General features: G+C 63.4%; 55 protein-coding genes, 1 pseudogene and 1 riboswitch (1 of these 57 only partly in view). Of the genes and pseudogenes, 19 read left to right on the top strand and 37 right to left on the bottom strand.

Going from position 1 to position 55,920, the window contains the following annotated elements; genetic code table 11:
- The 5 genes in view from NKJ88_RS20240 to bcoG are tightly spaced (at most 13 nt apart) and all read right to left on the bottom strand, a layout consistent with a single transcriptional unit that may run on beyond the window.
- Positions 1–1,163 carry the 5' portion of an acetate--CoA ligase family protein gene (locus tag NKJ88_RS20240; protein WP_023752428.1) on the bottom strand. The gene continues 916 nt to the left of window position 1, outside the view, so only the first 1,163 of its 2,079 coding nucleotides appear in the window; the start codon lies at positions 1,161–1,163; its stop codon lies off the left edge, out of view.
- Positions 1,164–1,166: 3 nt separating this feature from the next.
- The gene (locus NKJ88_RS20235; protein WP_352445171.1) at positions 1,167–2,330 is read right to left on the bottom strand and encodes an acyl-CoA dehydrogenase family protein; all 1,164 of its coding nucleotides are present in this window, start codon (positions 2,328–2,330) and stop codon (positions 1,167–1,169) included.
- Between the two features lie 5 nt (positions 2,331–2,335).
- The gene (locus NKJ88_RS20230) at positions 2,336–3,430 is read right to left on the bottom strand and encodes a carnitine 3-dehydrogenase (protein ID WP_023732588.1); all 1,095 of its coding nucleotides are present in this window, start codon (positions 3,428–3,430) and stop codon (positions 2,336–2,338) included.
- A gap of 2 nt (positions 3,431–3,432) precedes the next feature.
- Positions 3,433–4,056: an HD domain-containing protein gene (locus tag NKJ88_RS20225; protein WP_352445169.1), complete on the bottom strand. Its 624-nt coding sequence runs from the start codon at positions 4,054–4,056 to the stop codon at positions 3,433–3,435.
- A 13-nt stretch (positions 4,057–4,069) separates the two neighbouring features.
- Positions 4,070–4,993, bottom strand: a complete 924-nt coding sequence (bcoG, locus tag NKJ88_RS20220) for a 3-dehydrocarnitine:acetyl-CoA trimethylamine transferase BcoG (RefSeq protein WP_352445167.1) — start codon at positions 4,991–4,993, stop codon at positions 4,070–4,072.
- A 77-nt stretch (positions 4,994–5,070) separates the two neighbouring features.
- On the opposite strand from bcoG, the gene NKJ88_RS20215 reads away from it, so the two are divergent.
- Complete coding sequence (locus NKJ88_RS20215; RefSeq protein ID WP_352445165.1) at positions 5,071–6,051, top strand: GlxA family transcriptional regulator; 981 nt, start codon at positions 5,071–5,073, stop codon at positions 6,049–6,051.
- 61 nt (positions 6,052–6,112) lie between these two features.
- Here NKJ88_RS20215 and NKJ88_RS20210 read toward each other — a convergent pair whose 3' ends face one another.
- Positions 6,113–6,316: a hypothetical protein gene (locus NKJ88_RS20210; protein ID WP_023668865.1), complete on the bottom strand. Its 204-nt coding sequence runs from the start codon at positions 6,314–6,316 to the stop codon at positions 6,113–6,115.
- 205 nt (positions 6,317–6,521) lie between these two features.
- Entirely contained in the window at positions 6,522–7,847 is a 1,326-nt protein-coding gene (gene xylA, locus NKJ88_RS20205) for a xylose isomerase (RefSeq protein ID WP_023684279.1), read from the bottom strand.
- Positions 7,848–7,960: 113 nt separating this feature from the next.
- Between xylA and NKJ88_RS20200 the strand changes: the two genes are divergently transcribed.
- On the top strand, positions 7,961–8,323 hold the full coding sequence (locus tag NKJ88_RS20200) for a nuclear transport factor 2 family protein (RefSeq protein ID WP_023806199.1): 363 nt from the start codon (positions 7,961–7,963) through the stop codon (positions 8,321–8,323).
- Positions 8,324–8,544: 221 nt separating this feature from the next.
- Here the strand turns inward: NKJ88_RS20200 and xylB are convergent, their stop codons facing one another.
- The 3 genes from xylB to NKJ88_RS20185 all read right to left on the bottom strand — a co-directional run bounded on the left by xylB (position 8,545) and on the right by NKJ88_RS20185 (position 12,054).
- On the bottom strand, positions 8,545–9,999 hold the full coding sequence (gene xylB, locus NKJ88_RS20195; RefSeq protein WP_352445162.1) for a xylulokinase: 1,455 nt from the start codon (positions 9,997–9,999) through the stop codon (positions 8,545–8,547).
- A gap of 81 nt (positions 10,000–10,080) precedes the next feature.
- A complete protein-coding gene (locus NKJ88_RS20190; RefSeq protein ID WP_352445160.1) occupies positions 10,081–11,406 on the bottom strand; it encodes a tetratricopeptide repeat protein in 1,326 nt (441 codons plus the stop codon).
- A 24-nt stretch (positions 11,407–11,430) separates the two neighbouring features.
- Entirely contained in the window at positions 11,431–12,054 is a 624-nt protein-coding gene (locus tag NKJ88_RS20185; RefSeq protein ID WP_023684282.1) for a LysE family translocator, read from the bottom strand.
- Between the two features lie 229 nt (positions 12,055–12,283).
- Here NKJ88_RS20185 and NKJ88_RS20180 point away from each other — a divergent pair, with 229 nt between their 5' ends.
- From NKJ88_RS20180 to NKJ88_RS20155, 6 genes and pseudogenes are all read left to right on the top strand, one after another.
- Positions 12,284–13,051: a L,D-transpeptidase gene (locus NKJ88_RS20180; protein ID WP_023668871.1), complete on the top strand. Its 768-nt coding sequence runs from the start codon at positions 12,284–12,286 to the stop codon at positions 13,049–13,051.
- A gap of 99 nt (positions 13,052–13,150) precedes the next feature.
- Complete coding sequence (locus NKJ88_RS20175; RefSeq protein ID WP_023756519.1) at positions 13,151–14,317, top strand: diphosphate--fructose-6-phosphate 1-phosphotransferase; 1,167 nt, start codon at positions 13,151–13,153, stop codon at positions 14,315–14,317.
- The gene (locus NKJ88_RS20170) at positions 14,317–15,081 is read left to right on the top strand and encodes an MBL fold metallo-hydrolase (protein ID WP_050588119.1); all 765 of its coding nucleotides are present in this window, start codon (positions 14,317–14,319) and stop codon (positions 15,079–15,081) included. Before NKJ88_RS20175 ends, NKJ88_RS20170 begins: the two co-directional genes overlap by 1 nt.
- A 15-nt stretch (positions 15,082–15,096) precedes the next feature.
- A pseudogene (locus NKJ88_RS20165) lies at positions 15,097–15,321 on the top strand (PDZ domain-containing protein); the annotation flags it as partial.
- A gap of 130 nt (positions 15,322–15,451) precedes the next feature.
- Positions 15,452–16,063, top strand: coding sequence for a sulfite oxidase-like oxidoreductase (locus NKJ88_RS20160; RefSeq protein WP_023745161.1), 612 nt, complete (start codon positions 15,452–15,454; stop codon positions 16,061–16,063).
- The gene (locus NKJ88_RS20155; protein WP_023823858.1) at positions 16,060–16,800 is read left to right on the top strand and encodes an FAD-binding oxidoreductase; all 741 of its coding nucleotides are present in this window, start codon (positions 16,060–16,062) and stop codon (positions 16,798–16,800) included. Before NKJ88_RS20160 ends, NKJ88_RS20155 begins: the two co-directional genes overlap by 4 nt.
- A gap of 45 nt (positions 16,801–16,845) precedes the next feature.
- Here NKJ88_RS20155 and NKJ88_RS20150 read toward each other — a convergent pair whose 3' ends face one another.
- From NKJ88_RS20150 to NKJ88_RS20110, 9 genes are all read right to left on the bottom strand, one after another.
- A complete protein-coding gene (locus NKJ88_RS20150) occupies positions 16,846–18,315 on the bottom strand; it encodes a nucleotidyltransferase family protein (protein WP_023823859.1) in 1,470 nt (489 codons plus the stop codon).
- Positions 18,315–18,851, bottom strand: a complete 537-nt coding sequence (locus tag NKJ88_RS20145) for a glycosyltransferase family 2 protein (RefSeq protein ID WP_502904758.1) — start codon at positions 18,849–18,851, stop codon at positions 18,315–18,317. Before NKJ88_RS20145 ends, NKJ88_RS20150 begins: the two co-directional genes overlap by 1 nt.
- Before the next feature lie 38 nt (positions 18,852–18,889).
- Positions 18,890–19,006, bottom strand: coding sequence for a glycosyltransferase (locus NKJ88_RS20140; RefSeq protein ID WP_352445222.1), 117 nt, complete (start codon positions 19,004–19,006; stop codon positions 18,890–18,892).
- A complete protein-coding gene (locus NKJ88_RS20135; protein ID WP_023725907.1) occupies positions 18,991–19,743 on the bottom strand; it encodes a glycosyltransferase family 2 protein in 753 nt (250 codons plus the stop codon). The genes NKJ88_RS20140 and NKJ88_RS20135 overlap by 16 nt, the downstream gene beginning before the upstream one ends.
- A 33-nt stretch (positions 19,744–19,776) precedes the next feature.
- Positions 19,777–20,520 carry a glycosyltransferase family 2 protein gene (locus NKJ88_RS20130; RefSeq protein ID WP_023742566.1) on the bottom strand — a complete coding sequence of 248 codons (744 nt, stop codon included), beginning with the start codon at positions 20,518–20,520 and terminating at the stop codon, positions 19,777–19,779.
- Positions 20,517–21,566: a hypothetical protein gene (locus tag NKJ88_RS20125; protein WP_023745156.1), complete on the bottom strand. Its 1,050-nt coding sequence runs from the start codon at positions 21,564–21,566 to the stop codon at positions 20,517–20,519. The genes NKJ88_RS20130 and NKJ88_RS20125 overlap by 4 nt, the downstream gene beginning before the upstream one ends.
- A gap of 150 nt (positions 21,567–21,716) precedes the next feature.
- Positions 21,717–22,139 (bottom strand): PqqD family protein, encoded by a 423-nt coding sequence (locus NKJ88_RS20120; RefSeq protein WP_023696905.1) that lies wholly within the window; start codon positions 22,137–22,139, stop codon positions 21,717–21,719.
- Positions 22,140–22,301: 162 nt separating this feature from the next.
- A complete protein-coding gene (locus tag NKJ88_RS20115; RefSeq protein ID WP_352445155.1) occupies positions 22,302–23,402 on the bottom strand; it encodes an FAD-binding oxidoreductase in 1,101 nt (366 codons plus the stop codon).
- 37 nt (positions 23,403–23,439) lie between these two features.
- Positions 23,440–24,687: an aromatic ring-hydroxylating oxygenase subunit alpha gene (locus NKJ88_RS20110; RefSeq protein ID WP_023823862.1), complete on the bottom strand. Its 1,248-nt coding sequence runs from the start codon at positions 24,685–24,687 to the stop codon at positions 23,440–23,442.
- A 117-nt stretch (positions 24,688–24,804) separates the two neighbouring features.
- A riboswitch (cobalamin riboswitch) is annotated at positions 24,805–25,006 on the bottom strand.
- A 500-nt stretch (positions 25,007–25,506) separates the two neighbouring features.
- Here NKJ88_RS20110 and NKJ88_RS20105 point away from each other — a divergent pair.
- The 3 genes from NKJ88_RS20105 (at position 25,507) to NKJ88_RS20095 (ending at position 26,288) form a co-directional block, all read left to right on the top strand.
- On the top strand, positions 25,507–25,713 hold the full coding sequence (locus tag NKJ88_RS20105) for a DUF680 domain-containing protein (RefSeq protein WP_023823863.1): 207 nt from the start codon (positions 25,507–25,509) through the stop codon (positions 25,711–25,713).
- Positions 25,714–25,779: 66 nt separating this feature from the next.
- Entirely contained in the window at positions 25,780–25,983 is a 204-nt protein-coding gene (locus tag NKJ88_RS20100; protein WP_023668886.1) for a DUF680 domain-containing protein, read from the top strand.
- Between the two features lie 71 nt (positions 25,984–26,054).
- The gene (locus tag NKJ88_RS20095) at positions 26,055–26,288 is read left to right on the top strand and encodes a DUF680 domain-containing protein (protein WP_023715518.1); all 234 of its coding nucleotides are present in this window, start codon (positions 26,055–26,057) and stop codon (positions 26,286–26,288) included.
- A gap of 72 nt (positions 26,289–26,360) precedes the next feature.
- Here the strand turns inward: NKJ88_RS20095 and NKJ88_RS20090 are convergent, their stop codons facing one another.
- The 5 genes from NKJ88_RS20090 to NKJ88_RS20070 form a co-directional block, all read right to left on the bottom strand.
- The gene (locus NKJ88_RS20090) at positions 26,361–27,473 is read right to left on the bottom strand and encodes an ABC transporter ATP-binding protein (RefSeq protein WP_352445154.1); all 1,113 of its coding nucleotides are present in this window, start codon (positions 27,471–27,473) and stop codon (positions 26,361–26,363) included.
- A gap of 66 nt (positions 27,474–27,539) precedes the next feature.
- Positions 27,540–29,204, bottom strand: coding sequence for a beta-galactosidase BglA (bglA, locus tag NKJ88_RS20085; RefSeq protein WP_352445152.1), 1,665 nt, complete (start codon positions 29,202–29,204; stop codon positions 27,540–27,542).
- Positions 29,205–29,209: 5 nt separating this feature from the next.
- On the bottom strand, positions 29,210–30,364 hold the full coding sequence (locus tag NKJ88_RS20080; RefSeq protein ID WP_023823864.1) for a carbohydrate ABC transporter permease: 1,155 nt from the start codon (positions 30,362–30,364) through the stop codon (positions 29,210–29,212).
- Between the two features lies 1 nt (position 30,365).
- Positions 30,366–31,379 (bottom strand): carbohydrate ABC transporter permease, encoded by a 1,014-nt coding sequence (locus NKJ88_RS20075; RefSeq protein ID WP_023668891.1) that lies wholly within the window; start codon positions 31,377–31,379, stop codon positions 30,366–30,368.
- A gap of 235 nt (positions 31,380–31,614) precedes the next feature.
- Entirely contained in the window at positions 31,615–32,970 is a 1,356-nt protein-coding gene (locus NKJ88_RS20070; protein ID WP_023668892.1) for an ABC transporter substrate-binding protein, read from the bottom strand.
- A 363-nt stretch (positions 32,971–33,333) separates the two neighbouring features.
- On the opposite strand from NKJ88_RS20070, the gene NKJ88_RS20065 reads away from it, so the two are divergent.
- The gene (locus tag NKJ88_RS20065; RefSeq protein WP_023684299.1) at positions 33,334–34,356 is read left to right on the top strand and encodes a substrate-binding domain-containing protein; all 1,023 of its coding nucleotides are present in this window, start codon (positions 33,334–33,336) and stop codon (positions 34,354–34,356) included.
- A 166-nt stretch (positions 34,357–34,522) separates the two neighbouring features.
- Positions 34,523–35,869, top strand: coding sequence for an NAD(P)/FAD-dependent oxidoreductase (locus NKJ88_RS20060; RefSeq protein ID WP_023696898.1), 1,347 nt, complete (start codon positions 34,523–34,525; stop codon positions 35,867–35,869).
- Between the two features lie 26 nt (positions 35,870–35,895).
- On the opposite strand, the gene NKJ88_RS20055 is transcribed toward NKJ88_RS20060, so the two are convergent.
- The 9 genes from NKJ88_RS20055 to NKJ88_RS20015 form a co-directional block, all read right to left on the bottom strand.
- Positions 35,896–37,323 carry a S8 family serine peptidase gene (locus NKJ88_RS20055; RefSeq protein ID WP_352445148.1) on the bottom strand — a complete coding sequence of 476 codons (1,428 nt, stop codon included), beginning with the start codon at positions 37,321–37,323 and terminating at the stop codon, positions 35,896–35,898.
- Positions 37,313–37,981, bottom strand: coding sequence for an anti-sigma factor (locus tag NKJ88_RS20050; RefSeq protein WP_352445218.1), 669 nt, complete (start codon positions 37,979–37,981; stop codon positions 37,313–37,315). Before NKJ88_RS20050 ends, NKJ88_RS20055 begins: the two co-directional genes overlap by 11 nt.
- Positions 37,982–37,995: 14 nt before the next feature.
- Positions 37,996–38,562: a sigma-70 family RNA polymerase sigma factor gene (locus NKJ88_RS20045; RefSeq protein WP_027049224.1), complete on the bottom strand. Its 567-nt coding sequence runs from the start codon at positions 38,560–38,562 to the stop codon at positions 37,996–37,998.
- 287 nt (positions 38,563–38,849) lie between these two features.
- Positions 38,850–39,689 carry an alkaline phosphatase family protein gene (locus tag NKJ88_RS20040; protein ID WP_023694742.1) on the bottom strand — a complete coding sequence of 280 codons (840 nt, stop codon included), beginning with the start codon at positions 39,687–39,689 and terminating at the stop codon, positions 38,850–38,852.
- A 64-nt stretch (positions 39,690–39,753) separates the two neighbouring features.
- Positions 39,754–41,409, bottom strand: a complete 1,656-nt coding sequence (locus NKJ88_RS20035) for an ABC transporter ATP-binding protein (protein WP_023694741.1) — start codon at positions 41,407–41,409, stop codon at positions 39,754–39,756.
- A complete protein-coding gene (locus NKJ88_RS20030; protein ID WP_023671389.1) occupies positions 41,409–42,233 on the bottom strand; it encodes an ABC transporter permease in 825 nt (274 codons plus the stop codon). Before NKJ88_RS20030 ends, NKJ88_RS20035 begins: the two co-directional genes overlap by 1 nt.
- A 9-nt stretch (positions 42,234–42,242) precedes the next feature.
- Positions 42,243–43,202 carry an ABC transporter permease gene (locus NKJ88_RS20025; protein ID WP_023671388.1) on the bottom strand — a complete coding sequence of 320 codons (960 nt, stop codon included), beginning with the start codon at positions 43,200–43,202 and terminating at the stop codon, positions 42,243–42,245.
- A 16-nt stretch (positions 43,203–43,218) separates the two neighbouring features.
- Positions 43,219–44,805, bottom strand: a complete 1,587-nt coding sequence (locus NKJ88_RS20020) for an ABC transporter substrate-binding protein (RefSeq protein WP_023671387.1) — start codon at positions 44,803–44,805, stop codon at positions 43,219–43,221.
- 154 nt (positions 44,806–44,959) lie between these two features.
- A complete protein-coding gene (locus tag NKJ88_RS20015; RefSeq protein ID WP_023700403.1) occupies positions 44,960–46,945 on the bottom strand; it encodes a CocE/NonD family hydrolase in 1,986 nt (661 codons plus the stop codon).
- A gap of 182 nt (positions 46,946–47,127) precedes the next feature.
- On the opposite strand from NKJ88_RS20015, the gene NKJ88_RS20010 reads away from it, so the two are divergent.
- Positions 47,128–47,382: a BrnT family toxin gene (locus NKJ88_RS20010; RefSeq protein WP_023700404.1), complete on the top strand. Its 255-nt coding sequence runs from the start codon at positions 47,128–47,130 to the stop codon at positions 47,380–47,382.
- Positions 47,369–47,680, top strand: a complete 312-nt coding sequence (locus tag NKJ88_RS20005; protein ID WP_023671384.1) for a BrnA antitoxin family protein — start codon at positions 47,369–47,371, stop codon at positions 47,678–47,680. The genes NKJ88_RS20010 and NKJ88_RS20005 overlap by 14 nt, the downstream gene beginning before the upstream one ends.
- A gap of 10 nt (positions 47,681–47,690) precedes the next feature.
- Here the strand turns inward: NKJ88_RS20005 and NKJ88_RS20000 are convergent, their stop codons facing one another.
- From NKJ88_RS20000 to puuE, 4 genes are read right to left on the bottom strand one after another with little or no spacing between them, the layout of a single operon-like run.
- A complete protein-coding gene (locus NKJ88_RS20000) occupies positions 47,691–48,284 on the bottom strand; it encodes a nucleoside deaminase (protein ID WP_023700405.1) in 594 nt (197 codons plus the stop codon).
- Positions 48,285–48,287: 3 nt separating this feature from the next.
- Positions 48,288–48,788 carry an ureidoglycolate lyase gene (locus NKJ88_RS19995; RefSeq protein WP_023700406.1) on the bottom strand — a complete coding sequence of 167 codons (501 nt, stop codon included), beginning with the start codon at positions 48,786–48,788 and terminating at the stop codon, positions 48,288–48,290.
- Positions 48,785–49,642 carry a bifunctional allantoicase/(S)-ureidoglycine aminohydrolase gene (locus NKJ88_RS19990; RefSeq protein ID WP_502904757.1) on the bottom strand — a complete coding sequence of 286 codons (858 nt, stop codon included), beginning with the start codon at positions 49,640–49,642 and terminating at the stop codon, positions 48,785–48,787. Before NKJ88_RS19990 ends, NKJ88_RS19995 begins: the two co-directional genes overlap by 4 nt.
- Before the next feature lie 32 nt (positions 49,643–49,674).
- Positions 49,675–51,093, bottom strand: coding sequence for an allantoinase PuuE (gene puuE, locus NKJ88_RS19985; protein ID WP_023700408.1), 1,419 nt, complete (start codon positions 51,091–51,093; stop codon positions 49,675–49,677).
- A 184-nt stretch (positions 51,094–51,277) separates the two neighbouring features.
- On the opposite strand from puuE, the gene uraH reads away from it, so the two are divergent.
- The 4 genes from uraH to NKJ88_RS33015 form a co-directional block, all read left to right on the top strand.
- Positions 51,278–51,652 (top strand): hydroxyisourate hydrolase, encoded by a 375-nt coding sequence (gene uraH / locus NKJ88_RS19980; RefSeq protein ID WP_023694734.1) that lies wholly within the window; start codon positions 51,278–51,280, stop codon positions 51,650–51,652.
- Between the two features lie 3 nt (positions 51,653–51,655).
- Positions 51,656–53,137 carry a xanthine dehydrogenase small subunit gene (gene xdhA / locus NKJ88_RS19975; protein WP_352445143.1) on the top strand — a complete coding sequence of 494 codons (1,482 nt, stop codon included), beginning with the start codon at positions 51,656–51,658 and terminating at the stop codon, positions 53,135–53,137.
- On the top strand, positions 53,137–55,503 hold the full coding sequence (xdhB, locus tag NKJ88_RS19970; RefSeq protein ID WP_352445142.1) for a xanthine dehydrogenase molybdopterin binding subunit: 2,367 nt from the start codon (positions 53,137–53,139) through the stop codon (positions 55,501–55,503). The genes xdhA and xdhB overlap by 1 nt, the downstream gene beginning before the upstream one ends.
- Positions 55,504–55,577: 74 nt before the next feature.
- A partial coding sequence (locus tag NKJ88_RS33015; RefSeq protein WP_502904756.1) for an XdhC family protein occupies positions 55,578–55,920 on the top strand: 343 nt, incomplete at its 3' end.

The following is a 55,920-nucleotide window of genomic DNA, read 5'->3' as shown; positions in this document are numbered from 1 at the left end:
TCGGGGCGCGGGAAATCGAGCACCAGCATGTTGAGGTCGAAGCCACCCGACACCATGGCGGTGAAGGTTGCGGTCATCGCCGGCTCGTTGTTCCAGATGAAGGTGTGATAGTCCAACGGGTTGGCGACCGCGACCAGCGGCCCGAGCGTCGATTTGACATGGGCGCGGTGCTTCCTGGTGAGCTCCGGGAAATTGACCCAGCGGCCTTCGGCGCTGTCGGCCATGACAGAGGCTTCGCCGCCGGAGCAGCTCATCGACGACAGACGATAGCCGGGCAGCGGCCCGGTGACATGCAGCAGCTTCAGCGCCTCGATGAAGGCGGGGATGGAATCGACGCGGGCAATGCCGAGCCGCCGCAGGAAAGCGCCCGAGGCAGCGTCCGAGCCAGCCAGCGATGCCGTGTGCGAGACCGTCGCCTGCCGCGCCTGTTCGGAGCGACCGACCTTCATGGCGATGATCGGCTTCTTCAGTTCGCGCGCCCGCGCCGCCAGCTTCTCGAAGCCGGCTACCGAATCGAAGGCTTCGATGTGCAGGCCGAGCGAGGTGACGCGCTCGTCCTCGATCAGGCCGAGCGCCATTTCGGAGAGGCCGGTCTGCGCCTGGTTGCCGGCGGTCATCAGGAAGGCGATCGGCAGGCCGCGCTTCTGCATCGTCATGTTGATGGCGATGTTGGAGGACTGGGTGATGATGGCGACGCCCTTGGCGCCTTCGGGCAGCCTGATGCCGCCATGCTGGTCGGGCCATAGCAGCGCGCCATCGGCATAGTTGATCAGGCCGTAGCAGTTCGGCCCGATGATCGGCATCTGGCCCGCGGCAGCCACCAGTTCGGCCTGCAGCCGCTCGCCGTCATCGTCATAGGCCTCGGTCTCAAGAAAGCCCGCGGCAAAACAGACGGCGCCGCCGGCGCCACGCTTGGCCAGCGCCTTGATCACCTCGATGGTGAGATGCCGGTTTACGCCGACAAAGGCGGCGTCGGGCGCCCCGGGCAATTCGGCGACCGAGCGATAGGCCTTGCGGCCGGCGACCTCGTCCTTGTTCGGATGCACCGGCCAGATTTCGCCGACAAAGCCCATCTTGATCGATTGGGCGACGACGGCGGCGGCCTGGGCCCCGCCGAACACCGCGATGGATTTTGGGCGCAACAGACGCTCAAGCTTGTGCATGGGTTATGCCCCGAACGGGCGCAGCAGCGCCCGCGAAATGATGTGGCGCTGGATTTCCGATGTCCCTTCCCAGATGCGCTCGACGCGGGCGTCGCGCCAGATGCGTTCCAACGGCAGGTCGTCCATCAGCCCCATGCCACCATGGATCTGGACGGCTTCGTCGGCAACGAAGGCGAGCATTTCGGTAGCCTTCAGCTTCGCCATGGCCATGTCCTGATCGGTGACGGTGCCCTGATCGTACTTCCAGCCGGCTTCGAACACCATCAGGTCCGCCGCCTTCAATTCCATCGCCATGTCGGCGAGCTTGAACGACACGCCCTGGAACTTGCCAATCTGCTGGCCGAACTGCTGGCGCTGCGCCGAATATTCGATGGCATGACCGAGCGCCCGCTCGGCGCGGCCGAGGCAGGTGGCGCCGACCTGCAGGCGCGTGGCGCCGAGCCAGGAATTAGCGACGTCGAAACCCTTGTGCACTTCGCCGAGAACTTGGGCTCCCGGCAGGCGGCAATCGTCGAATTCGAGGATGGCATTGGTGTAGCCGCGATGCGAGACGTTGCGGTAGCCGTCGCGCACGGTGAACCCCCTGGTGCCCTTGTCGACGAAGAAGGCGGTGATCTTCTTGCGCTTGCCGCGCGGCGTTTCTTCCTCGCCCGAAGCCATGAAACAAATCGCGAAATCGGCGAGATCGGCATGGGAGATGAAATGCTTGGTGCCGTTAAGGACCCAGTCGTCGCCGTCCTGCACCGCGGTCGCCTTCATGCCTCGCAGGTCGGAGCCGGCGCCGGGCTCGGTCATCGCCAGGCAGTCCCACTTCTCGCCGCGGATGCACGGGAACAGGTACTTTTCGCGCTGCTCGGGCGTGCCGGCGAGCAGGATGTTGGAGGGGCGCGCGACGCAGGTCCAGTGCAGCGCATAGTTGGCGCGGCCGAGTTCCTTCTCGTAGAGCAGCCAAGTCACCGTATCGAGGCCGGCGCCACCGACATCGGCCGGCATGTTGGCCGCATAGAGCCCGGCTTCGATTGCCTTGACCTTGATCTCCTCGATCAACTCGCGGCGCAGCACGCCGGTGCGCTCGACCTCGCGTTCATGCGGGTAAAGCTCATTCTCGACGAACGCGCGCGTCGTCTCGACAATGAGCTTCTGTTCCTCCGAAAGACCGAAATCCATGGTCCTCAGCCCTTCTTCTTTTTCTTCGGCTTTTCCGCCTTCTTCACCGGCTTCGATGCCTTGGCCTTTTCTGCGGCCCTGGATGCGGCCGGCTTCTTCGCCGCCAGCTTGGCCAACTGCTTGGTATAGTCCTTGTGCAAGGCGCCGGCGCCCCAGCCCTTGCCTTTGTTCTGTTTCGACAGAGCATCCATGATCGCGACCAGATTGTCGTCGCGGATCTTTTCCAGTTCGCGGATCGACAGGCCGTGCGCCTGGTCGTCCGACTGGGTGGCAATAAGATCGACCAGCTCGTCGTTGAACTCCGGCACGTCCATAAGCTTGGTCCACGGCCATTTCAGGCACGGCCCGAACTGCGCCATGAAGTGGCGCATGCCGGCTTCGCCGCCGGCGACGCGATAGACCTGGAACATGCCCATCTGCGCCCAGCGCAGGCCGAAGCCATAGCGCATGATGTCGTCGAGTTCCTCGACGGTGCAGATGCCGTCCTTGATCAGCCACAGCGCCTCACGCCAGGCCGCTTCGAGCAGGCGGTCGCCGACAAAGGCCTCGATCTCCTTGCGGATCACCACCGGCTTCATGCCGATCGATGCATAGATCTCCTTTGCGACCTCGATCGCCTCTGGAAAGGTCTGTTCGCCGCCGACGATCTCGACCAGCGGCAGCAGATAGACCGGGTTGAAGGGATGTCCGACAACCAGACGCTCCGGATGCTTCTTCATCGCCACCTGCATGTCGGTCGGCTTGATGCCCGAGGTGGACGAGCCGACAATGGCGTTGGCCGGCGCGTAGAGATCGATCTCGGCCAGTACGCGGTGTTTGAGGTCGAGCCGCTCCGGCACGCTCTCCTGGATGAAATCGGCGTCGGCCACCGCCTCGGCGATGGTCTTGGCAAAGGTCAGTCTGCCTTCCCTGGGCAGGCCGCCGGGAACCATCTGCTTGTAGGCGCGGCGCGCGCCCTTCATCACTTCCGAGACCTTGCGCGACGCTTCCGGGTCCGGATCGAAGATCGACACGTCGATGCCGTTGAGCAGCAGCCGCGCCACCCAGCCGGCGCCAATGACACCGCCGCCAATGGCGGCTGCCTTGTTGATGATGCTCATGGTCAGGCTCCGGTTCTTGTCTTGGCGGTTTGAGGGTCGATGAGAGGCACGCGCTCGCCAACGCGGATCACGGAGGGGTCGTAGGCCTTGCGGGCGAAGACTTCGAGCACGAAGGGCCGGAAGAATTCGATCGGCAGCGTGTCGTAGTCCGGGTCGAAGCTCGACTGGTCCCAGCGTTCGCAAAACTGGTCGCAATCGTCGAAATACAAATGGCCTGCGAAGCGGTCGCGGGCATGGCGATCGCCGCCGAGATGGTGGGCGTAATAGAGGCGCTGGAAGTCACCGTGCTTTTCCACCACCCAGGTGCATTGCTCGCGCACGAAAGGTTTCAGGATCGAGGCGGCGTATTCGTCGTGATTGTACGGTGCGTAGATGTCGCCGATGTCGTGCAGCAGCGCGCAGGCGATCCAGTCGGTGTCGGCGCCGTCGCGCCAGGCACGAGTCGTCGCCTGCAGCGAATGGCCGAGCCGGGTGACCTTGTAGCCGGACAGGCCTTCGTCGAGCTGCACCAAAGCGTCGAGCAGCCGCTCGCCGGTCTTGGCGGCATAGTCGATCTCATGGGCGGTCAGGAACTCGTAGTCTTGCCTGTCGCCATCCTTCATCGCGGTGAATTTGACGGTAGCCATCGTCAACCTCCGCTTAAGCCGCCGCTGCGATCGGCGCCCGCTTGGTCAGGTTGAGCTTCCTGCGCACTTCCTCCGGCCCCAAAATCCTGGCGCCGAGATTGGTGACGATGCTGGCGGCACGCTCGACCAGCTGCGCATTGGTGGCCAGCACGCCCTTGTCGAGCCAGAGATTGTCTTCGAGACCGACGCGGACATTGCCGCCGGCGAGCACTGCAGCGGCCGCATAGGCCATCTGGTTGCGGCCGATGGCGAAGGCCGACCAGTTCCAGGTCGACGGCACGTTGTTAACCATGGCCATGAAGGTGTTGAGGTCGTCCGGCGCCCCCCACGGCACACCCATGCAGAGCTGCACCAGCGCGTCGGGATTCAAGACCTTTTCTTCGACCAGCTGCTTGGCGAACCAGAGGTGGCCGGTATCAAAAGCTTCGATCTCCGGCTTGACGCCGAGCGCCGTCATCATGCCGCCCATGGCGCGCAGCATGCCGGGCGTGTTGGTCATGACATAATCGGCCTCGGCGAAGTTCATGGTGCCGCAATCCAGCGTGCAGATTTCCGGCAGGCACCGGCGCACATGTTCCATGCGGTTGGTGGCGCCGCCCATGTCGGTGCCTTTTTCATTGAGCGGCAGCGGCGCTTCCGGTGAGCCGAACACCATGTCGCCGCCCATCCCGGCGGTCAGGTTCAGGATCACATCGACTTCTGCCGCGCGGATGCGGTCCGTCACTTCGCGGTAGAGATGGACATCGCGGCGCGGCTTGCCGGTCTCGGGGTCGCGGACATGGCAGTGGACGATGGCGGCACCGGCCTTGGCCGCGTCGATGGCAGAATCGGCGATCTGCTTGGGCGAGCGTGGCACATGCGGGGAGCGGTCCTGCGAGCCGCCGGACCCGGTCACGGCACAGGTAATGAAAACCTCACGGTTCATCGCGAGCGGCATGGTCATCTCCTCCCATAGAAACAGACCCCAACAATGCCCGACTTGCCGGAAACTGTTTTGCGAATTACGAAGCTCTCATGATCAAAAGCGAAAAACCGACCATCTTTCGCGCTGAGCGATCGCCGCTCAAGGTGACGCTGCTGGTGTTTTCAGGCTCGTCCATCATGTGCGTGGCGTCGGCCGTCGACCCGCTGCGCGCCGCCAACCGCATCTCAGGCGAGACGCTGTTCGATTTCAAACTGGTCTCGGTCACCGGCGAGGCGCCGGTCACCACATGCGGCCTGCCGGTGGCGGTCAGGGGCCGCTTCGATGCGGCCGAGCCGAGCGACGTGCTTGTCGTCGTCGCCGGCTTCGGCACCCAGAATTACGCGACATCGGCTCTGCTTTCCGGATTACGGCGAGCGGCCCGCGCGGCTCGCGCCTGCGGCGGCGTCGAGGCCGGCACCTGGCTGGTGGCGCGCGCCGGCCTGCTCGAAGGCCGCAGCGCCACCACCCACTGGGAAGACATGGAGGATTTTTCCTCCGCCTTTCCCGGCGTCGACGTGCGTCCGGACCGCTACGTCATCGACGGACCGGTGTTCACCTCGGGCGGGGCGTCGCCGACCTTCGACCTGATGCTGCATCTGATCCGCAGCCGGCTCGGCATGGCCGTCGCGCTCGATGTCGCCAGCGTCTTCATCTACGACCAGGCGCGCGCCGCGACCGACGCGCAGCCGCTGGTCTCGCTCGGCCGGCTCGACGGCTACGACCCGCGTCTGGCGCAGGCTATCCGGCTGATGGAATCGCATGTCGACCAGCCGCTGACCATCGACGCGGTGGCAAAACGCGCCGGGGTGACGGCGCGGACATTGGAGAGCATTTTTCGCAAGTCGATCGGCGAGACGCCGGGCGCATATTATCTCAGGCTGCGGCTGGGCGCTGCGCGGCGGCTGGTGGTCGACACGCGGATCGCCATGGCGGATATTGCCGGGCGGACGGGGTTCTCGTCCGCCGCGGCATTTTCCAGAGCGTTTTCAAGAGCGTTCGGCGAAGCCCCGGTCAGGCTGCGCCGAGGTTGATGCATGTCGCCCAAAAGTGTGTCGCGGTTTTGGGATTACGACATGCACAGACAAAGGGAGATCAGGCTGCGTTCTGTCGATCGCTGCCGGCGTCCATCTGCGAGCGCATCTGCCTCGCCAGACGGACTTCAAATCGGCTGCTGACAGCACGATCCCATTCGTTTTTCACGCTGTCGGTCGGCCGCGGCAGCGCCATCAGCCGGTCGATGATCGATCCGGTCTCGCCGGATGAGAGCAGGGCGTCGATTTCGCGTTCATGCTGCATATCGGTTCGCCTCCTTCCTTTTCACCCGCCACAACCGCATCCTTATACGAGATACGTGACGGCAGTTTGAAGGCAAGAGCGAGGTCATTGAGGGGCGCCAAAGGGCAAACCCTTGTCGTCGGATAGGGTCTTGCGCAAACCCCATTCCGGGGCGGCCGGAATGTTATCCAGCCACCCTTGAGCACAACGAATCGGCTTTCCGCCCTCAGACGTAGCGGTTGACGATGTTTTCCAGCAACTCCTGGCGGCCGGAGCGTGGCTGCGGCTCGATCTTCTTCTTCACCACGCGCTCGGCGATGTCTTCCAGCGAGCGCTTGCCCGACAGCATCGCCTTGCCCTCGGCCGTGTTCCAACCGGCATAGCGCTCGGCCAGCGGACCCGACAGCGCCTTGTCCTCGACCATCTTGGCGGCTGCCTTGAGGCCTCGTGCGCAGGAATCCATGCCGCCGATATGGCCGATCAGCAGGTCCTGCGGGTCGAGCGACTGGCGGCGCAGCTTGGCGTCGAAATTGGTGCCGCCGGTCTTGAAGCCGCCGGCCTGCAACACCTGGTAATAGGCCAGCGCCATCTCGGGCACATTGTTGGGGAACTGGTCGGTGTCCCAGCCCGACTGGTAGTCGTTGCGGTTCATGTCGATCGAGCCGAAGACGCCGAGCGCATTGGCCAGCGCCAGCTCGTGCTCGAAGGAATGGCCGGCAAGAATCGCGTGGCCCTGCTCGATGTTCAGCTTCACTTCCTTCTCCAGCCCGAAGCGCTTGAGGAAGCCGTAGACCGTGGCAACGTCGTAGTCGTACTGATGCTTGGTCGGCTCCTGCGGCTTCGGCTCGATCAGGATCGTGCCTTTGAAGCCAATCTTGTGCTTGTAGTCGACGACGAGACTGAGGAAGCGCCCAGCCTGCTCCTGCTCGCGGGCAAGATCGGTGTTGAGCAGCGTTTCATAGCCCTCGCGCCCGCCCCACAGTACATAATTCTCGCCCTTCAGCCGCTTCGTGACGTCGATGCAGCTTTTCACCGTCGCCGCCGCATAGGCGAAGACATCCGGATCGGGATTGGTGGCGGCGCCCGACATGAAGCGGCGGTTGGAGAACAGGTTGGCCGTGCCCCAGAGCAGTTTGACGCCGGTCTTCTTCATCTTGGCGGCAAAATAGTCGGCGATCTCGTCGAGCCGCGCGGCACTTTCGGAGAAATCCTTGCCTTCCGGCCGCACGTCGGCGTCGTGGAAGCAGAAATAGGGCGCGCCGAGCAGCGAGAACATCTCGAAGGCGACGTCGGCTTTCAGCTTGGCCAGTTCCATCGTGTCGACGCCGCCAGCCTTGGGAAACCAGGGCCGGTCGAAGGTCTGGCCGCCAAAGGGATCGCCGCCCGGCCAGGCGAAAGAATGCCAGTAGGCGACGGCGAAGCGCAGATGGTCTTCCAGCCGTTTGCCGGCCACCACCTCGTCGGGATTGTAGAAGCGGTAGGCCAGCGGATTGGTCGAATCCGGCCCCTCATACTTGATCGCTTTGATGTCGCCGAAAAATCCGCTGCTCATGATTTCTGTCCTCTCTCGAATAGTTCACCCTGATTACCTCAGGCGTAATTGGTTTCGCTCTCGCTCGGGGTGAAAAGCCTCGTGTCAAAGCCACTCAACGAAGGAGACAGACCATGACCGACCTCAACACGATCGCCCAGAACTACATCACCGCCTGGAACGAGGCCGATGCGGATCGCCGTGCCGAACTGCTCAAGGCCACCTTCACCGAAGACGTCAGCTACCGCGATCCGCTCATGCAGGGCGACGGCCACGCCGGCGTTGCTGGGCTGATCGACGGCGTACAGCAGCGCTTCGCCGGCTTCCGGTTCTCGCTGAGGGGCCAGCCGGACGGGTTTGGCGACCGCATCCGCTTCTCGTGGAATCTTGGGCCGGAAGGCGTGCCGTCGGTTATCGAAGGCACCGATATCGGTGTTATCGAAAATGGGCGCCTGAAGAGCGTCACCGGGTTTCTCGACAAGGTGCCGGCGCAGTGATCGATTAAGGGTGGCGCGAGACACCCCCCTCTGCCCTGCCGGGCATCTCCCCCGCAAGGGGGGAGATTGATAGTCACGCGGACCTTCGCCAACCAATAACGCCGAAAGAAAAGAGTCGGCGCGCAAGCTGCCAATCTCCCCCCTTGAGGGGGAGATGCCCGGCAGGGCAGAGGGGGGTGCCTCGCGCTCCCTCATGTGATTGCCGGGTGCCCCGCGCTCACTCACGCCATGGCGCCCTTGATCGCCGGATACAGCGCCCGGTAGCGCTGATAGGCATCGGCATACGCCCCGCCAAGCGGGACATCCGGTTCGATCGTCGCATCCGTCCTCGGCGCCGTACACACCGCCAGCGGATCGGCTCCGATTGCAGCGATCAGCCCAAGCCTTGCCGCCCCAAACGCCGCGCCGAAATCGCCGTCGGCCGGAATGTCCACCGGCACCTGCAGCGCCGTGGCGATCGCCTTCAGCCAGTAGCGCGAGCGCGAGCCGCCGCCAATCGCCGTCACCCGCGTCAAGATCGTGCCCGCCGTCTTCAAGGCTTCGAGACTGTCGCGGAAGGCGAAGGCGACGCCTTCTAGCACGGCCTGCGTCAGCACTGCGCGGCCGGATTCATGCGCCAGTCCGGTGAAGGACCCACGAATGACGGAATCATTGTGTGGCGTACGCTCGCCCGAGAGGTAGGGCAGGAACGACACACCGCTCGGCGCTTTCAGCGTCTCGCCAAGTTCGGCGGTCAATTCGCCGGCCTTCTTGCCTGAAATCTCCGACAGCCAGTTCAGCGAATCGGTCGCAGACAGGATGACCCCCATCTGGTGCCAGGTGTTGGGCAGGGCATGGCAGAAGGTGTGCACCGCGCTGGCCGGATTGGGCAGATAGGACGCGTTGGCGGCAAACAGCACGCCAGATGTGCCCAGCGACACAAAAGCGTGGCCGGCGCCGACCGTGCCCATGCCGCAGGCCGAAGCAGCATTGTCGCCGGCGCCGCCGGCAACCGGGGTGCCCGATGCTATGCCCCAGCTGGCGGCCAGTTCGGCGCGCAAGGCTCCGGCCTTCTCCGTGCCTTCGACCAGCGACGGCATCTGCCTTTCGTCGAGCGATGTCGCCGCAAGCAATTCGGGGGACCAGCGCCGTTTGCCGACATCGAGCCAGGAGGTGCCGGCCGAGTCGGACATTTCTGAGATATGCTCGCCGGTCAGCCACAGCCGCAGGAAATCCTTCGGCAAAAGCACCTTCGCCACTTTGGCGAAGACGGAGGGCTCATTGTTCTTCACCCAGGCGAGTTTCGGCGCCGTGAAGCCGGGGAAGACGATATTCCCGGTGAGTTGGCGAAAGCGCGGGTCGGCATCGAGCGCCGCGGCCTCAGCGTGGCTGCGCGTATCATTCCACAGAATGCAGGGGCGCAGCACCTGGTCGCCGGCATCGAGCAAGGTGGCGCCATGCATATGGCCGGAAAGGCCGATGCCCTTGACCGCGGCAAGCTCTTTCGGGTGCGAGGCTTTCAGCTCGGCAATGGCCGTCTCGCAGGCGCGGATCCAGTCCGTGGGGTTTTGTTCGGACCAGCCGGGATGCGGCCGCGATACGTCAAGCGAAGCATGGCCGGAGCCGATGATCTTCTGCCCGGCATCGATCAACAGCGCCTTGACGCCCGACGTGCCGAGATCGAGGCCGAGATACATGCATTCCTCCCATTGCCATTAATTTTTTCGGGTCTCGAAAAAATCCGGCTCGCCAGTTTTTAAAACAAGATCCGCCGCGGGTCAATTCTCTGACAAATTGGCGGCGCGTTGCGAAAACAGCGCCGACAGCGGACTGTCCGGCCGGACCAGTGCGCGCTCGGCCGTCAACGCCCAGGCAAGCGCCGTGTCGCCGGCGCGCAACGCCGCCTCGATCAGCGTGAGATCAATCACATCGCGCTGGGCGTGGCTGCCGCCAAAGCGATGGGCAATGGCGCGGATCGGTCGGATCAGGCGCACCGCTTCGCTGTAATTGCCCTCGCCGAATGCCTTGATGCCTTCCGTCAGTGGCTGGCCGACATCCCGGGTGAAGGCGGCGTTGTCGTCGCTGCCGCGCATCGCCTCGTGCTGGGCTTCGAGCAAGATCTTGACCGGCGCTTCGAGACCGGCGCCGACGAATGCCATCATCGCATGCGCATCGTTGAAGGCGTAATTGCCGGCTCCAGCCTTCGGCGCCCAGTTGGCAGCGAGCGCTGCCCAGCGGTCGCCGACATCGACACCGCCGAGATAAAGCCGCCATAGGATCGCAGAGGCGTCGACCATGTTCAGCGCCAGCGTCGAACGCTCGCCATAGATCGGCCCGTCATAGAGCTTGAGCACCTCGTCGGTCTCGCCGAGATCGTAGTGGAACAGCGCCAGATGCCACCAATTATGCACCTGCAGGAAGCTTTCTTTGGTCCACGCCTCGGGGTTGGCGCGCATCCAGGCGATGCCGTCGCGTTGCCGGCTCTGCATCTCCATGACATGGGCGACCGCATGCTGCGCCCAGCCGTCTCGCGGCTCGATCTCGATCGCCTGTCGGCCGAAACTTTCGGCTCTGATATAGTCGCCCATCTCCTCGAGACCGAAGGCCTGCATACCGAGAATGGCGTGGTAACCTGGCATGCCGCTCTGCCAGGACGGCAGCGCGCGGCCGATACGGTCGCGCAGCATGCGGGCATTGCCGGTGAAGAAGTCGATCTGGTGGCCGACCTGCAACGCCACCGCGTCGAGCGGGTTGTCGATGGCGATATCTTCGAGCAGGAGCGCGGCGTCATGCCAGCGTCCCTCGGCAAGGTGGCCAAGGGCCGCCACATGCGCCTGTTCGCGCGGCGTCGCGGCAAGCGGCAGTGCCGCAGCATGGCATGCCTGGGTGACCGCCATTGCCTCGCGTTCGGTGGCGAGGCCGAACAGATACCCCTTGAAGACATGCGCCATGACGAAACCGGGATCCGCCGATATGGCGCGGTCAACGGAGCCGACCGGGTCGCCGACGAAGCATTGCAATTCATGAACGGCCTGGCTGTAGGGTGAAAACCCGGCCTCGGTCGCGCCCGAAAACATTAGGCCGAATGGATCTCTTACTGCCATATCGGCCCTGATGCTCCGCAGTTCCTAATTGCCCGAGCGCATCGCCACCGTGGCGATCCCGGCGCCGACCAGCAGCGTGCCGCCGGTGCGGTTGAAGATGCGGATCGCCTTGGGGTTGCGTACGACGTTGCGGGCGCGCGCCGCAATCAGCGCGTAGCCGAAGGCATTGGCGAAGGCGAGCGCCAGGAAGGTCGCTTCGAAGATCAGCATCTGTGCCCAGAAATCGGCTTCCCGGTTGAGGAACTGCGGCAGGAAGGCGACGAAGAAGGTGATGCTCTTCGGGTTGAGTGCGGTGACCAGCCAGGCGTGCGCCATCATCTTGGCGGCCGAGACGGCATCTGTGCGTGGTTCGGCTTTGAGCGCGCCGCCGGCGCGAAATAGTTTTACCCCGAGATAGATCAGATAGCAGGCGCCGATCAGCTTCAGAATGGTGAACACGGTCGCCGACGCGGCCAGCAGCGCGCCGATGCCCAGCATCGACAGGGTCATGGCGGTGAAGTCGCCCAGCGCCACGCCGACGGCCATCGGCAAGGCGGTGCGCCAGCCCTGGCCCAGCGCATAGGACACGACCAGAAGAATGGTCGGGCCGGGAATGATGAGCAGAACGGTGGAGGCGGCGGCGAAGGCGGCCCAGTTTTCGAACGACATCTTTGTCTCCTTGAGCGCAAAGAAAAGGATAAATCCTCGTGTGCGGAGGAATGTAAAGAGCCCTCTCCCAAAAATGCACGGCGGACCATTTCGCCAGATCGCTGCGGCTATTGGCGGCACAGGCTTAAGACCGGTCGTTGGGCCTTCACCCTTTTTCAACCATGTTTGGCGAAACTGCCTGCCATCCGGCCGGACCGTGTTTCCCGCCGACAGCGTAGGGTTTGGGTGCATGCGTGAGTTGCCGCAGAATGTGACGCCGCCAGCAAATGGCGACGCAAACGAGACCGAACATCTCTATTCCCGCCGCTTCGTCCTGTCAGGGGCCGGCGCCATGACGCTGCTCGGCATGGCCGGCTGCAGCACTTCGACGCTCGAGCTGCCGCAATTCCAGCTGGATGACACGGTCACCGGCTCGGTGCGGCCGATCCGTCCGGCGATCAGCGTCGACAAGAACGTCACCGGCCCTGATGTCATGTACGCTTCGCTCAACGATGGCGGCTTCGAAGTGCCGGCGGTGCCCTATCAGAAGGTCAAGCCGGAGTTCCGCCGCCAGATCGTCGTCAACGAGACCGGCGAGGCGCCCGGCACCATTGTCGTACATCTGCAGGAGCGAAAGCTCTATCTGGTGCAGGAGGGCGGCGACGCCATCCGCTACGGCGTCGGCATCGGCAAGGACGGCTTCCGCTGGTCCGGCCGCGCCAACATCCAGTACGGCAAGGAATGGCCGACCTGGACGCCGCCGCCGGAGATGATCCAGCGCAAGCCGGAACTGGTGAAATGGCAAAACGGCCAGCCCGGTGGCCTCACCAACCCGCTCGGCGCACGCGCCCTCTACATCTACCAGGACGGCAAGGACACCGGCTACCGCATACACGGTTCGCCGGAATGGGCGAGCATTGGCCAGGCGATGTCGTCGGGCTGCGTGCGCCTGATCAACCAGGATATCATCGACCTCTACAGCCGCGTTTCCAAGAAGAACCCGGTCGTGGTCGTCTGATCCTGTGCGGCGGTTTGGCGCCGCTGGAAACTCCCGTTGCGCGATGCGGCAAGCTAGGCCAAGGTGCCTTGAAAACCACAGCGCCGGGAGAGATCGAGCATGGCTGGAACGTTTGTCATCGCACAGGGCGGCGGCCCGACCGCCGTCATCAACCAGACGGTTGTCGGGGCCACGCTGGAAGTCCGCAAGCGCCATCCCGGCGCCAAGGTGCTGGGCTCGCTCCACGGCGTGCGCGGCATTCGTGACGGCAACTATGTCGACCTCTCCGCCATCCCAGAGGACCGGCTGCGGCTGATCGCCGGCACGCCGAGTGCCGCGCTCGGCTCGACACGCGACAAGCCCGACGCTGCCTATTGCGAAGTCATCCTCAACGGGTTGAAGAAGGCCGGCGCCGACGCTTTCATCTACATCGGTGGCAACGACACGTCGGGCACGCAGCAGATTCTGACCGACGCAGCCGGCGGCAGCATTGCTTTCGTCCATGCGCCAAAAACCATCGACAACGACCTCGAGGAAAACGACCACACGCCGGGCTTCATCTCGGCGGCCGAATTCGTCGCCGGCGCCTTCCTGTCCGTCGATCTCGATTTCCGCGCATTGCCCGGCATCTATGTCGGCATCGTAATGGGTCGGCATGCCGGCTTCCTCACCGCTGCGGCTGCAGCCTGGCAGCTCGATCCCGACAGCGGCCCGCATCTGGTCTACGTGCCGGAACGGCCGTTCTCCGCCGCCGGTTTCATCGACGACGTGCGCGCCACGCTCGACCGCCACAAGCGTTGCATCGTCGCCGTCTCCGAAGGAGTCAGCACCGCCGACGGCAAGGCGCTGGTCGAAAGCCTGGTGCCGCCGGACAAGCTCGAGCGCGACGCGCATGGCAACGTCAAACTGTCGGGCAGCGACCTGCCGTCAGCTCTGGAACGTGCGCTCGCCGAAGGCCTGCCGGGCAAGCGCGCCCGCGTCGATGCGCTTGGCTACATGCCGCGCGGCTATGTCGGCGCGATCAGCGCCGTCGACGCGCGGGAGGCTTTCGACGCCGGCGCCTTCGCGGTTGCCGTTGCCGGCGAAGGCGGTGGCTCGGTGGCGCTGCAATATGACGGCACGAAAACCGTGCTGAAGAAGGTGCCGCTGAAGAACGTCGCCGGCAAGACGCGCCATATGCCCGACGATTTCATGAAGCCCGATGTCAACCAGCTGTCGGAAGCGGGCATGGCTTACCTGAAGCGGCTGGTGCCGGAAAAATACAAGGTGGGAAAGCCCTTCGTCTGATGGGCGGCCGTTTTGGCGGCACCCGTTTTGGTGGCGAGCGCGTTGTCGGCGACTGGTTCGGCAAGACGATCATCGACGACCGCACGACGATGCTGACCGAGCCGTTCGTGCATGATTTCGTGCGCGCCAACATCTGGCATTTCAGGGGACGCGACGCCGACCTGCTGGTCGACACCGGCATGGGCATCTGCCCGCTGGCGCCTGAGATCGACACGCCCGAGGGCAAGCCGCTCATCGTTGTCGCCACCCACATCCATCTCGACCATGTCGGCTCGCTGCACGAGTTTCCGCTGCGCGCCGGGCCGCGGCACAGTGCCGAGCATTTCGAGACCATGAACGATCAGGTGACCTACGCCTACATGTTCAACAATCTCGACGGCGCCGTTTCGAAATTGCCGGCGCCGGGCTGGACGGCGGCCGACTACAAGATCCCGCCGGCGCCGCTGACGCGCACGCTGGACGAGGGCGACATCGTCGACCTCGGCGACCGGCAGTTCCGCGTCCTGCATCTGCCCGGACATTCGCCGGATTCGATCGCTTTGTTCGAAGAGACGGACGGGTTGTTCTTTGCCGGCGACGCCATCTACGATTCCATGCTGATCGACGACCTGCCGGATTCCTGCCGGCCTGATTATCGCCGTACCATGCAGCGGCTCCTCGATCTGCCTGTCCGTCTCGGCCATGGCGGCCATGGGCCGAGCTTCGACGGCAACCGGATGCGCGAGATCGCCACAACCTATCTCAGGCGCACCGAAGGCCGCTGACGACATTGTGATCGGAACCAGCGTGGCGCCGTGGTCGAGCGTCCGGACAAGGCAGCCGCCAATGCCGGCCTGCAGCCGGGCGACGTCATCGTCGCCGTCGACCAGTCGCCGGTGCGGAATGCGCGGCAAGCCAACCAGGCGATCGCCGAGGCCGGCAGATCGGGCCGGAAGTCGGTGCTGCTTTTGATCGATCGCGGCGACGCGCAAATCTTCGTCGCCGTATCCTTCGCCGCCGGTTGAGACATCATGGCAGGCTCGCCGGACCACCGACAGGCCTGCCGCACGGCCGCCGAAATTCCTGTTGCCCGCCGCGACATCTTCGAGAACATTACGGCAGGCCGGCAATGGCCTGCTAAAAACGGACAGTCAAATGGTCACTCGCGGTTTTTCCTCCGGTCGAAAGCCTCCGACGGAGACCGATGCGCGCATTCCGCCCGGTCAGTATCTCGAACAGGGCTTTCCGGTGCTGTCGGCGGGGCCGACGCCGCGCGTGCGCACCGAGGACTGGTCGTTCACGCTCAGGCACGGGCCACGCCCGATCAAGAAGTGGAACTGGGCCGAGTTCAACGCGCTGCCCTTGACCAAGATGACGCGCGACATCCATTGCGTTACCGCCTGGACCAAGTTCGATACCGCCTGGCAAGGCGTGCTGGTCGACGACATCCTTGCCGATGCCGGTATCGAAGCGCCGACCGGCTTCCTGCTGGCGCATGGCTATGACGGCTACACCACCAACGTGCCGGCCAAGGATCTCACCGCGGGGAAGGCGATGGTGGCGCTCCTTTATGAAGGCAAGCCGATCACTGCCGACCATGGCGGCCCGGCGCGGCTCCTGGTGCCGCATCTCTATTTCTGGAAATCGGCCAAATGGCTGAACGGGCTGCAGTTCACCGAGCGCGACGAGCCGGGCTTCTGGGAATTGCGCGGCTATCACATCTATGGCGACCCGTGGCGCGAGCAGCGCTATAGCGGCGATCCATGAGCGAAGCGCCGCAATCTCCCTGGCAGACGGCGAAAATCACCCGGATCGAAAAGCGGACGCCACGCGTCACCAGTTTCTTCTTCGCGCTGTCACGGCCATTCGCCTATCGCGCCGGACAGCATGTCGACGTCAGGCTGACGGCGCCTGACAGCTACCAGGCGCGCCGCTCCTATTCCATCGCCTCGGCGCCGGAGAGCGGCGCCACGATCGAGCTGGCGATCGAGAAGCTCGACGACGGTGAAGTCTCGCCCTTCTTCCACGACATCGCCGCGGTCGGTGACGAGATCGAACTGCGCGGGCCGCTCGGCGGCCATTTCGTCTGGTCCGATGGGGATGGCGGGCCGCTGCTTCTGGTCGGCGGCGGCTCCGGCGTGGTGCCGCTGATGGCGATGGTGCGGCATCGAACCTTGCGCAAATCGGCGGTGCCGGTGGCGCTGATGTTTTCGGTGCGGGTCTGGGACGAGGTGATCTTCCGCGACGAGCTGATCGGTCTCGGTGACCGCCGCGACGGGTTCGAGCTGGTGCTTACGCTGACGCGCGAGGCGGCACGGCGCCCGTCCGACTATTCGAGGCGCATCGACACGGCAATGGTCATGCAGGCGCTCACGCGGCTGCCGCGGCCGCCGGCGCTCGCCTTCGTCTGCGGGTCGAACACCTTCGTCTCGGCGGCTGCCCGGGCGCTGATCGACGCCGGCATACCAGCGGAAATCATCCGCACCGAGCGCTATGGCGTCTGAGAGGGCCACAGTGGTTCACCGTTTCATGGAGACAGCGAACCGCTCTCAGGCGGGTGAAAACCTTGCCGACAGCAATTGGAACGGCAGCGCGCCATAGGCGGCGACTTCGGCCTCATTGTCCCAGTTGCGGAACTGGCGCGATGGCCGTGCCTCGATCACCAGAGGCCGGCCGGTGTCGTCCACCGTTACCTTGCCGCGAAAGCGCAGCACACGTCCGCCGCCGGCGCGGCTGATCACCATGGAACGCAAGCGGGCGACGTGACCGCTGCCGGCATTGATTTCCATCTCGATGCGGCGGCGGACTGGCGGAACGACGATCCTGACGGTGACGTCCAGCATCATCTCTCCAGTCCTGTCCGGACGCGGCAGGGCCTGAGAAAGCGCGAACGGTTCCGGCGTCGCTCTTGCCTTGCGCAATGTCGGCCTGCCGCGCCAGACGGCAGCAGGCGTCGGATGCTGCAGTCGGCCCTTCTTGCGTTTCAGGCGCAACTGCTTGGCAAAGCCGCGCGACAGCCAGACGAGACCGCCGAAATCGGTGCGCGGCTTGGCCTGCAGCACCGAGGACCAGCGCGACAGGCCGGCGTGATCGGCGTTCGCAACCGTCCGTGCCAGTTCAGCCGGCGGCACTGCAATGCCGATTTCCAGGCTGAGGTAGGACAGCGCCACCGCCGCGGCTACGGCCAGGTGGCGCCTGGCGACGATATCGGCGAACACGTCCCAGTCGACCTCGTCGCCCTCGATGGCGACGGCGCAGTCGACCAGCCAGTCGCTGTGGGTGTGGGCATCGAGGCCGCCATGTGCGATGGCGAGCGCCATGCGGTCGGCCGGAGAGGGAACAAGCACGCGGACGCCATTGAAATCGGCTGACAGCGCCCGCTGCCAGATCGCCAGATCATCTTCCGCGCTTTGCTGCGACCCGTCATAAGCGAGCTGGTGCAGGTCGATGTCGCCGAAACTGCCCTTGAAAAAATTCATCGAACGCAAGGACGCCAGCCTGGTGCGCAGATATTGCGGACTGACGCCGGTGGCGATCTGCCAGTCGCGTTCGCTAAGCACATCGAAGGCGGCAATCATGGCCTGCGAGCGCACCAGTATGTCGATGTCATGCGCCACCCGGCCGCGCTGCGCCGACGCGTTGACGGCGATGCGGCTGGCGCCTTTGATAAGCATCACCGCGCAGCCGGCGTCGATCATGGCCTGTAGCGCCGGCTCGGCCTCGCGCGCAGCCAGTCGCGATTTGGTCCACAGCATCTTTTGCAGGCCGACAAGACGTGGATAGGCCGGATGCCCAGCGAGCTTGCGGCCGAACCTGTCGGAGATCGCGGCCAGCAGCCGATGCTCGCGGAAAGCAGCATGGTCGATATCGTTCTCGTCGAGCCAGCGCGCCGCATAGCCCCCGGCCGCCTCTTCATCGGGGAGCAATGCGGCCTTCAGCAACTGGTCGAGGCCGCCAGTGGGCCATGACCAACCATAGTCCGGAAACCGACGGCCGATACGGCGCATGGCATTGGCCATCAGTCGGCGCTCGCCTTTTTCGCTGCTCGCCTTTGCATGGCCAGCCTTACGACTTCGACATAACCGCGGTCGCGCACGGGGTCGCGTCCATAGGACATGCTGTCGGGCCGGATGCGGCGCAAGGTTAGGACATCGTCGAGCATGGCAAGCGCAAAGCCCGCCTCGCGGACACGGGCGATCCAGTCGACCATGTCGCCGCGACCGCCTTGCGGGTCGATGATCGGACCGACGGCCTCGGCTACCTCCCGGCGGATCATCATCGTCGTGCGCGACCAGCCCGCCACGGCCACGTCCTGTTGCACATCGGGCTTGTCATCGCGAAACGTCCGCCAGTGGGCAAAGACTCCTGCCGTCGCGGGAAACCGCTCGAAATGCTCCAGCTGCCTTTCGATCTTGGTCGGCAGCCACAGATCGTCCGCATCGAGCGTGGCGACGAAGGGCGTCGCCAGCGCGGCGATGCCCCTGGTGGTGGCGCTGCCTGGTCCGGCATTGTCCTGGCGCAACACCTGCACCGGCATGCCCAGCGCATTGACCACCGCGACCGTATCGTCGGTCGAGCCGTCATCGACGACGATTATGGCGTCGGCTGGACCGTCTGGGCCGCGACCGATCGCAGCGTCTCGGCGATGGTGGCGGTCGCGTTGAAGGCCGGAATGACGACGCCGTAGCTGGCCATCACAGGAAACGCCAATTCGCAAGTTCCTTGAAATCGAAGATGCCGTCGACAGGGTGCAAGGAGCGGTCGGCCTCGCGCCGTTTCATCGACTTGTAGACGGCGCGCATGAATTCGCGAAAAGGAACATCGGCCTGCCTGGTCATGTTGCCGGGATGGCGCCGGTAATAGAGCGCAACAGTGTCGGGCATCGTGAATTTCGGCCCGCTTTCGAAAGTGCGCAGCAGATAGTCGGTGTCCTCGGCCTGGTGGAAATCCTCGTCGAAGCTGCCGATGCGTTCGACCAATCGCCGGACGAAGATGGCGGGAGACAGGTGAATGCCGCGAACCGTCACCGAGTGGCTGTCGGCTGTCGGCTCCAGCGTATCGTCATCTATGTCGTCGACCAGCGTCATGCGCGAATAGGTGAGCTCGAGGGTGCGGTCTGCGTCGAAACAGGCCAGATCCGCCTTGAAGCGGCCCGGCGGGGAAATGTCGTCGGAATCGAGAAACGATACCAGCCCGGTCTGCGGCAGCAATTGCCGCAAGCCCGCGTTGCGTGCCCGCGTCACCCCGGCATTCTGCTGCTGGAAAAGGCGAATGCACGGCGCCTCCGCGATCAGCGAGCGCACGACCGCCACCGAACTGTCGGTCGAACCGTCATCGATAACGATGATGTCGAGATCGGCGGCATCGCGCTGCCTCAGCAGCGAGCGCAGCGCCGAGCCGACATGGCGTTCGCGGTTGTAGACCGGCATGATCACGCTCAGCTTCACGCACGCATTCCAGGCTGTGATCTATTCATTCTTTCACCACTCTGCCGGGCGCTTGATCTCGAAAAGCCCCTCGACCGGGCGCCGCGACGGATCGGCCTTGCGCCGCCGCAAGGATTTCTGAATTACACGTAGGTATTCGCGCACCGCCACATCCCTTTGCTTGGTCAAATTGCCGGGGTGGCGCCGGTAGTATACCGCGACGGTGTCGGGAAAAATGTGCTTTGGGCTGGTTTCGAAAATGCGCAGCAGATAGTCGGCGTCTTCGCCCTGCCGGAACTCCTCGTCGAAAGCACCTGTACGGTCGATGAGTGCCCTGCGGAATATCCCGGCGCTAAGGCTGACGCCGCGCACGGTGGGACCTGCGCCGCCCGGTGCCGGCTGAAGGGCTTCGTCGTCCATGAGATCGACGCGCGTCATCAGCGAGTAGGTCAGCTCGAGCGCAGGGTCGGCCGCGAACAGGGGTAGGCCAGTCTTGAATCGTCCAGCCGGCGAGACGTCGTCCGAATCCAGGAACGACACCAGTTCGGTTTGCGGCAGCAACTGCCTCAGCCCTGTGTTGCGCGCGTTGGCCACGCCCTGGTTTGCCTGCTGGAACAGGCGGATGCACGACGCTTCCCGCATGATGGCGCGGACTGCTTCAACGGAGCTGTCCGTCGAGCCATCGTCGACAACGATGATATCGAGATCGGCATCGTCGCGTTGCCTGAGCAGGGACCGCAACGTCGAAACGACATAGATCTCCCGATTGCAGACCGGCACGATGACGCTCAACTTCATGCGGAGCCCCGAAGGACGAAATCCGCAATCGTGCCGGCGATCTCGCGCGGCTCGGTCCCCAGCGACAGCCGGTAGCATGGCAGATCGCGGGTAAGCTCGCTGAAAAAGCGAAAGCCCGCTTCCCGCTCGCCCGGCATCTGCACGATTCCTGACGGCGCCAGGGCGATCATGGCATCCTTGCGCGATATGGGCATGACCGAGCTTCTCGCACCTCCCCTGATATGGGGCACTATCAAAGCAATAATGTCCAGACTTGGAGGAGTTGGTCGAGGCGCGATCTCGTTGATGTGAAAGGCATGCTTGCCTTGCCAGTTCAGCGGTTGGTACGACTTTAGCCGCTCCTCCAGCTTCAGCCGCTTGAAGCCCTCCGGATCCTGCTTGAGCGTGGCAAACAGCGGATAGGCCGTCACCCCCCCGGTCCGGTCGATCAGCACATAGTCGTCGCCGACGCTATCGAGCCCATTGAGCAGGCCGGCGACGACTGTTCCCGATTTTCCGGCTCCCCCGGAGCCCGCCAGCAACACGCCCTTGCCATCGATGCCCAGCGTGCCGGCATGGGTAAGCCGCATGCCGCGCGCCGCATATTCCCAATGCAGGAAGGCGCGCAGCGGCGCCGCCTGTTCCCATGGCGGAAAGGCCTCGGCCGCCATCATCAGCTGCGCCCCGACATGGCGTTGCGGATCATGGAACTGCCAGAAATCGAGGTCATGATAGTAGCTGCCGCGCAATCCGGCCTCTTCCAGCCGGTTGGCAAAGGCATGATGGTTGTAATCGCCTCGGCCCCAGGTGGCCGGGGCGAGGACGCCATCGATGCCCGGGTGGGCGACGAAAATGCGGCAGCCGTCAGATGCAGACGGATTTTCCGGGGCCGGTATGAAGGCATGGCTCATGGCTTCCGCCAGCGTGCCATGGTCGAGGTGGACACTCAGCTCCAGTCCCGGCAACCGCACGCTGGCGGTAACGGGATAGAATGCGGCGGCGCTTTCCGCGGCCGCCAGCACATGGCGGGCATAATCCGGCAGGGTTTGCAGCGTGATCAAAGGCATGTGTTGGTTGTTCAGCGTCCAGAATTGCGCCGGGTCGCCTGATGCATGTCGCTCGGGGTGGCCCCGGTTTTGAGACGACGACATGCATAAAATCAGATCTAAACCGCGTCGCCTGAGTCCGTTCAAACGCGACGCGCTTTAGGGAAACGATTATGCCTGTTTCACCGCCGGCCAGCCGAGAGGTTCCTCGACCTCATGGATCGGGTCGACAATGATGAGATCGGCAAGGTCGTCATGGACATCGACCTTGAGCGGCTCATTGCTGGCAGCAAGCGCAGACGACAGCTCGCCCGAAAGCGGTTGTGCCGGTGTTTCGGCTGGCGCAAGCAACCCGAAATCGAGCAGTCGGGCAACGAAGCTTTCGAGGTCGGCCAGGCTTATTTTTGCGGCGCCCGCGGCAGCTCCGACCAGCGCTTCAGTGGCGACGCCGGACGACAAAGCCTGCCAGACCCGGCTGCCGGAATCGGAAAAGCCGAAATACTTACCGTTCGAAAGATCGAGAACGACGGCTTCGCCATCGAATGATTCGAAAACGATGTCCTTGCTTGCGACCGCGTAGACCCGCTGTTGCATCGCTCTGTCCCCCGTTCCATGCGCCTATGAAGGGATGCGCCGGTTTCACGGTCTGCCAGCCCTTCCTAAGTGCGTCTAAATCACTCGGCCTATGCTTGGCAAGACAAAGACCCGCGAACACAACGCCTGCGTCGGCGACCGTTGCGGTGATATCGGCGCCGCTCAAACCTCGATTTCGAGCGCCGACAACGGTTTCGAGCAGCAGGCAAGGATGAAACCGTCATCGATCTCGTGGTCGAGGATGCCTCCATTGTGGCTCATCTCGACTTCGCCGGAGACCTTCTTCACCTTGCAGGTGCCGCACAGGCCGAACTCGCAGGCGGCGGGAATCCGCACGCCCGAGCTGCGCGCGGTCTGCAGCACGGTCTGGCCGGCGACGCAGCCGGCATCGACCTCCGAAAGCGAGAAGCGGATCGGCGTCACGGCTTCGACAGGTGCAGCGATGCCGTCCTCGACCGGGGAGGCAAACGGCGCCGGAATTTCCTCCATCACAGGCGCGGCAAAGCTCTCCTGATGGTATTTCGTCATGTCGAAGCCGGCGGCATCCAGCATGCCGCGCACGGCGCGCATGAACGGATCGGGGCCGCAGCAGAAGATTTCGCGCTCGCGGAAATCCGGAGCCAGCAAGGGCAGCCGGATCGCGTCGATGCGCCCCATATGACCGTACCAGCCCTCGCGGCTGGAACGTTCCTCGATCATGAAGCCGAGCGACAGGCCGGGCATATGGCCGCCGAGCAGTTCGAGTTCCTTGCGGAAGATGATCTCTTCGGCACGCCGCGCGCAGTTGACGAAACCGACATCGGTCCATGGCGCGCAGTCGTTCAGCCAGCGCAGCATCGACATCATCGGCGTCACGCCGGAGCCGGCGGAAATGAACAGGTATTTGGCCGCCGGGTGGCTGTGCAACGAGAAGTCGCCGGCCGGTCCGTAGGCCTTGACATGCGAACCGGGCACCAGATGGTCGAACATCCAGCGCGTGCCGATGCTGCCGGCCTGCGCCTTGACCGTCACCGCGATCGAAAACGGCCGCGATGGCGACGACGACAGCGTATAGGTGCGCATCAGTGGCCCGTCCGGTGTCGGCAGTTCCAGCGTCAGGAACTGGCCCGGCTTGTAGCGGAACCAGGTCTGGTTGTCGGAGCGGAAGGTGAAGGTCTTGACGTCGGGCGCCTCGTCGCTGACGCCGATCACTTCCAGCACCTGCAGCCTATCGTTCCACGGCGCCATCTGGTCGAGATGGCGATAGAGCCCAAGATCCGTCATCGCATTCATCCTCTGGTCCCTCTTCGCCTGCTCCAGTTCACGCGACGCTGCGCAGCGCCGGCCGGCCGCCTTCGGCAAGGCGCGGGCCGATGAAGGCCGCGTACCATTCGACGAACTGGATCACGCCGCCCTCATGCAGCTCCGAATAGGGGCCGGGCTCATAGGCCGGCGACAGGATGCCGAAGGCGTTTTCCTCGACGATGCGGCGGTCCTGGTCGTTGGTCTCGGTCCAGACATGGGTGAGCTCCTCAAGGTTGTAGTCGACGCCCTCGACCGCATCCTTGTGCACCAGCCACTTGGTCGTCACCGCGGTTTGCGTGGCGCTGATCGGCAGCACCCGGAAGGTGACCGCATGGTCGATCAGGATGTGGTTCCAAGTCGTCGGATAGTGGTAGTGCATCAAGGTGCCGATGCGGTCGGCGGCAACAGTGTCGGACAGGTTCTTCGTCACCGCGCGCTTTCCCGACATCGTGTAGCTGACGGCATCGCGCAGCAGCGGCGCGCGGGTGGCGCGGTATTGCCCGGCCGGATCGATGCGGAACTTGCTCGGCAGGCCCGCCGCCTCGCATTTCGCCCAGTGCGCCAGCATCTCCGGATCGCTGTCGGCGCCCTGCACGCCGGTCACCGTCGGCGCTTCGGGGAATGTCTTGCACAGCTCTGGATGATTGCCGGCGCAGTGATAGCATTCGCGGTTGTTTTCCCAGACCAGCTTCCAGTTGCCCTTCTCGATGATGGTGCTCTCGAAGGCGACCTTGGCTTCATTCAGCCCGTGCGGCTTGAGGTAGGGCTCTATCATGGCGCGCATCGGCGCAAAGTCGGCAGGTTCTTTTGCCAGGCAGATGAAGATATAGCCGCCGACGCTCTCGCAGGCGACGGGCTTCAGGCCGAACTGGCTCTTGTCGAAACCGTCGGCCATCTGGCGGGCAAACAGCAGCCGGCCGTCAAGCTCGTAGGTCCACTGGTGATAGGGGCAGACAAGCTTTGCCGCCATGCCCTTCTCAGTGTTGCAGACACGGCTGCCGCGATGGCGGCAGGAATTGTGAAAGGCGTTGATGTTGCCCTTCTGGTCGCGGACCAGCACCACCGGATAATCGCCGATCTGCACGGTGATATAGCTGCCGGGCTTCGGCAGTTCGCAATCATGGCCGATGAACAGCCAGTCGCGATACCAGATAAGCTCCATGTCGAGCTTGAAATAGTCCGGGTCGGTGTAGAAGGGCTGTTCCAGCGAAAAGCCTTGCTTGCGGCCGTTCAGGAGCCTCAGCATGTCGTTGCGCGTATCCATAGTTCTGTCCTCGTGGGTTAAGGACTGAACTTGGTGGTGATGGAGGAAGGATCGGACGCAGGCCGGCGCGGCGCCGGACATGCACTATCCACCTCTTGACCGCCCACCGCGATCAGTCGAGTCTATGCATCTCGGGCTGGTTTCCGGGCTCTGGAGTTGTCCTTGCGGACCATCGCGACACCTTCCCAGGCTCTTGCCCAGTGGTCTCCCGTTGCGACTTCAACTCCACCACCGTTGCGGGGGCAGCGCCGGATTCTGACCGGCTTCCCAATTCTCCGCTGCGTCGTCACGAAGCGGCACCTGAGATGCCATCATCTAATCACGGCAGCGATCGCGACGTCGGCATGAAAGCGACATCATATCCATGCGGCGCGACACGCGCGGCATACGCCCCCCGCCGCCGGTCAAAGAGCTGAGACGTTTCTTGCGACGCCATCATCGCCGTTTCGAATCGCTGCGGATCCAGTTCCGATCGGGGGCAAAAAGGGCTCAACGGTATCGAAAAGTTACTATTAGCAATCTCTAATCGAACCGAACGGTTCGTTTCTGTTGACAATGCGTGCAGGACGGTGTGAACGACGGCCCGGAAACCGACACCGGAGCGAACCACTCGGTTCGACATAAGCAACTGAAAACAATGCGATAAATGACCATAGAGGAACTTCCTGGCACAATTTCAAGGTGCAGGACCGTGGTCCACACGGAACAACTTCGTGATTGGAAACCAGCCTATGGCTTTCCCACATCGGGGCTGTCCGAACGACGCGAATTCCTCCCAAGACACGCCGCTAGACGGACAGACAAACTGGAGTACTAAAAATGAAAAAGATCATCCTCACTGCCGCAGCCGTTTTGGCGATCACCGGCAGCGCCTTCGCCGGTAGCGACAATTACGCTTCCAATGGTGCGAACCAGCCAGCCGTCTCGGTCGACAGCTCGTATACGGCTTCCATTCAGAAGCCGGCGCACGCTGACAAGCAGCCTGTCGTTCAGGGCGCCGACCGCGACCTCTACGGCAATCGCTGATCCCGACCAAAGAAGGGCGGCTAACCCGTCGCTCTCGGGATCCCAAAAAATTCAGGAGTATTTGAAATGAAAAAGATCATCCTTGCTGCCGCCGCCGTTTTGGCCATCTCCGGCAGCGCTTTCGCCGGCAGCGACAACTACGGTTCGAACGGCGCCAACCAGCCTGCGATTACGTCGACCGATAGTGGCCATACGGCTTCGGTTGAGAAGTCGGCTCCAGCCGAGCAGGCGCCTGCCCACGGTGCCGACCGTAACCTTTTCGGCCGCTAAAAGCCGGTTTCCAGCACGTGGCGGGCTTATCCGCTGCAGCTGGCGGCATCAGAAAAATTCAGGAGACTAAAATGAAGAAGATTGTTCTTGCCACCGCAGCCGTTCTGGCTGTTTCGAGCGCTGCCTTTGCCGGCAGCGACAATTATGGCTCCAATGGCGCCAACCAGCCGGCCGCTGCCGTCGACACCACCCGCACTTCGTCGACCGGCACCAACTCGGCGGTCTACAAGCTGCTGAACTCGTCGAACGACCAACAGAAGTTCGTTCCTCAGAGCAGCGACAGGGATCGGTTCGGCAACAACTAACAGCCGAAGCTTAAAAAAGAGCGGCGGGCCTGGCCCGCCGCTCTTTTTTCATGCCTGTACGACGCAGCTATCTCAAGCCGCCTTCACTTCCACCGGCTTGAGCGAGAAGGAGTGCCCATCGGCGTCGAAGATGTGCAGGTCCCCGGCATCCGCGGTCAGTCGCAGCTTTGCCCCGCGCTTGACCTCGACATTGCCGGGCAGCTTGGTCACCAACGGCAGGTCAGCGCGGCCGATATCGACATAGACAAGCTGCACCTCGCCGAGTTGCTCGACATAGTCCACCACGCCCTCGAAAAGATATTCCGCGCCGGTGGCGGCCGACAGATCCTCCGGCCGCACGCCGAAGCTGACTGCCGCACCCTTTGCTGACGCCGGCGTTGCGATCGGCACCGTTGCCTTGCGGCCGCCGACATGGCTGACGATTGTCGGGTTGCCCGTCCTGTCGATTGTCGCCGGCAGGATGTTCATGGCCGGCGAGCCGATGAACTGGGCAACGAACAGATTGCCGGGCTTCTTGTAGAGGTCCATCGGCGTGCCGACCTGCTCGATATGGCCATCCTTCAGCACGACGATGCGGTCAGCCAGCGTCATCGCCTCGACCTGATCGTGGGTGACGTAGATCATGGTCGTGGCAGGCATCGATTCCTTCAGCTTGGCGATCTCGATGCGGGTGGCGACGCGCAGCGCCGCGTCGAGGTTCGACAGCGGCTCGTCGAACAGGAACACTTTCGGGTTGCGCACGATGGCCCGGCCGATGGCGACGCGCTGGCGCTGGCCGCCCGACATGGCCTTGGGCAGACGGTCGAGATATTTGGTCAGCTGCAGGATCTCCGCTGCCTGCCGCACCCGCTTGTCGATCTCGGCCTTGCTTTCCTTGCCGATCTTCATCGAGAAGGCCATGTTGTCGTAGACGGTCATGTGCGGATAGAGCGCATAGGACTGGAACACCATGGCAATGCCGCGCTTGGAAGGCGGCACGTCGTTCACCACCTCGCCGGCGATCTTCAGCTCGCCGGAGGTGATCTCCTCAAGCCCGGCGATGGACCGCAGCAAGGTCGACTTGCCGCAACCCGACGGGCCGACGAAGACGATGAACTCGCCCGACTTTATGTCGAGCTCGATGCCGTGAAGAATGTGCAGATTGCCGTATGATTTCTTCACCTGTCTCAGCGTGACATCGGCCATAATTTCCTCCCAGTGATTTCCCTAGAGAACCTGGATTTCCTCAAAAAATCCAGTTTCGTCAAAAACTCAGTCGATGCGCCCGAACCAGGCGCCGTAGCCGCCGAGGCGGATGGAACCTGTGCCGGATTGTCCCGAAAAACCGTGCCCGGCCAATGGCAGCAGCGCCTGACCACCGAGATCGACCTCGGCCGGCTTGCTGGCCAGATTGAAGACGCAGACGATCTGCTCATTGCCCTCACGGCGGGTGAAGGCGACGGTGTCGCCCTCGCTTTCGATGAACTCGATGTCGCCCTTGGCCAGGGCCGGATGCTGGCGGCGGAAACCGAGAAAGCGCCGGTAGTGCTCGAGCAGCGAGGCCGCGTCGCCCTGCTGAATATTGACCGCTTGCGACAAATGCTTGCCCGGCACCGGCAGCCAGGGCTTGGCCGTCGAAAAGCCGGCATTGCTTGCGGTTGCATCCCACACCATCGGCGTGCGGCAGCCGTCGCGGCCCTTGAATTCTGGCCAGAAGCGAATGCCGTAGGGGTCCTGCAGATCCTCGAACTGCAACTCGGCTTCGCCCAGCCCAAGCTCCTCTCCCTGATAGAGGCAGACCGAACCGCGCAGCGACATCAGCAGCGCCGCGATAACCTTCAGATAGGCAGCCGGGTCGGCCTCGTCGGCGGCCCAGCGCGAGGCCGGACGCATCACGTCGTGGTTGGAAAATGCCCAGCACGACCAGCCGTCGCTGGCGACCTTGCCGAAGGCTTCCAGCACCTGGCGCACCTTGGCGGCGCTGATCTTTTCCGGCGCCAGGAAATCGAAGGAATAGCACATGTGGACGCGTTTGCCGCCGGCGGTGTAGGCGGCGACCACTTCCAGCCCGCGTTGCGAATCGCCGACTTCGCCGACTGCGGCGGTTGCCGGATATTCGTCGAGCAGCGCCCGGAACCGTTCGAGGAAGGCAAGGTTTTCCGGCCGGCTCTTGTCGTAGATATGGTCCTGGTAGTTGTAGGGATTGACCGCGGGTGCTGTCTGGTCGTTGCGCTCTTCGGGCGGCAGCGGCGGATTGTTCTCCAGCCCCTGGCTGTGGAAATAGAAATTGATGGTGTCGAGGCGGAAGCCGTCGACGCCGCGCTCCAGCCAGAAGCGGGTGACGTCGAGCAGCGCGTCCTGGACTTCCAGATTGTGGAAGTTGAGGTCCGGCTGCTCGGACAGGAAATTATGCAGATAATATTGCTGGCGGCTGGTGTCCCACTGCCAGGCCGAGCCGCCGAAGATCGACAGCCAGTTGTTGGGCGGCGTGCCGTCCGGCCTGGCGTCGGCCCAGACATACCAGTCGGCCTTCGGATTGCCGCGGCTGGCGCGGCTCTCCTTGAACCATGGATGGTTGTCGGCGGTGTGCGACAGCACCTCGTCGATCATCACCTTGAGGCCGAGGTGATGGGCTTCCGCAACCAGCGCGTCGAAATCGGCGAGCGTCCCGAACATCGGGTCGACGTCGCAATAGTCCGACACATCGTAGCCGAAATCCTTCATCGGCGACTTGAAGAAGGGCGAAATCCAGATGGCGTCGACGCCGAGCGAGGCGATGTAGGGCAGCCTGCGGATGATGCCCTTGAGGTCGCCGATGCCGTCGCCATTGGAGTCCTGATAGGAGCGCGGATATATCTGGTAGATCACCGCGCCCCGCCACCAGTCGCGACCGACGGCGAGATCGGGCTTCGAGGTCGCCTTCAAAGCGGCTTGCATAAGTCTCAACCTCCTTTGACCGAGCCGGCCAGCAGCCCGCGGACGAAATAGCGCTGCAGCGAGAAGAACACGATCAGCGGCACGATAATGGTGACGAAGGCCGATGTCGTCAGGATTTCCCAGTCGCCGCCGCGCGAGCCGAGCAGTGCGTTGAGCTTCGCGGTCAGCACGATCTGATCCCCTTCGGTACCGAGGAAAACCATTGCCACCAATAAGTCGTTCCACACCCACAGGAACTGGAAGATCGCAAAGGACGCCAGCACCGGGAAGGACAGCGGCAGCACGATCTTGACGAAGATTTCGAAATCGCTGGCGCCGTCGATGCGCGCCGATTCCATGATCTCGCGCGGCAGGCCGGCAATATAGCTGCGCAGGAGATAGATGGCGAAGGGCAGGCCGAAGCCGGTATGCGCCAGCCAGATGCCGAGATAGGTTTTCGACGGCACACCGAAGAAGATGCCGACGCCGTTGTAGATTTTCAAAAGCGGGATCAAGGACATCTGCAGCGGCACGACCAGCAGGCCGATGATGGTGGCGATCAGCAAGGCGCGGCCGGGAAAACGCATCCAGGCCAATGCATAAGCGGCGAAGGCGGCGATCAGGATCGGGATGACCGTCGCCGGGATGGTAACGGTCAGCGAGTTTATGAACGAGCGGCCGATGCCCTCCGAAAACAGCACGGTCTTGTAATTGTCGGTGGTGAATTTCGGTGGCGCCGACGAGGCGTAATAGACGCGCTGGCCACGGTCGCCTTCGAAAGCCTTGGGCGAACTCATGACGAACGTGCCGTCGGCATTGAGCTGCAAGGTCACGCCGTCGCCGAGATCGGCAGTGGTGCCGGCCGGATATTGCGTCGGTGCCGCCGACTTGACGCCGAAGGCGCTGATGTTGCGCGCAGCACCGTCGCCGAAGATGTTGCCGGCAAGCACGAACTTGCCGTCCTTCTCGACCTGCGCCGAGGCCGGCGGCAGGCGGCCAGCTTCAGTCTGGCTGGAGCTGGAGAACGAGTTCCACCAGCCCGAGGCGATGATCTGGTCCTTGTCGCGCAGCGACGAGACCAGGATGCCGAGCGTCGGCACGGTCCAGATGGCGACGAAGAGGAGCACGGCGATGTGGACGCCGAAGCGGCTGGCAAAGGACTTCCCGGTCGCGACGGCCATCTCAATGTCCTCCCGTCTCTTTGTTCGCCTGGCGGATGTTCCAGACCATGATCGGGATGACCGCGATCATGATGATGATGGCGATGGTGGCGCCGCGGCCGAAATCGCCGCCGCCGCGGAACATCCAGTCGAACATCAGATTGGCCAGCACCTGGCTGTTCCACTGGCCATTGGTCATGGTCAGCACGATGTCGAACACTTTCAGCACCAGGATGGTGATCGTCGTCCAGACCACGGCGATGGTGCCCCAGATCTGCGGCACCATGATCTTCCAGAAGATCTGGAACGGATTGGCGCCGTCGATGACCGCGGCTTCAAGCGTCTCTTCGGGGATGCCGCGCAACGCCGAAGACAGGATGACCATGGCAAAGCCGGTCTGGATCCAGATCAGGATGATCATCAGGAAGAAATTGTTCCAGAACGGCAGCGATATCCAGACCTGCGGCTGGCCGCCGAAATACTGGATGATGGCGTTGAGCAGGCCGATCTGCGTCTGGCCCTCGCCGCGATATTCGTAGATGAATTTCCAGATCACGCTGGCGCCGACGAAGGAGATCGCCAGCGGCAGGAAGATCAGGCTCTTGGCGATTGTGCCCCACCAGATCTTGTCCGTGAGCACGGCGATTATCAACCCTAGAAAGGTGCAGGCGGCGGGCACCACCGCCAGCCAGATGATGTTATTCAGGATCGAGTTGCGGAACTCGCGGTCGCCGAACGCCCATTCATAGTTGGCGAAGCCGACAAAATGCTGGCCGCCGCGGTCGAGGAAGGACAGCCAGAGCGTCGCCACCACCGGATAGATCAGGTAGACGGTGAGGATGATCATCGCCGGGCCGACGAACAGCCACGGACGGACCAGTCCTTGCCGGCGCAGATTGTCGATGGCCGCAGCCCCGGCCACGCCGCGCGACGGGAATATCAGGTCGACCAGCTTGTTGGCGCCCCAGAAATAGGCGACGCAGCCGCCGACGCCGATGATGATGACAAAAATGGCCGATAAGATCTGAGCAGCCATGGGTCCCTCTTCCCTGCGCATGATCGGCCGGGCCTTGAACAGCCCTGGCGATGTGGCTCTGCGCCGATTTAAGTTATTCTGAAACGAACGAACGCAAATCGGTCCGGCGTAAGGCGCCGGTCGGATCCGGGCCATAGCGGCCCGGACCCAGTCTGTGGAGGAAGTCCTGAATTTGCCGCCAAAGCGGCTGATTACTTGGCAGTGGTTACTTGCCAGCTGACTGCTTGCCAGCTGACTACTTGATAGCGTCCCAGCTCTTCTGGATGTCGGTGGCGACATCCTGCGCCGACTTGCCGCCGACCAGATCGATCATGCCGGTCCAGAAGGCGCCGGCGCCGATCTTGCCCGGCATCAGGTCCGAACCGTCGAAGCGGAAGGTCGAGGCATTGGCGAGGATATCGCCCTGCTTCTTCAGCGCGTCGCTGGCATAGGCATCCTTGTTGACCGACTTGAGCGGCGTGACGAAGCCGCCCTGGGCCATCCAGATTTCATGTGCCAGCGGCATTTTCAGGAATTCGATGAACGCGCGTGCACCCTTCGAATCCTTGGTGATCATGGCCAGCGTGCCGGCGCCGAGCACAGGCGTGCCCAGCTCGGGCTTGGATGCATAGGGCGGGAAGTAGAAGAAGTCGGCGTCCTGTCCAACCTTTGTGCCTTCCGGGAAGAAGGTCGGGATGAACGATGCCTGATGGTGCAGGTAGCATTTCGGCGGCACCGAGAAGAGGCCCTTCGGGCTGTCGCGGAAGTCGGTCGCGGCAACCGCCTTGGCCCCACCGTCGACCATCTTGTCGTCGGTCGCGATCTTGCCGAAAATGTCGATGGCGTTGACCACCGCCGGATCGTTGAACGGGATCTCGTTCTTTACCCACTTGTCATACACGTCGGGCGCCTGGGTGCGCAGCATGATGTCTTCGACCCAGTCGGTCGCCGGCCAGCCGGTAGCGCCGCCTGAGCCGAGGCCGATGCACCACGGCGTGCCGCCGTCGGCGATGATCTTCTTCTCGAGGTCGGCGAGCTCTTCCTGGGTCTTGGGAACCTTGTAGCCGGCTTCCTCGAAATTGTCGGGCGAATACCAGACCAGCGATTTCACGTCGGCCTTGTAGGGGAAGGCGAAGAAGCCCGGCTTGCCGTCCTTGTCCTTGAAGGTGCCGAGATCGACCCATGACTGGCCGGCGCCGTAATTGTCCTTGATCCATTTGGCGGTGTCGTCGCCCAGCGGCGTCAAAAGGCCCTTGGACGCCAGATCCTGGATCAGGCCCGGCTGCGGCAGTACGGCGATATTGGGCGGGCTGCCGGCCTGGGTATCGATGACGATCTGCTGTTCGTAATTTTCCGACGAGGAGTATTTGATCTCGGCGCCGGTGGCTTCCTGAAAATATTCGAGAACAGTGCGGATGAGGCCTTCGTCCTCGCCGCGCCAAGGCCCGAAGATGGTCAGCGTCTCGCCCTTGAGATCGACCTTCTTCAGCTCTTCGTAATTGGCCCAGTTGAAGCGCTTGTCTTCCCCGGGCTTGAACTTCAGTTCGGCTTGCGCCGGCAGGGACAAGGCGAGCGTGGCAAACGCTGCGCCAAGCAGAAGCATCTTCTTCATCGGTATTCCTCCCAGTGTGGACACATACACCCGGGCGGAACCTCCATTCCGCCCGCCGACGCTGCAGGACTGTGACTCGTTCAGAAAGGAACCGCAACCTTTCGAAGAGTCTTCCAAAGCGCTTTGGTCTTTTTGATCTCGCCATTGAATCGGCTGGAAGTCAAGAGGGCGGTGGGCTAATCGATTTAATTGCGGGCCGCAAGACTTGGTAAAGTGCACTGCAGCACAGTTTTACGGCGGTGCAGCACCGTATTAAGCTTCAAACTGGCCGGACCAGTGCGTATGGTCGACCAGCTCGGCCGCGCCCTTGTGGCGCCGCGTGGCTTCAAAATTAAAAGCGCTTTGAGGCTTGGAGGCCTGCCAGTGAACCTGAAGCAGCTCTCTCATATGCTGGCCCTGTCGCAGACAACGGTAAGCCGTGCGCTTAACGGCTATCCCGAGGTCAACGAGGAAACCCGCCGGCGTGTGGTGGATGCCGCCAAGCGCCACGGCTACCGGCCCAACCCGAGCGCGCGCCGGCTGGCGACCGGCAAGACGGGCATGATCGGGTATGTGCTGCCGACGGGCGCCTCCGTCGACATCGACCCGCATTTCGTCGAGTTCCTGTCGGGTCTCGGCGACTATGCCCGCTCGCACGAGCTCGACCTGGTGCTGTCGCCGGCCGATGCCGACGACCAGGAAACCACCTATCGCCGCATCGTCGCCAACCGCCAGGTCGACGCCGTCTACATCTCCTCGCCGCGCCCGGCCGACCGGCGGGTGGCGCTGGTCAACACGCTCGGCATTCCCTTCATCGTCCATGGCCGCAGCGAAGGCTTCGATTTCGACTACCCCTTCACCGACATCGACAATGAGGGCGGCTTCCACGACGCCGCCCGGCTGCTGGTTCAGCTCGGCCACCGCCGGCTGGCGCTGATCAATGGCGACGACCGCGAGACCTTCGCCATCCACCGCGAGCGCGGCATGCGCAGGGCGCTGGCCGCGAGCGGCCTGACGCTCGGCGAGCGCCATGTCTGTTCACTCACCATGACCGAGGAGAACGGCTACCGCGCCGCCAGGCGCCTGCTCGAACAGAGCGAGCGGCCGACGGCGATCGCCTGCTCCAGCCTGATCATGTCGCTCGGCGTCGTGCGCGCGGTGCGCGACCTTGGCCTGACCATTCCCGGCGACCTGTCGTTGATTGCCCATGACGACGTCTTTCCATGGCTGAAGCCGGAGAATTTTTCCGTGCCGCTGTCGACGACGCGCTCGTCGATCCGCCTCGCCGGCGCCCGCATCGCCGAACGCCTGGCAGCGCGCATTTCCGGCTTGGAAGAAGGGGCGCGGGGCGAGGTCTGGCCTGTCGACCTGGTGGTGAGAGGCTCGGTCGCCGGCGCGCCGGTTTAGGGATTAATCCAATTGCTCCGCTGGGCAAGTTCACCCATGTGGATGTTGCCCGCAGATAGATTGACTTCGTTGGGACAACGGTCTGCCTGGACCTGTCCTTGATTTGGCTTCGAGTGGGTGGCAACCAGTAAGCCAGAGCCATCAACCAGTCCTCAGGGTGCGCCACTTGCCCATATTCCCGTTCTCCGAAACGGATCCAATCCGGCATCCTGGCCCACCGCCGAAAACGTCGGAGGTGGTCATTGTCGGTGGCGGCATCATCGGTGTGACGACGGCGCTTTTCCTGGCACAGCGGAACATCCCGGTGACGCTGCTGGAAAAAGGACGCATTGCGGCCGAACAGTCGTCCCGCAATTGGGGCTGGATCCGAAAGCAGGGACGCGACGCCGACGAGTTGCCCATCGTCATAGAGGCTATTCGCCTGTGGCGGCAACTGGCTGAGGAATGCGGCGAGGACATCGGCCTGACCCAGACAGGTGTGACCTACCTGGCGAAGACCGACAAGGACATGGCCGGCTTCGAAGCATTCATGAAGATCGCTGCGACGCATGCGCTCGACACCCGTCTCCTGGATGCAGACGAAACCGCGGCACTCATCAAAGGCATGTCGCGCAAATTCAAGGGCGCGATGACGACGCCCTCCGACATGCGGGCGGAGCCTTGGCTGGCGGTGCCCGCACTTGCCCGGCTCGCCGCGCGAAAAGGCGTCAAAATCGTCGAGAATTGTGCGGCGCGAACCCTCGAAATCTCAGGCGGCAAGATCAAGGGCGTGTGGACCGAGGCGGGGTATGTCGAGGCCTCCAGCGTGCTGGTCGCCGGCGGCGCCTGGTCATCTCTGTTCTTGCGCAGACACGGCATCTCCATCCCCCAGCTCAGCGTCAGAGTAACCGCAGCCGCAACGGAGCCCATGCCTGAGGTCTATGCAGGTGCGGCCGCCGACGAACACATCGCGTTCCGGCGCAGGCAGGATGGCGGATATACGCTCGCCGCGGGCGGCAGCCATTTGCTTTACCTGGGGCCTGACGCATTCCGGCACGCCACCAATTACCTTCCCGCCCTCAGGGACAATCCGTTCGGGACACGCTACTTTCCGTTCGCCCCGTCAGGCTACCCTGACGCCTGGTCGACGCCGCGCGATTGGGCGCCGGATTCCGTCAGTCCTTTCGAAAAAATGCGGGTGCTGAACCCGCCCCCTGAACGAGCCGGGCTGCGTTCCATAGAACGCAATTTCGGACGTCTTTTTCCACAGCTCGAAACAGTTCGCCTGAAGGCAGGCTGGGGCGGCATGATCGACGCCATGCCGGACGTCGTCCCCATCGTGGATCATGTGCAGGCCGTCGGCGGTCTTTTCGTCGCGACGGGAATGAGCGGTCACGGCTTCGGTATCGGGCCTGGCATAGGCCGGGTCGTTGCCGACATGATCCAGGGAAACCAGACCGGGCACGACCTCAGCCGCTTCCGGCTGTCGCGCTTCCATGATGGCAGCCCTGTTCGGCTGGGTCCGGCGCTCTGAATTGGGTGGCGCGAAATTCGCCCGGTTTACTTGTTCGCCGCCGCCTTCGTATCCAGCAGCCCATAACCGAAATCATTGTCCCGTCCCTTCGGACCGAGATCCCTGGCGGTGGCGGCCAGCGCCTTTTCGATATCGTCGGCCGAGCGCTCGGGTGAGGCGTGGATCAGGTTGGCGATTGCGCCGGACACGATCGCGGCGGCAAATGAGGTGCCGGTGACGACGTCAGAGCCGGCGCCGCTCGGCGCCACCATCTCGACGCCGGGCGCCGAGATGAAGACATAAGCGCCGCGATTGGCCTGCTGCATCAGCCCGTCCTTGGCGTCGGTGGCGGTGACCGCGATCACGCCGTCATAGGCGGCGGGGTAGCCATAGGGCGCTTTCGGCCCGTTGTTGCCGGCAGCAGCGACCAGGATGATGCCGAGCCCGCGCGCATTGTGGCAGGCGGTGGCGAGCAGATCGTTCTTGGGGCCGACGAAACTCATATTGATGATGCTGACATTCTGGTCCGCCGCCCAGTCGAGCGCCGACAGGATGACATCCATGGTCGACCTGCCGTCCTCGAAGGCGCGGGCGTGATAGATCCTGGCGCCGGGCGCCATGCCTTCGAGCGCGCCGACGCCGGCGATCAGCCCGTCGACCGAGGTACCGTGGTCACGCTTTTCGACCGGCACGTTGGGCATGGCGTCGAACTGGTCGGCAATGACGCCGGACAGCGCCGGATTGGTGTCGTCTATGCCGGTGTCGATGACGGCGATGCGCACGTTTTCGCCACTGGCTTGCTTGTTGTCGAGCTGAATGCGCTCGAAGGCATAGTTGACGATGCCGGCCGCCTGCTGCAGCGAATAGACATGGTTGGGCTCGCGCCGCAGGGTGCGGCCATCGGCGGCCAGTTGCGCCAGCACGGTGCCGACCGGGCGACCGTCGGGGATGCCGAAGCGCACCAGCGTGGTGCCGAGCAGCCGCGACTGGCGCTGCGAGCGCACTTCGAGGCCGAAGGAGGCAGCTATCTGCTGGACGGCGCCGACGTCGCCGTCGACGGTCACCAGCACCTCGTCGGGCACGAACTCGCCGGCGATGGCACGCCTGGGAGCGGTCGCGACAAGATCGGTCGGCGAAACGATGGGGCCACCGGCAGGCGGTCCGGCCTGCGTGTCGGCCGGCGGCGCTGACGGCCGTGGCGTCGGCACGGGCGCCGCGGCAGCGGGTGGATTGGGAAACAGGTCGACGATCAGGGCCGGAAGGGTAACAGCACCTTGCTCTCCGGCGCCCGCACCGCCCTTGGCGTCATTGCCGTCTTTCGGGCAGTCGGCGGCCGTCGCTCCGGTCGCGCCGGTGCAGTCGGTTTTCGTCCGACCGGCATTGGGATCATTGGTCTGCGCCGACGCAGGCACGGCGGCGATTGTCATCGCCGCCGCCAGGATCGCCGCAAATCGAGTGACCGCCTTAGCTGCCATCAACCGGTTTCCTTCCCTCGATCACAGTTTCCGCGAAAGGCTGGGCGGCAATAAGGCCGACGAGCTTGGCATAGTCTGCTCCGGTCTTGGCCGGGATGGCGATACGGAAGACGCCCGAGGCGGCCGGCCCGCCGGCGATCTTCAGCGCGTTCTGGTCGAGGAAGACAGCGATGTCGGACATCTTCGCATCCGGCTTGAACTTGACCAGCGCGAACGGCAGTTTCGCCAACTCGTCCTCGGCCCCGGCAATCTCGAAATCATTACCCTTGCCGCCGGTCTGCACGTAGGACTGCACCACGACCAACGCCAGCAAGACAGCGGCCGCCGCCCAGGCGACACCGACCGGCACCGCCACGACACGGCCGAGCGCCTGCGACAGCCAGGAACGGCCCGCCGGCGCGCGGACCGGTCCGGCTTCGGCGTCAAGCGCCCTGGCAAAGCGGCTGAGCGCATCGGCCGGTGGCCGGATCGCTTCGTTGGCGGCGGTGGCGCCGGAGAATTCGGCCTCGGCCTCGCCAAGCGCAGCCATCGCAGCCGGGTCGGACGCCAGCCATTCCTCGACGGCTTCGAGGTCCGAGCCTTCCAGCGAGCCGTTCAGGTAGAACGGCAGCAGCGTTTCCATTTCGTCACGGCGCGACATTTTTTCAGCGGCGCTCATGTCTTCAGGATTGCTCATGGCCACCCCCTGTCGTAACCGGCGGCCTTGAGGGCTTCGCCGAGTTTCTTGCGGGCGTAGAACATTCGGGTCTTGACGGTGGCGACCGGGATGCCGAGCACCTCGCCAATCTCCGTCACCGACTGTCCATGGTAATAGGCAAGGTCGATCACCGAGCGGTGTTCCTCCGGCAAGGCATCGACGAAGCGCCGCAAAGCGGCGCCCTTGTCTTCCTTCATGGTGGCGACTTCCGGCGTGTCGGCGCCGTCGGGAACCTGCGCCGCATCGTCGTCATCGATCCAGTCTTCTTTTTTCTTGCGAAGCATCGACAGCGCCTTGAACCGGGCGATGCCGAGCAGCCATGTCGAGACTTCCGAGCGCCCTTCGAAACCGGGCGCCTGGCGCCACAGCTCGAGAAAGACCTCGTTTGCGATATCGTCGGCCATCATTTCCGATCCCGTCTGGCGCACCACGAAGCGGTAGACCCGCGCGTGGTGACGCATGAACAGCAGCCGAACAGCGGCACGGTCGCCCTTCGCGACCCGGTCGACAAGCGCGGGATCAGTCTCGGTCGCTGCCGTCATGGCCGGTCGAGCCGCCTGGCTCCTGTCTGCTCTGTCGCCGATAGGTTCAAAAAGGTTCATCCTTCCGCCAAGGAATTTTGGCGAAGCTAACCGAAGAAGGTGAGTGTTGCCAGAGTGTCTCCCTTCTCCCCGTCACTATACAGGGAGAAGGTGGCGGCAGCCGGATGAGGGGCGGCACCGGCGTTGGGGTATTTATGTTTGATGTTGCGCTGCCCCTCACCCTTACCCTCTCCCCGTATAGTGACGGGGAGAGGGGGTAGCGAACGGCGGCTCAGCGACGACCTCCGTCACCCCAAAAACGGCTTAGCCTTCATGGTCTCCGGCACCGGCACACCCAGCCGCTTCAGCACCGTCGGCGCCAGTTGCAGTTGATCAAGCAGCGTGTCCGGATCCGGCCCTTTGCCGGCTCCGAAATAATACAGCGCGAAATCCTGCATTTCATCGTCACGGCCGCCATGATGGCCGCGGTCTGTCTGGCCGTGGTCGGCGGTTACGATCACCTCGTAACCGGCCTGCCGCCAGCCCGGCAGGAAGGCTGCCAGCATGCCGTCCATCGCATAGCAGGCATGGTCCATTTCGTGGCAGTCATGGCCGAAGCGATGGCCCATCGAATCCAGAGTGCAGGTGTGCAGGATACCGTAGTCGATGGCATGGCGTCGGGTCAGCATGGTCAGCGTCGCAAACAGGTCGACATCGCTCGGCGTCATCTGGTTGCGGGCATTGTAGCCGGTCATGGTGTGGAAGCGGCCATGCGCGATCGGTCCGTTGGGCTCGTCATACTCCATGTCCTCGACCAGATCGAACGGATAGGAACGAAAGAATTCCGACCAGTAGGAATGCGTCACCGCGCCGGTCTTGCCGCCGGCCTTGCTGACCTCGGAGAAAATATCCGGCTTGTTGACGAGAAAACGGTTCTCGTTGGATAGGATGCCGTGCTCCTGCGGCGAAACGCCGGTGTGGATCGAGGCATAGCAGCAGGCCGAGGTCGACGGCAGCACCGAGCGCATCTTCCACACCTGCGCCTCGCCCGATTGCACCCAGCCTTCGAGATTGCCCATCAGCCGGCGCCAGTTCCGGTAGGGCACGCCATCGAAAATGATGAGCAGCAGTTTGGTCTTGAGCGCCATGGGCGGCTCCGGAAAGCTTTTGCCGTTGAAGGAAGTTTTCGCGACAAAGGCCGCGAATTCCCTACTAATTCCCCGCGCTCGCCATGCGCCGTCCCTTGATCGCCTTTTCCAGCCAGCCGATCTCCATCTCGGGAACGGACGACAGCAGCAGGTCGGTATAGGCGTCGAAGGGCGGCGTCAGCACCTTGCTCTTGGCGCCGTAGCGCACCACCTCGCCGCGGTACATCACCGCGATCGAATCGGCGATCGACTTCACCGTCGCCAGATCGTGGGTGATGAAGAGGTAGGCGACCTTCTCGTGCTGCTGCAGGTTGAGCAGCAGCTTGAGAATGCCGTTGGCCACCAGCGGGTCGAGCGCCGATGTCACCTCGTCGCAGATGATCAGCTTGGGCTTGGCAGCGAGCGAGCGGGCGATACAGACGCGCTGTTTCTGGCCGCCGGAGAGTTCGGCCGGATAACGATCGAGAAAGCCCTTGCCCATCTCGATCTCGTCGAGCAGTTCGGCGACGCGCTTGTCGCGCTCGCGACCGCGTATGCCGAAGTAGAATTCCAGCGGCCGGCCGATGATGGTGCCGACGGTCTGGCGCGGGTTCATCGCCACGTCGGCCATCTGGTAGATCATCTGCAATTGCCGCAGATCCTCCTTCGGCCGGTCGGCAAGCCTGTTGGCGAGCGGCCTGCCGTCGAAGGTGACGGTGCCTTCTTCCGGCGGCAACAGCCCGGTGATGGCGCGCGCCAGCGTCGACTTGCCGGAGCCGGATTCACCGACGACAGCCAGCGTCTGTCCCGGAAAGATGTCGACCGAGACGTTCTTCAGCACCTTGACGTGGCTGCCGCCGTAAGCGGCGGTGACGTTCTTGACCGACAGGAACGGCGCGGCGCCGGGCTTCTGCTCGGCATGCTCGATCTCATGCACCGAGACCAGCGCATTGGTGTATTCCTGGCGCGGCTCCTTGATGATCTGGCGAGTGCCGCCCCATTCGACCAGCCTGCCATGGCGCAGCACCATGATCTCGTCCGAGACCTGGGCGACGACGGCAAGATCGTGGGTAATGTAGAGCGCCGCGACATGGGTGTCGCGGATGGCGTCCTTGATCGCCGCCAGCACGTCGATCTGCGTCGTCACGTCGAGCGCCGTGGTCGGCTCGTCGAAGACGATCAGGTCGGGTTCCGAACACAGCGCCATAGCCGTCATCACCCGCTGCAACTGACCGCCGGAGACCTGGTGCGGGAACCGCTCGCCGATGATTTCGGGGTTTGGCAGGCTGAGCTTCTTGAACAACGCCACGGCACGTTTCTCGGCCTCGGCGCGTGTCGCCGTGCCGTGCAGCAGCGTTGCTTCCACCACCTGGTCCATCAGCTTGTGCGCCGGATTGAAGGCCGCGGCCGCCGACTGCGCGACATAGCAGACCTCGCGGCCGCGCAATTTGCGGAAACCTTCCTTGCCGCCCTTGAGGATATCGCGGCCGTTGAGCAGCACCTCTCCGCCGGTGATGCGCACGCCGCCACGGCCATAGCCCATCGACGACAGGCCGATGGTCGACTTGCCGGCGCCGGACTCGCCGATCAGGCCGAGCACCTTGCCCTTTTCCAGCGTCAGCGAGACATCGTGGACCAAAACGATGTTCTTCGGCGCCTCGCCGGGCGGAAACACTGTCGCTTCGATGCGCAGATTGCGGATATCGAGCAGCAGGCCGGGCTTTGCTTTTGTGTCAGCCATCACCCGCGTCCTCCCTTCAGGCTTGTCGTGCGGTTGAGCACCCAGTCGGCGACCAGATTGACCGAAATCGCCAGTGCTGCGATCGCCGCGGCGGGAATGAGTGCCGCCCCGATACCGAAGACGATGCCGTCCTTGTTCTCCTTGACCATGCCGCCCCAGTCGGCATCCGGCGGTTGCACGCCAAGCCCGAGAAAGGAGAGCGTCGACAAGAACAGCACCGCGTAGATGAAGCGCAGGCCAAGTTCCGAGACCAGCGGCGAAAGCGCGTTGGGCAGGATCTCGCGGAAGATGATCCAGCCGCTGCCTTCGCCCCGCAGCTTGGCGGCCTCGACATAGTCCATGACGTTGATGTCGACGGCCACCGCGCGCGACAGCCGGTAGACGCGGGTCGAGTCGAGGACGCCCATCACCAGGATCAGCGTCACCAGATTGGTCGGCAGCACCGAAAGCACGACGAGCGCCATGATCAGGGTCGGGATCGACATCAGCAGATCGACAAGGCGCGACAGAAGCGTGTCGAACCAGCCGCCGAACACCGCCGCCGAAAAGCCGAGGATGGCGCCGAGCGAGAATGACAGCGCGGTGGCCAGCACCGCGATGAACAGCGTGATGCGAGCGCCGTAGATCATGCGCGACAGAAGATCGCGACCGAGATTGTCGGTGCCCAGCAAATGTGCCGCCGTCATCGGTTCCCAGACATCGCCGACGATTTCGGCATTGCCGTACGGTGCGATCAACGGTGCGAAAACTGCCGCCAACACGAACATAGCCGTCAGCACGATGCCGATCAGCGCAGGGATGGGGATGCGTTTGATGTCGAGCATGCCCGCCGCCTATTTCGGATGTCTGAGGCGCGGATTGGCGACGATCGCCCCGATGTCCGCAATGATGTTCAGGCTGATATAGACGGCGGCGAAGACCAGGCCGACCGCCTGCACCACCGGCACGTCGCGCTTGGTGACGTGGTCGACCAGATATTGTCCCATGCCGGGATAGACGAAGATCACCTCGACCACGACGACGCCGACGATGAGGTAGGCGAGGTTGAGCATGACCACGTTGATGATCGGCGCTATGGCATTGGGGAAAGCATGCTTGCGGATGACGTTGAAGGCCGACAGGCCTTTCAGTTCCGCCGTCTCGACATAGGCCGACTGCATGACGTTGAGGATGGCCGCGCGGGTCATGCGCATCATATGCGCCAGCACAACCAGCGTCAGCGCGGTGGCCGGCAGCGCGATCGCCTGCATGCGCTCACCGAACGGCATGCCGTCATAGACCGTGGAAATGGCCGGGAACCATTGATACTTCACGGCAAAGAAATAGACGAGCACATAGCCGATGAAGAATTCCGGGAAAGATGTCGAGGCGAGCGCCAGGCCGGAGATCAGCTTGTCGACCCAGCCATTGCGGTAACGCACGGCGATCAGGCCGAGGATGATGGCCAGCGGCACGGCCACGATCGCAGCCCAGAAGGCGAGGAACAGCGTGTTCCACAGCCGCCCCTTGATCGACGTGGCAATATCCTGGCCGCTCGACATCGCCGTGCCAAGATCGCCGGTGAGCACACCGCCTAGCCAATGGAAATACCTGATGTAAGCCGGCTGATTCAGGCCGAGCTGCTCGCGCAGATTGGCGAGCGATTCCGGCGTCGCCGACTGTCCGAGAATGGCTTGCGCGACGTCGCCGGGCAGGATCTGGGTGCCGGCGAAGATCAGGACCGAAACGGCCAGCAAGAGGACGATGCCCAGCGCAACGCGCTGGGCCACAAGTTTCACGACGGGTGAGGACATATCCGCAAAGCCGGGCTCAGGCTTCGAGCCAGCACTTCGCCAGCGCGTAGCCGTTCATCAGCTCCTGATGCGGATCGTCTACCCAGCCGCCGACCTTGGCGCCTGTCGCATCGATGAACTGATTGAACATCGGCAGGATCAGGCCGCCCTCGTCGCGCACCAGCACGGCCATGTCGTGGTACATCTGCTTGCGCTTGGTCTCGTCGAGTTCGGCGCGTGCGGCCAGCACCAGCTTGTCGAAGTCCGGACGCTTGAAACGGGTGTCGTTCCAGTCGGCGGTCGACAGATAGGCGGTCGAGTACATCTGGTCCTGGGTCGAGCGGCCGCCCCAATAGGAGGCGCAGAAGGGCTGCTTGTTCCAGACCTCGTTCCAGTAGCCGTCGCCGGGCTCGCGCTTGAGCTCGATCTTGATGCCGGCCTTGGCCGCGCTCTGCTGGAAGAGCTGCGAGGCGTCGACCGCGCCCGGGAAGGCGACGTCGGAGGTGCGCAGCAGCACGGTGCCGTCATGGCCCGACTTCTTGTAGTGGAACTTGGCCTTGTCGGGATCATATTTGCGCTGCTCGATCTCGGAAAACAGCGGATAGGACGAATTGATCGGGAAGTCGTTGCCGAGCGAGCCGTAGCCGCGCAGCACCTTGTTCAGCATCTCTTCGCGGTCGATCGCGAGCTTCAGCGCCATGCGCAGGTCGCTGTTGTCGAAGGGCGCGGTGTTGCAATGCATGATGAAGACGTAGTGGCCGGGGCCGGCATGGTTGCGGATGGTGACGCCCGGTACGCGCTTGATGAGGTCGACGATCTTCGGCTCGACGCGGTTGATCATGTTGACCTGGCCGCCCTGCAGGGCCGCCGTGCGCGCGGTCGCGTCGTTGATGACGATGATCTCGATCTGGTCGGCATGGCCCATCTTGTCGGCCTGCCAGTAATTGGCGAAGCGCTCGCCGCCATGGCGCACGCCGGGCTCGTTGGTGGTGACCTTGTAGGGTCCTGCCGAGATGCCGGCATCCGCCTTGTCCTTGCCGCCGTTGGGCTGGACGATGAGGTGGTAGTCGCTGAGGAGATAGGGAAGGTCGGCGTTGGCCTCCTTCAGCGTCAGGACGACTTCCTTGCCACTGGCTTTGATGCTGTCGATGCCCTTCATGTAGCCCAGCGCGCCGGACTTCGACTTTTCATCGGAATGGCGCTCGAGCGTTGCCGCCACATCCTCAGCGGTCACCGTCTTGCCGTTGTGGAATTCGACGCCGTCGCGGATTTTCAGCGTCCACACCTTGGCGTCGTCCGACGAGCCGATCTCTTCGGCGATGCGGTTCTCGAGCTTGCCTTCCGGGGACAGCTCGACGATCAGTTCGCCCCACATCTTGCCAAAAGCGAACGGCACTTGCGTCATGAACAAAGCCGGGTCCAGGCTGTTCGTGGATTCGCCGCCGACGAGGCCGGCCTTCAGCGTGCCGCCCTTGACCGGGCCTTCCGCGCGAGCCGCACTGGAAAGCAGCATATTGGCGAAGGGCGCTGTGACGCCGAGTGCTGCGGCGCGGCCGAGGAAATCACGACGGCTCAGCTTGCCGGACGCAACGCGCCGGCTCAGATATTCGAGTTCGTTGGACATTTGAGTTCCTCACTCTGTTGGTTCGACCTTATGGTCGTTTTTTGCTTGTTGTTACCAAAGGGATATTGACCGGAAGGCAAAGCGGTAAGCAAGACGGAATGCGACATGCCGTGGCGTAAATCGTGCGTCGCAACTGGACCAGTCGGGTGGACGCTCAGAGCAGGTCGCGCGGGATCGTCTCTTCGAAATCGCGTTCGAAAACCAGCGTTTCGCCCTCATAGGCTTCGATTCTGGCGCTGACGATGAAGTTTTGCGCATCGCAGCGCATTTCAGCCGACGTCTCGGTGCGCACCGACCATCCGTTTCGCGACAAGGTCTGCGTCCAGTGCGTGCGGCCCGAGGCAGACAGCGGGTCGTCGGGGTGGATCGTCCAGCTCTCGCGGGCAATGCTGCCATTGGCCAGTCCATGCGCGAGATCGCGCACTTCTCCGAAATCATCCGTGATCGACAGCGTGACGATGCCGGTCTTCTCATCGCGATCGACGTGACGCTCGGAATTCGCTGTACGAACTGTCTCGGTTGCCCAGGGTGTTGCGCCTTCGGGAGACTGGAATGAAGTCTCGTCGCTTTTTGCGAGCGGGCGCAGCGGCAGCCTCAGCGTCGCCGCTGAAAGGTCGAGCCGCACCGGCTCCGGCGACGGCCAGATCATCGGCCAGTAAGCGTTGGAAACAGCGATGCGCAGGCGGTGTCCGGCCGGCACGCGGTAGGCGCACTGGTCGAGAATAACGCGCGCCGAAACCGTTTCGCCCGGCACCAGCGCTTGCGGCTGTTCGTGCGAAGCGCGATGCGTCAGGTTGAGCACGCCGTAGGAGATCAGTTCCGAGGCGCCGTCGGGGTGCACGTCGCACAGCCGCACCGCGATGTTCGCCTGCGGGCGATCGGACGACACCCGGATGAGAAGCTCCGGCGCGCCGACGATGTCGAGTGCCTCGGCAAGCACAGGCTGATCGAAGCAGACGGACAGCGCATCGTCCGGGCGCTGGTCGCCGGGCAGTTCCGGGCCAAAGGTGAAGGGAAAATATTCGCCGCCGGCGAGCCCGCAGCTTTGCGGGGTCGCCACGATCGCCGGCCTGACGCCGTCAGCAATGAGTTCGATCGCCCCGACCTTGATGTTGGGAGACGGCCATTCCTGTTCGGCCACCCAACGGCCCGGCCGCTCCGGGTGCCAGCGCGCCGGCCGCACACTGTCCATGACATAGGCGCGGTAGTCCGGGTCGGCCTCGACGCCGGTGTCGACGCCCTTCAACCAGTTGTCCCACCAGCGCAACGCCTCCTGCAGGAAGCCGATGGCGGGTTTGGGTTCGGCATAATGCGGGTATTTGTGGATCCATGGCCCGACAATGCCCTTCACCGGCGCCTGGATGTTGGTGACCAGATGCGAGATCGTGTTGCGGTAGCCGTCATGCCAGCCGCCGATCGACAGCACGGCGGCTTTGACCGCGGAGAAATCCTCGCAGATCGAACCGCGTTTCCAATAGGCGTCGCGATGCTGATGGCTGAGCCAGAGCGGCAGAAGGAAAGACTGGTTCTCCAGCCGCGTCAGCCAGAGGTCGCGCCAGCGATTGTCGCCCGCAATCAGCGGATCCGGCGGTCGCGACGAATAGGACAACATAGTCGAGGCCCAGCCGAAATTTTCCGTCAAAAGGCAGCCGCCCTTGTAGTGGATGTCGTCGGCGTAGCGGTCGACGGTCGAGCACAGGCTGATCACCGCCTTCAGCGCCGGCGGCTGCTTGGCCGCTACCTGCAGGCAGTTGAAGCCGCCCCAGGAAATGCCCATCATGCCGACGCTGCCATTGCACCAGGGCTGTGCTGCCGCCCAGGCAATCACATCACAGGCGTCCTGCAATTCCTGTTCGGAATATTCGTCGTCCATCAGCCCTTCGGAATCGCCATTGCCGCGCATGTCGACGCGGATCGAGGCGTAGCCGTGGCCGGCGAAATAGGGATGCGTCAGCTGATCGCGAAAGATGGTGCCGTCGCGCTTGCGGTAGGGCAGGTGCTCGAGGATCGCCGGCACCGGATCGCTGCTGGCGTCCTCCGGCATCCAAACCCGCGCCGACAGCCGGCAACCATCCGGCATGACGATGCCCATATCGGGGAATTCGACGACCTTGCGGGGAAATTCGGTGATGGTTTTCATGCGATGCTCCAGGATGTCAGTGACGCATGAAGCGGGCATGTCATGAAGTCAAACGGGCGACGGCCGGTGTCGCCGCGACGACGCCACGATATGTAGCCCGATTGTTTTGCCCTGATGTTGCAGGATTATAATTAATGTATTACATTTATTAACTGAACCCAACGTGATGAGGATGGTTTCGCCTGAAAATCGTTTGGGATGAGCCAAAGCGCGTGACGAACCTGGACAGCCGGGGTCTCGATTTTGCCGAACTCGATATTGAGTTTTTTGCGACTTCAACCGTCCTTCCAGCCAAGGCCGACCGGTTCAAGGCGATTGGCGAATTCGGAGAGATCATCCTGGCCGTGATTTTCAAGCCGCTTGGTTCGGAGGCGATTTCGGTGATCTCGATGCGCCGTGCCAGCCGAAAGGAAAGGTCAGTATATGAACAATCCTAAATCGCGTGTTCGACCGCTTACCGATGCGGAGGAAGTGGAAATTCAAAGACAAATTGTTGATGATCCCGACGATGCGGAGACGACAGACGAACAGTTGGCGCAAGCCAGGCCTTTCGCGGAAGTGTTTCCAGAACTTTTCGAGAGCATAAGGCGTGCTCGTGGCCGGCCAGCCGTGGAGAAGCCTAAGCAAGTCGTGTCCATCCGTCTGGATCAGGATGTCATCAGTAAATTCAAGGCGACCGGCAAGGGCTGGCAGGCCAGGATCAACGAGGTGCTGAAAAACGCGAAGGTAGGCTAGGCAATCCGCGTCAGTTCAGCGGAATGTCGTTTTCGGCCTTGCGCGCCTGATAAGCGCCGGACAGTTCGTCGTAGCGGGCGGAAATATTGCCGATCCTTGCCTCAAGCCGGCCGCGCTCGGCCTCGGGCAGCGCCCGCACCAGCCTGCGAATGGAAAAACTCTTCCAATAAGTGTTCTCGGCATTGTAGCCGCCGGGATCAAGAGTGAAGACCTCTTTCAGGATTTTCAGATCGTGCGGGATCGCAAAGCTGTCGCGTGAATCCTCGTGGCTGAAGAGGTAGTAGAAATTGTCGAAGCCGGTCCAGGTGATCGCCGACAGGCAGAGCGAGCAGGGCTCATGCGTGGCGATGAAGATGGCGTCCTTGGTGTCGACGCGCTCGGCTTTCGGCATTTCATAGAAACGCTTCAGGCAGTGCACCTCGCCATGCCAGAGCGGATTTTCCATCTCGTTGTTGGTTTCGGCCAGCACCAGCGAGCGGTCGCCCTTCCGCAGGATGGCGGCGCCGAACAGCTTGTTCCCATGGGCCACGCCCTCTGCCGTTTTCGGCACGATGTCGTGCTCGATGACATCGAGCAGGCGGTCGATCAGCGATATGTCGGTCATTTCTCAGGTCTCGTTGGGGAGATGGATTTCGTAGGTGTGCGAGAAATGGAACTCTTCGAGGTTGGAGCCGTCACCGCCGCGGTCGACGATGACGAAATCCTGCGCTTCGCCGAGCGGCGTCAGCACGCCGTGCCAGAGATTGCGCGGATAGTTGACGCCTTGCCCGGGTGCGGTGATGAAGGCGTGCGGCTCGCCCGGACCGTCCTTGCCGTCATGGCAGACGACGACCAGGAAAGGGCGCGGTGACAGCGGGATGAACGCCTGGCTGCCTAAGGGATGGCGCTCGACCATGGTCAGCTTCAGCGGCAGGTCGTAAGGCGTGCCGCGCGCCATCGAGATCAGCACGCAGGCATTCGGTCCCGCGGCTTCAGCGGTGGCGAGATTGTGGTAGCGCTCGGTCTTGCCGCCATTGATCGGGTAGTGATTGCCGCCGCCCATGTCGATGACATCGCCGAAGCCGGCAAAGCTTTCGCGGGTCAGCGGCCGCGCTGTGATGCGGGTCACCGCGCGCGACCGCCAATGCCCGCCCCGCCGAGCTTGGCGTGCCGGTTGACGTCCTTGTAAAGGAGATAGCGGAATTTGCCTGGGCCGCCCGCGTAGCAGGCCTGCGGGCAGAAGGCGCGCAGCCACATGAAGTCGCCGGCCTCGACCTCGACCCAGTCCTGGTTGAGGCGGTAGACCGCCTTGCCTTCCAAGACATAGAGCCCGTGCTCCATGACATGCGTCTCGGCAAACGGGATGACGGCGCCGGGCTCGAGCGTGACGATGGTGACATGCATGTCGTGGCGCATGTCGGCCGGATCGACGAAACGGGTCGTCGCCCAGCGGCCCTCGGTGCCGGGCATCGGCGTCGGCGCCACTTGCTGGTCACTGCTGAACAGGGCTTCCGGCGCGTCGATGCCGTCGACGGCCTCATAGGCCTTCCTGATCCAGTGGAAGCGTACGGCGTCGCGACCTTCGTTGCGCACCGTCCAGCCGCTGGCCGGCGGCAGGAAGGCAAAACCGCCGGCTTGAAGCACGTGCTTCTTGCCGGCCAGCGAAACGGTCAACTCGCCCTCGACCACGAACAGCACGCCCTCGGCGCCGGTGTCCGGCTCGGGCCGGTCGCTGCCGCCGCCAGGCAGGATCTCGACGATGTACTGCGAAAATGTCTCGGCGAAACCCGAAAGCGGCCTGGCGATGATCCAGGCCCTGGTCTCGTCCCAGAACGGCAGTGGGCTGGTGACGATGTCCTGCATCACTCCCTTCGGTATGACGGCATAGGCCTCGGTGAAGACGGCGCGGCCGGTCAAAAGCTCAGTTTGGCCGGGATGGCCGCCATGCGGTGCATAATAGGTTTTCTGGTCAGTCTTGATCATATCCATTGGGTCCTGACCCCTCAGTCATTTCATTAGAGCGGGAGCATGTCTTTCAGGCGGAGCAGCGCGATGCGCTCGACCTGTTTGCAGGAGGTATCGAGTTCTACGCCACGGCTGTTGCCGATGCGCGCCTCGAACTCGGCGAGGATCTCCTCCTTGGTCTTGCCCCGCACCGCGATGATGAAGGGAAAGCCGAAGGTGGTGACGTAAGCGGCGTTGAGCTTGGAAAACAGCTCGCGCTCCTTGTCGGTCAGCGCGTCGAGGCCGGCGGAGGCCTGCTCGCGTGTGGATTCCGCAGTGAGGCGTCTCGCTTCGGCCAGTTTGCCAGCGAGATCGGGATGGGCGTTGAGGACGCCGATCCGCTCGGTTTCGCTGGCGGCGCGGAAGACGCGGCAGAGCGCATTGTGCAGGCCGCCGGCGCTGTCATGCGCCGGCCCAAGCTCCAGCTCATAGGCACGTTCGGCGATCCAGGGCGAATGTTCGAACACGCCGCCGAAAGTGTCGACGAAGGTTTCGAACTCCATCTTCGACGGCTTGAGCGCCGCCGGCTGGTAGGGGTGGTTCTTCTGCCAGTGCCTGGCGATATCGATCCGCCGCGCCAGCCAGACCTTGTCGTGCGATTTCACATAGTCGACGAAGCGCTTCAGCGCCGCCACCCGACCAGGACGTCCGACGAGGCGGCAATGCAGGCCGATGTTCATCATCCGCGGCCGGCCCGCTTTGCCCTCGGCAAAGAGCGTGTCGAAACTGTCCTTCAAATAGGCGAAGAACTGGTCGCCGGAATTGAATCCCTGCGGCGTGGCGAAACGCATGTCGTTGGCATCGAGCGTGTAGGGGATGACGAGTTGCGCGCCGCCGCTGTGCTCGAACCAGTAGGGCAGTTCGTCGTCATAAGTGTCCGACACATAGTCGAAGCCGCCCTCTTCGGCCACCAACCGCACCGTATTGACCGAGGTGCGGCCGGTGTACCAGCCGGTCGGCCGTTGGCCCGTCACCTCGTAGTGCAGCTTGATCGCCGCTTCGAGGTCGCGGCGCTCGTCCTCGGCGCTGTGGTCGCGGTAGTCGATCCATTTCAGGCCGTGCGAGGCCATTTCCCAGCCGGCCTCCTGCATCGCCGCCACCTGGTCGGGCGACCGGGCTAATGCTGAGGCGACCCCATAGCAGGTCACCGGCACTTGCGCCTCGCTGAACAGGCGCAGCAGCCGCCAGAAGCCTGCCCGCGCGCCATATTCGTAGATCGATTCCATGTTCCAGTGGCGCAGGCCGACCCAGGGCGCGGCGCCGACGATTTCCGACAGGAAGGCTTCCGAGGCCTTGTCGCCGTGCAGCACGCAGTTCTCGCCGCCTTCCTCGTAGTTGACGACGAATTGGACGGCCACATGCGCACCGCCCGGCCATTTCGGATCCGGCGGATTGGCTCCGTAGCCGCGCATGTCTCTAGAGTAACGCATTGCCCCTCCCCGCCGGACGCTGCCGGAAGTTGTGATCAGGATAGTCGAAAGGGTTGCTCGCGCATTCCCCCGAAATTTTTGAAAGTGTTTTTGTGCCACTCCGCTCGACCGGGACTTATGCATCGCCTTTAATTGGCGCACAATTCACTGCTTTGTTCGGCTGTATCGGAAATGGGAGGCGCCAGTGGCAGAAACGTCGAAAGCCGATGGCGGACGTCTGACGACGCATGTGCTCGACACCGCGACCGGCAAGCCGGCGGCGGGCCTGTCGATCGCGCTTTATCATCTTGAGAGCGACGCGCGGATACATTTGAAGACCGTCGTCACAAATGCCGACGGCCGCTGCGATGCGCCGCTGCTGGCAGGAGCGGAATTCCGCCTCGGCGAATACGAACTGGTGTTCGCCGCCGGTGACTATCTACGCGGCCAGGGCACCAAACTGCCGGAACCGGCCTTCCTCGACAGTGTGCCGATCCGCTTCGGCATGGCGGAATCCGTGCATTATCATGTGCCGTTGCTTATCTCTCCTTATGGCTACTCGACCTACAGGGGGAGCTGACGCATGGCCAAGATCACAATACGCAACGAGATCCGCTTCATCCTCAATGGCAGGGATGTCGCGCTGTCGTCGGTGGCGCCCGACGCGACCTTGCTCGACTGGCTGCGGCTCGACCGCTCGCTGCGCGGCACCAAGGAAGGCTGCGCCGAGGGCGATTGCGGCGCCTGCACGGTCCTGGTCGGAAAATTGTCCGCCGGCAAGCTGGTTTATGAAAGCGTCAACGCCTGCATCCGTTTCCTCGGTTCGCTCGACGGCACCCATGTCGTCACCGTCGAGCATCTGCGCGGCGCGCCTGGCCAATTGCATCCGGTGCAGCAGGCGGTGGTCGATTTCCACGCTTCGCAATGCGGCTTCTGCACGCCGGGCTTCGTCATGTCGCTCTACGGCTTGTGGATGAAGTCGCCGGACCCGTCGAATGCGGCGATCGAGAAGGCCTTGCAAGGCAATCTTTGCCGCTGCACCGGCTATGAGGCAATCATGCGCGCCGCGCGTGCCATCTCCAGCTACGGCAAGGCGGCGAAGGATCCGCTGGCGGCCGAGCGCAAGGCGATCACCGCCAGGCTCGAGGCTATGCATGACGGTGCCCGCGTCGAAATCGGCGCCGGCAAGCTGAGGTTGGTCGTCCCGGCCAACGCCGATGATTTCGCCGCTGTACTGGATAAGGAACCCGACGCCACTGTTGTCGCCGGCTCGACCGACGTCGGCCTGTGGGTCACCAAGCACATGCGCGACATCTCACCGGTAGTCTTCATCGGCAATCTCGAGGGGCTGTGCGCGATCTCCGAAGACAATGACGTCATCACCATCGGCGCCGGCGTTACCTACACCGACGCCTTCGCGACACTGGCCAAGCGCATCCCCGCGCTCGGGCCATTGTTCGACCGCATCGGCGGCGAACAGGTACGAAACATGGGCACCATCGGCGGCAACATCGCCAATGGCTCGCCGATCGGCGACACGCCGCCGCCCCTGATCGCGCTTGGTGCGCAACTGACGCTGCGCCGCGGCAAGAAGCGGCGCACCATCGCGCTCGAGGATTTCTTCATCGCCTATGGCAAGCAGGACCGGCAGCCAGGCGAATTCGTCGAGGCCGTGCACGTTCCCGTGCCGGCCAAGGGCACGAAGTTTGCCGTCTACAAGATCACCAAGCGCCGCGACGAGGACATCACCGCAGCCCTTGGCGCCTTTTTCCTCGACTTGGCCAAGGACGGAACCGTGGCCGATATATGCATCGCCTATGGCGGCATGGCGGCCACCCCGAAGCGGGCTTTCGGTGTCGAAAAAGCGCTGCTCGGCAAGCCGTGGACGGAGACAACGGTGGAAGCGGCCATGGCTGAATATGCCGGCGATTTCACCCCGCTGACCGATATGCGGGCATCGGCCGAGTACCGGGCGCTGGCGGCCAGGAACCTGCTGCTGCGCTTTTTTGCCGAAACCAGCGGCAGCAAGGCGCCGTTCCAGGTGTCACGCAACGAGGCGGCCTGATGAACAAGCACGCCTCTCCAGATCTCAAGGCGCAGAAGATTTCCGGTGGCGTCGCCGCCGACCAGCGCCACGATTCCGCGCACAAGCATGTCAGCGGCAGCGCGGTCTATATCGACGATATGCCGGAACCGGCGGGCATGCTGCATGGCTGCCTCGGCCTGTCCACGGCGACGCATGCGACGATCAGCAAAATGGATCTGTCGGCGGTGCGCGCGGCGCCGGGCGTCGTCGATGTGCTGACGGCCAAGGACGTTCCGGGCGAAAATGACATTTCGCCGACCGGTCGACACGACGAGCCGGTGCTGGCCGACGACAAGGTGCAGTTTTATGGTCAGCCGATCTTCTGCGTTATTGCCAAGACGCGCGAACAGGCGCGCCGCGCCACCCGGCTGGCCAAGGTCGAATACAGTCCATTGCCTTTCGTCACCGACATTGGCGATCTCGACCCCCGCAAGGACAAGCTGGTCACGCCGCCGCTCACGCTGAAGCGTGGCGATGCCGCTGCCGCGATCAAGGCGGCGCCCCGCCGGCTGAAGGGCAAGATGCGCATCGGCGGCCAAGAGCATTTCTATCTCGAAGGCCATATCGCAGTGGCCATTCCCGGCGAGGACCAGGACGTCACCATCTATTCCTCGACCCAGCATCCGAGCGAAGTCCAGCATATGGTCAGCCATGCGCTGGGCGTGCCGAGCAATGCCATCACGGTGGAAATCCGCCGTATGGGCGGTGGCTTCGGCGGGAAGGAGACGCAAGGCAACCAGTTTGCGGCATTGGCGGCGATCGCCGCCAAGAAACACCATCGCGCGGTCAAGATTCGGCCCGACCGTGACGACGACATGATTGCCACCGGCAAGCGCCATGACTTCCTCGTCGACTACGAAGTAGGTTTCGACGACGCCGGCAACATTCTTGGCGTCGACTTCATGTTCGCGGCGCGTTGCGGCTTTTCATCGGACCTGTCCGGCCCGGTCACCGACCGCGCGCTGTTCCATTGCGACAACACCTATTTCTGGCCGGCGGTGCATGCGCAATCGGCGCCGCTTTACACCAACACCGTGTCGAACACGGCGTTTCGCGGCTTCGGCGGCCCGCAAGGGATGGTCGGTGCCGAACGCGTCATCGACGAGGTTGCCTTTGCCGTCGGCAAGGACCCGCTCGAAATCCGCAAGCAGAATTTTTATGGCACCAGTGGTGATAAGGACGGGGGCCGCAACGTCACCCCGTATCACCAGACGGTCGAGGACAACATCATCCACCGCATCGTCGCCGAGCTGGAGGCGAGCGCCGACTATGCGGGGCGCCGCCGCATCATCCAGGCCTTCAACGCCAACAGCCGCTTCATCAAGCGCGGCCTGGCGCTGACGCCGGTCAAATTCGGCATCTCTTTCACGGCCACCCACTACAACCAGGCCGGCGCGCTGGTGCATGTCTACACCGACGGTTCGGTGCATCTGAATCACGGCGGCACCGAGATGGGGCAAGGCCTCTACGTCAAGGTGGCGCAGGTGGTGGCGGAAGAGTTCCAGATCGACCTCGACCAGGTCAAGATCACCGCGACGACCACCGGCAAGGTGCCCAACACTTCGGCCACCGCGGCGTCGTCCGGCACCGACCTCAACGGCATGGCGGCGCAGAACGGCGCCCGCCAGATCAAGGAACGGCTGACCGACTTCGCCGCCGAAAAATACCAGGTGCCGCGCGAGCAGGTGCTTTTCCTGCCCAACCGGGTGCGCATCGGCAACCAGGAGATCGCCTTCACCGACCTCGTCAAGCAGGCCTATATGGCCCGCATCCAACTGTCGGCGGCGGGTTTTTACAAGACGCCGAAAATCCACTGGAACCGTGACAAGGGCGAGGGCCGTCCGTTCTATTATTTCGCCTATGGCGCCTCGTGCTCGGAAGTCTCGGTCGACACGCTGACCGGCGAATATGTCGTCGAGCGCACCGACATATTGCATGAAACCGGCCGCTCGCTGAACCGCGCCATCGATCTCGGCCAGATCGAGGGCGGCTTCATCCAGGGCATGGGCTGGCTGACGACGGAGGAGCTGTGGTGGGACGGCAAGGGCCGGCTGCGCACGCATGCGCCGTCGACCTATAAGATCCCGCTCGCGTCCGACCGGCCGAAGATATTCAACGTCACGCTGGCCGACTGGCCGGAGGCCAACGAGCCGACGGTGCACCGTTCCAAGGCGGTCGGCGAACCGCCCTTCCCGCTCGGCATGTCTGTGCTGCATGCGCTGTCGGACGCGGTGGCAAGTGTGGCCGATCATAAGGTCTGTCCGCGTCTCGACGCTCCTGCAACACCAGAACGGGTGCTGATGGCGATCGAACGGCTGAAGGGTGAAGCCAAGAATAGCGCCTGACTCTGACCTGGATTCTGGCAAAACGTGGAATTCAGACTGAAAAACCCTATATTTCCCGTACGGGAATGCGAAATATGAAGTCGAAAGTGCAAAGGCTCAGAGCTTTTCTCGCCAGCGCCGACCGGTTTGCCTTGGTCGAAGTGGCCAGTACCAAGGGCTCGACCCCCCGCGAGAAGGGCGCCTTCATGCTCGTCTCGCAGGCGGCGATTTTTGGCACGATCGGCGGCGGTCAGCTCGAGTACATCGCGATCGACAAGGCGAGGCAGATGGTGGGGTCTTCACCCTCCCCCTTGTGGGGAGGGTCGGGGGGGGGGGCCGGGCGGGGGGGGGGGGGGGGGGGGGGGGGGGGAGCGCCCCCCCGGGGCGGGGGGGGCGGCCCGCGGGGCCGGCCGCCCCCCCCCCCCCCCCCGGGGGGGG

Source organism: Mesorhizobium sp. M0016 (assembly GCF_040324035.1).
Classification (GTDB): Bacteria; Pseudomonadota; Alphaproteobacteria; order Rhizobiales; family Rhizobiaceae; genus Mesorhizobium.
The sequence above is the reverse complement of the archived record's forward strand: the minus strand, read 5'-3'. Positions and strand labels throughout refer to the sequence as shown.

Bases quoted from the DNA above. Each gene is read 5' to 3' on its own strand.
- NKJ88_RS20235 (WP_352445171.1), bottom strand. From the start codon at position 2,330: ATGGATTTCGGTCTTTCGGAGGAACAGAAGCTCATTGTCGAGACGACG.
- NKJ88_RS20115 (WP_352445155.1), bottom strand. From the start codon at position 23,402: ATGACGGATCTTGGGCTCTATCGCCATCTCGACCAGATGGCGCCGTGG.
- NKJ88_RS20030 (WP_023671389.1), bottom strand. From the start codon at position 42,233: ATGCTCGACATCAAACGCATCCCCATCCCTGCGCTGATCGGCATCGTG.
- NKJ88_RS20095 (WP_023715518.1), top strand. From the start codon at position 26,055: ATGAAGAAGATTGTTCTTGCCACCGCAGCCGTTCTGGCTGTTTCGAGC.
- NKJ88_RS20070 (WP_023668892.1), bottom strand. From the start codon at position 32,970: ATGAAGAAGATGCTTCTGCTTGGCGCAGCGTTTGCCACGCTCGCCTTG.
- NKJ88_RS20040 (WP_023694742.1), bottom strand. From the start codon at position 39,689: ATGGCGCTCAAGACCAAACTGCTGCTCATCATTTTCGATGGCGTGCCC.
- NKJ88_RS20210 (WP_023668865.1), bottom strand. From the start codon at position 6,316: ATGCAGCATGAACGCGAAATCGACGCCCTGCTCTCATCCGGCGAGACC.
- NKJ88_RS20200 (WP_023806199.1), top strand. From the start codon at position 7,961: ATGACCGACCTCAACACGATCGCCCAGAACTACATCACCGCCTGGAAC.
- NKJ88_RS19990 (WP_502904757.1), bottom strand. From the start codon at position 49,642: ATGATCAAGACTGACCAGAAAACCTATTATGCACCGCATGGCGGCCAT.
- NKJ88_RS20160 (WP_023745161.1), top strand. From the start codon at position 15,452: ATGGTCACTCGCGGTTTTTCCTCCGGTCGAAAGCCTCCGACGGAGACC.
- NKJ88_RS20155 (WP_023823858.1), top strand. From the start codon at position 16,060: ATGAGCGAAGCGCCGCAATCTCCCTGGCAGACGGCGAAAATCACCCGG.
- NKJ88_RS20025 (WP_023671388.1), bottom strand. From the start codon at position 43,202: ATGTCCTCACCCGTCGTGAAACTTGTGGCCCAGCGCGTTGCGCTGGGC.
- xylA (WP_023684279.1), bottom strand. From the start codon at position 7,847: ATGAGCAGCGGATTTTTCGGCGACATCAAAGCGATCAAGTATGAGGGG.
- NKJ88_RS20035 (WP_023694741.1), bottom strand. From the start codon at position 41,409: ATGGCTGACACAAAAGCAAAGCCCGGCCTGCTGCTCGATATCCGCAAT.
- xdhB (WP_352445142.1), top strand. From the start codon at position 53,137: ATGAACAAGCACGCCTCTCCAGATCTCAAGGCGCAGAAGATTTCCGGT.
- NKJ88_RS20000 (WP_023700405.1), bottom strand. From the start codon at position 48,284: ATGACCGACATATCGCTGATCGACCGCCTGCTCGATGTCATCGAGCAC.
- NKJ88_RS20020 (WP_023671387.1), bottom strand. From the start codon at position 44,805: ATGTCCAACGAACTCGAATATCTGAGCCGGCGCGTTGCGTCCGGCAAG.
- NKJ88_RS20120 (WP_023696905.1), bottom strand. From the start codon at position 22,139: ATGCAACAGCGGGTCTACGCGGTCGCAAGCAAGGACATCGTTTTCGAA.
- NKJ88_RS20015 (WP_023700403.1), bottom strand. From the start codon at position 46,945: ATGAAAACCATCACCGAATTTCCCCGCAAGGTCGTCGAATTCCCCGAT.
- NKJ88_RS20105 (WP_023823863.1), top strand. From the start codon at position 25,507: ATGAAAAAGATCATCCTCACTGCCGCAGCCGTTTTGGCGATCACCGGC.
- NKJ88_RS20175 (WP_023756519.1), top strand. From the start codon at position 13,151: ATGGCTGGAACGTTTGTCATCGCACAGGGCGGCGGCCCGACCGCCGTC.
- xylB (WP_352445162.1), bottom strand. From the start codon at position 9,999: ATGTATCTCGGCCTCGATCTCGGCACGTCGGGCGTCAAGGCGCTGTTG.
- NKJ88_RS20150 (WP_023823859.1), bottom strand. From the start codon at position 18,315: ATGGCCAATGCCATGCGCCGTATCGGCCGTCGGTTTCCGGACTATGGT.
- NKJ88_RS20230 (WP_023732588.1), bottom strand. From the start codon at position 3,430: ATGAGCATCATCAACAAGGCAGCCGCCATTGGCGGCGGTGTCATTGGC.
- NKJ88_RS20080 (WP_023823864.1), bottom strand. From the start codon at position 30,364: ATGGCCGTCGCGACCGGGAAGTCCTTTGCCAGCCGCTTCGGCGTCCAC.
- NKJ88_RS20055 (WP_352445148.1), bottom strand. From the start codon at position 37,323: ATGGCAGCTAAGGCGGTCACTCGATTTGCGGCGATCCTGGCGGCGGCG.
- NKJ88_RS20170 (WP_050588119.1), top strand. From the start codon at position 14,317: ATGGGCGGCCGTTTTGGCGGCACCCGTTTTGGTGGCGAGCGCGTTGTC.
- NKJ88_RS20005 (WP_023671384.1), top strand. From the start codon at position 47,369: ATGAACAATCCTAAATCGCGTGTTCGACCGCTTACCGATGCGGAGGAA.
- bglA (WP_352445152.1), bottom strand. From the start codon at position 29,204: ATGCAAGCCGCTTTGAAGGCGACCTCGAAGCCCGATCTCGCCGTCGGT.
- puuE (WP_023700408.1), bottom strand. From the start codon at position 51,093: ATGCGTTACTCTAGAGACATGCGCGGCTACGGAGCCAATCCGCCGGAT.
- NKJ88_RS20180 (WP_023668871.1), top strand. From the start codon at position 12,284: ATGCGTGAGTTGCCGCAGAATGTGACGCCGCCAGCAAATGGCGACGCA.
- NKJ88_RS20130 (WP_023742566.1), bottom strand. From the start codon at position 20,520: ATGAAGTTGAGCGTCATCGTGCCGGTCTGCAATCGGGAGATCTATGTC.
- NKJ88_RS20100 (WP_023668886.1), top strand. From the start codon at position 25,780: ATGAAAAAGATCATCCTTGCTGCCGCCGCCGTTTTGGCCATCTCCGGC.
- NKJ88_RS20045 (WP_027049224.1), bottom strand. From the start codon at position 38,562: ATGACGGCAGCGACCGAGACTGATCCCGCGCTTGTCGACCGGGTCGCG.
- NKJ88_RS20110 (WP_023823862.1), bottom strand. From the start codon at position 24,687: ATGGATACGCGCAACGACATGCTGAGGCTCCTGAACGGCCGCAAGCAA.
- NKJ88_RS20225 (WP_352445169.1), bottom strand. From the start codon at position 4,056: ATGGCTACCGTCAAATTCACCGCGATGAAGGATGGCGACAGGCAAGAC.
- NKJ88_RS20190 (WP_352445160.1), bottom strand. From the start codon at position 11,406: ATGGCAGTAAGAGATCCATTCGGCCTAATGTTTTCGGGCGCGACCGAG.
- NKJ88_RS20125 (WP_023745156.1), bottom strand. From the start codon at position 21,566: ATGCCTTTGATCACGCTGCAAACCCTGCCGGATTATGCCCGCCATGTG.
- NKJ88_RS20215 (WP_352445165.1), top strand. From the start codon at position 5,071: ATGATCAAAAGCGAAAAACCGACCATCTTTCGCGCTGAGCGATCGCCG.
- NKJ88_RS20090 (WP_352445154.1), bottom strand. From the start codon at position 27,473: ATGGCCGATGTCACGCTGAGACAGGTGAAGAAATCATACGGCAATCTG.
- xdhA (WP_352445143.1), top strand. From the start codon at position 51,656: ATGGCCAAGATCACAATACGCAACGAGATCCGCTTCATCCTCAATGGC.
- NKJ88_RS20075 (WP_023668891.1), bottom strand. From the start codon at position 31,379: ATGGCTGCTCAGATCTTATCGGCCATTTTTGTCATCATCATCGGCGTC.
- bcoG (WP_352445167.1), bottom strand. From the start codon at position 4,993: ATGCCGCTCGCGATGAACCGTGAGGTTTTCATTACCTGTGCCGTGACC.
- NKJ88_RS20050 (WP_352445218.1), bottom strand. From the start codon at position 37,981: ATGAGCGCCGCTGAAAAAATGTCGCGCCGTGACGAAATGGAAACGCTG.
- NKJ88_RS20185 (WP_023684282.1), bottom strand. From the start codon at position 12,054: ATGTCGTTCGAAAACTGGGCCGCCTTCGCCGCCGCCTCCACCGTTCTG.